We start from the raw sequence: 56,483 nt of genomic DNA on the forward strand, positions 1-56,483 counted from the left end.
TTCTTCGACGTACCGATCGGCATCATCGACCAGAAAACACACAAGCTCCGGCGCTGCGCTAGCGCAGCGCCGGAGCCGACCAAATCATGAACAGTCTCACCCATCCATCCGGTCTGTTCTGTTACCAATCCATCCGCTGGACAGCGAAGCGCCGGATGAGGGGTATGCATCCGCGAGTTCAAGATGTCAGAAATGTGATTGCGGACAGAACCCCTCACCCGTCTCGTCGCTGCGCGGCGAGCCACCCTCTCCCACAAGGGGAGAGGGAAAGTGCTCGCTACAACCCCGCCTTCGCGATGGCATCCGCAAAAGATCGATCGACGATCTCGGCAGCAACGAGCTTCTGCTTGATCAGGCCCCAGCGGAAGTAGAGATCAATCGTGCTCTGCTCGTCCGCGACCACGCCGTCGTCGATCGGCGCGATGCGGATCTTTGCGCGCGAGAGCCAGTTCTGCGGGACCGCGGTCGGGATGTTCATCAGCTTGCCCCAGGTCTCGGCATAACCGTTGGCATTGGTCAGCGACCACGCCCGCGCTACGGTGAGGCGGCGGATGAAGTCGGTCAGCTCTGCGCGCTTGTCGCGGATCGCGTCGGGCCGCGCCACCTGGAAGCTCAGGCCCGGCGTCAGGCCTTCCGCCGTGATGACGCGGCGTGACTTGAACAGCACCTCCTCCTGGCTCACGTAAGGCTCCCAGGTCGACCACGCATCGACGGAGCCTTGCGTGTAGGCGATCTTGGCGTCCGACGGCGCCAGGAACGCGATCTGCACGTCGCTCGCAGCCCAGCCGTTCTTTTCGAGCGCGGCCAAAATCAGCTGATGCCCGATCGAGCCGCGGCCGGTTGCTATCTTCTTGCCGCGGAGATCGGCGAAGCTCTTGATCGGCGAATTTTCGGGCACGAGAATCGCGAGCCCTTCGCGCGTCTGCCGGATCGCGGCGATCGCCTTCACGGGCGCGCCGGAGGCGGCGGCGAACGTGAAGGGAGCATCGCCCACGAGCCCGGTCTCGATCGCACCGGCGCTGAGCGCTTCCAGCAGCGGCGCGGCGGCGGGAAACTCCTTCCACTCGATCTTGTAAGGAACGTCCTTGAGTTGGCCTGCCGCTTCCATCACGGCCTGCGAATTGCCCTTCTGGTCGCCAACGCGCAGCGTGGTCTGCGCAGCTGCGAGATCGGCACCCGCAAATGCGAGCGCTGCAGCAATGATGAACCGGATCATTCCGCCGCGATCCCCCGCTGCTGGTCGCGTTCGGCGATCAGCTTGCGCGTCAGCGGGATCAGCTCGCGGCCATAGTCGATGGCATCGGGAAGCGGATCGAAGCCGCGGATCAGGAAATGGCTGACGCCGAGATCGTAATAGTCGGCGAAGACCTCGGCGACCTGCTCCGGCGTGCCGACCAGCGCGGTGGTATTGCTGTTGGCGCCGGTGAGTTTTGCGATCTCGGTCCACAGCCGCTTGTCGATGCGCGCGCCCTGGTCGGCCGCTGCCAGCAGCCGCTTGGCGCCCTCGGTGGCGTGATTGGGCCGGCGATAGCCGGTCTGGTCCTGCAGCGCGGTGGCGCGCTCCAGAATCGACTCGGCCTTCTGCCAGGCCTTTTCCTCGCTATCGGCGAGGATCGGCCGCACCGAGAGGCTGAAGCGGGGGCTCGGCCGCCCGTGCTTCGCGGCTGCCGCACGCACGCGCGCGGTGACGTCGCGCACCTGCGCATAGGATTCACCCCACAGCGCAAAGGTGTCGGCATGCTTGCCCGAGACCTCGATCGCGGCATCGGAGCCGCCGCCGACGAAGGTGTAGATGCCGCCCTTCTGCAGCGGCTTCACCTGCGAAAAGCCGTTCTCGACGGTGTAGTACTTGCCGCTGTAGTTGAACGGCTTCTCGCTGGTCCATTCCAGCCGCACGACGTCGAGGAATTCGCTGGTGCGGGCATAGCGCTCGTCCTTGTCGTCGAGCGTGTTGCCGTCCTGCCTGAGCTCGATCGCGTTGCCGCCGGTGATGACGTGCAGCGAGACGCGGCCGCCATAGAGCTGATCGAGCGTGGCAAGCTGGCGCGCCAGCAGCGTCGGCGCGGTGAAGCCTGGCCGTTGTGCGATCATCACCTTGAGCTGCTTGGTGATCGTCAGGACATGCTGGGCGATCTGGAGCGCGTCAGGCGTGGTCGAATGAAACGCGAGCAGCGCGCGGTCGAAACCGGCAAGCTCATGCGCCTTCGCCACCGTCTCGATATAATGCGGATCGAGCACCGGCCCCTGGCGCACGATGGTCTCGGAAGCGTTGCTGTTTGCGACAAAGCCGATGAACTCGACCGACATCAGGGAACTCCATATGTTGATTGAACAGGTTGATTGATCAGACGCCGAGCGCGATGCGCCCGGCGGCGATTTTCGTGCTGTCGTCCTGTGGCGTGTGGACGCGGCCGCAGAGCACGTCACGGTAATGCCGCTCCAGCGGATTTTTGCGCGACAGGCCATGATTGCTGGTCAGCGACAAGGCGTCCTCCACTGCGGCCACGGCATTATTGGTCACCGTCAGCTTGATGATGTTGGACTCGACCGCGCTGACCTGCAAGCCGTCGTCGAAATCGGAGGCGAAACTCCCGATCAAACGTGCGTTGACCGCAAGCCGCGCCTCGATGCCGCCGAGGATCTCCTGGGCGCGCGGCAAGGTCGCCAGCGCTGCGCCGAGACTGGCCGGCGCCCGCGTCTTCAGGAAGGTCACCAGCCAGTCGCGCGCCGCACGCGCAATGCCGTCATAGATCGCGGCAACGAAGATGGTGTGGACGGTCGCCTGCGCAACGTCCGGCGCGCGCCAGTCTGCGGGCTTGCGGACATCGACCTCGGCATCGAGCGGGATCACGACGTCGTCGAAGATGACGTCATGGCTGCCGCTGGCGCGCAGCCCATGGTGATCCCAGGTCTCGACGATACGGGTGCCCGGTAGCCCCGCCGGCACCAGGAACTGACCGACACGCGGCTCGGCCTCGTCGGTCCGGGCCCAGACCAGATACCATTTCAGGATCGGCGAGCCGGTCGAATAGATCTTGTGGCCGGTGAGGCGCCAACCGGTCTCGGTGCGCCGCGCGATCGTCGCCGGCAAGCCGCCGCGCGCGGGTGAGCCAAGCTCGGGCTCGACGCGGAGCGCATTGACGAGCGCGATTCCTTCGACGGTTTCCTGTGCGAGCTTGCGCGACAGCCGTATCGGCCAGGACGGGCTTCGCGCCATCACCAGATGATTGATGTAATGCATCGACAGCACCAGCGCCGTCGACGAGCAGGCTTTGCCGACGATGCCGAGCACGCGCGCGGTATATCGCGCGCCCGCGCCGGCACCGCCGAACGCCGCAGGCACGGTCAGCGACAGCAGGCCTGCCTCGGAGAGCTCGCGAAAGTTCTCGAACGGAAAACTGCCGGTGCGGTCATGCTCGGCCGCACGCGCAGCAAAGCCTTCGGCCAGGGCTTCAGCACGCGCGATGTAGTCGGGTTCGCTATGGGCCGTGCGCCCTTTGGCTGCGTACGTCACCATGTGGCATCCAATCCCAGGAGACCGAGAATCTGACGGCGCAGATCGGCCAGATACGGGTCGCCGCGATGACGCGGATAGGGCCGGTCGACGCGGATGTCGGCCTTCACGCGCGCGGGACGCTCGCTGAAGACGATGACGCGGTTGGCGAGCACCAGCGCCTCCTCGGCATCATGCGTGACAAGGAGCGTGGTAAAACCCTTGCGTTGCCACAGCGACACCAGCTCGGCCTGCATGGTGATGCGGGTCAGCGAGTCCAATTTTCCCAGCGGCTCGTCCAGGATCAGGATCTTGGGATCGTTGACCAGCGCACGCGCCAGCGCGACGCGCTGCGCCATGCCGCCGGAGAGCTGATGCGGATAGGCGGTGCGGAAGTCCGATAGCCCGACGAGATCGAGCGCGGCATCGACGCGGTGGCGCTGGCTCTTCAAAATGCCCTGGGCTTCCAGCCCCAGCGCCACATTGTCCCAGACCGTGCGCCAGGGAAACAGCGTCGGGTCCTGGAACACGACGACGCGTGACGGATGCGGACTTCTGATGCGGACCTCGTCCTCGCGCAGCGTTCCCGCTTTGGGTTTGTCCAGGCCGGCGACAAGCCGCAGCAAGGTCGACTTGCCGCAGCCGGACGGCCCGAGCAGCGCGACAAACTCGCCGGGCTCGACGGCGATGCTGACCTCGCTGAGCACGGGGAGCTCGGCGCCGTCGATGTCGAAGGCGTGGCTGACCTGCTCGATGTCGAGGGCGGCGCCTGCGGCCGCATGCGCGATCGCTTCGGCGAAAGCGGCTTCTACCATTTCACGGTCCCCTTCTGCCAGACCAGCATGCGGTCGCGGATCGCAAACAGCAGCGTGATCGCGCCGGAGCAGAGCAGCGACATCACGATCAGCGCCGCATACATGTTGGCGTAGGCCGCCCAGCCCTGCGCCCATTGCAGGTACCAGCCGAGCCCGGCCTTGACGCCGATCATCTCGGCGACGACCAGCACGGCAAAGGACGCGCCGAGCCCCATGAACAGGCCGACGAAGACATGCGGCAGCGCCGCGGGGATCGCGACCTTCAGCACCAGGAAGGACGGTTTTGCGCCGAGCGTGCGCGCGACGTCGTAATAGGCCGTGCTGACGCTCGCGACGCCCGACCAGGTCAGCACCGTGACGGGGAATCCGGTGGCCAGCGCGATCAGGAAGGTCGAAGCACTCCAGCTCGACGGAAAGGTGAAGAACGCAATCGGCAGCCAGGCGGTCGCCGGCAGCGGGCCGATGAAGCGCAGCACCGGATGCACCCAATAGCCGACCGCACGCGACCAGCCGATCGAGACGCCGGTCAAAAAGCCGACCGTGGCGCCGATGAGATAGCCGCCGAGCTGAAGCTTGACCGAGGCGAACACGCTGTCGAGCAGCTTTGGCAGATCATCGGTATAGACCTCGATGATCGATTGCGGCGGCGGAAAGAACGGCAGCGGCAACCAGGCAAATTTGGCGGTCGCGACCTCCCACAGGGTCAGAAAAGCTCCGAGCGCAATGAGCCATGGCGCGCGCTGGCGCAGGGCCCGGCCGGCCGGGCCGAGATAGTCCGCGCCGACGGTCCCGAACAGGGCGATGGCGGCGATGACGAAGGCGGCGATGCCGAGCGAATGCGTACGCGACCAGTCGCCGACGTCCTCCCACCACAGGCAGGAGAGACCGAAGGCGATCCAGGCGGCGCTGGCGGCCACGCCCGCACCGGATTCCTGGACCCAGGTCGCAAGCCACGGCGCGTGCGAGGTGCGCGGCGCGCCGGACGCGAGCCCGTCAGACAGAGAATACGTCGACATAGATGCGCTCCGCAAATTTGGTCGTGTCGGTGCTCTGCTTGAAGACCTGCACGCTCTTGAGATCGTCGGCATAGGCCTTGAGCTCGCGCTTCAGCACCTCCCCCGTGGGGTGATGATGATGCGTGTGGTAGCGCACCATGCCCTCGATATCGGCGAGCGTTGCGGCCTTCGGTGCGTAGGGCTGGAACGACTTGGCCGCCAGCGACGGGTTCTGCGAGGTGAACATCGCGGCGTCGAGCAGCGCCTGGGTGATGGCGCGGGCGACCTGCGGCTCCTCGCGCACCAGGCTGCCGCGCAGGCCCACGATGCAGCAGCTCTTGTCGCGATAGTCGCCGTCGAGATTGGAGGCGACCTCCTTGTACTGGGTGTCCTTCAACCAGAGATAGGCCAGCGGATCGGACGACAGGAAGGCCTGCACCTCGCCCTTCTCGACCGCGACGTTGAGGAGGTTGCCGGGATAGGCACGCCAGTCGACGTCCTTGTTCGGATCGATGCCGAGTTTTGCAAGCTGGATCGAGAAGAAATTCTTGTCGGGCCCGGCGAGATCGCCGACGGCGACGCTTCTGCCCTTGAGATCGGCAAGCTTGGTCACGCCGGAATCGGCGCGGCTCAGCACGCGCATGCAGCCGCCATGGGTGCCGGCGGCGATCTTGACGTCAAAGCCCTGCTCCAGCGGCTTCAGCCAGCGCAGCGCCATGCCGAGACCGGCGTCGCTCTTTCCGGTGGCGATCGCCTCGAGCAGCTGATCGGTCGAGCCGGAATAGTTGACGAGCTCGACGTCGAGATTCTGCTTCTGGAAGAAGCCGTGCTCGATCGCGACCGGCAGCGGCGCGAGGCAGACCGCGCCGGCATTCCACGACAGTTTCAGCTTGCGCGGCGCGCCTGACAGCACCGGGCCATCCGACGCCGTCCGGCACAGCGGGAACTCCGAGAAGTCGACGCCGGATCCGATCGCCTGCGGCGCAAAGGCCTGCGCGCCCAGTGCCCCGAGCGGCGCGGCGAAGGCCGCCGCAAGCCCCGCCTGGAGCAAGTGGCGCCGGTCGAGGCCCGGTCCGCCGCGCTTATTGTCGTTCTTCATCGGCCTCTGGCTCCTGCGCTGGCATGGCTCCGCCGCATGCACAACGGCTCGCGTTGCGCACATTCCCTGCGGAGCTGCGTTGAGAGAAAATCTTTCCGTCGGCGCTTCGCGCGCCGCGTTGATGCGATGCGCAAATCATGCGGCGCGTTCCTCGCACCGTCAATGAAATGGAATTTCGAATGTTGCGCGAAGCGAAGACATTCTCTCCACCGGCGCGCGCGAGAACGATGAAACGATTTTCGCCGAAGCACCGGCCCGCGCTTCGTATCACGACTCCGTCACCCGCATCATTTTCGCGCGATTTCGTGCGCGTGCACGGCGTGTTCTCGAAAGCGGTCATTCGCTGAAACGTCCTTGCCCGGCGCGCGCGCAATACGGTTGGCCATTTCATTGACTGCGCATCGCGCGCTCATAGACTTGATCGTCCAGCTGCATCGTTCGCTCGCGCGTCGTGAGCAGGGCAAAAAAGACAGATCAACAAGACAGGCCACATGAGCATCAATTCCCACGATCGTTCCATCACGCGCCGGTTGGCATTCTCGCTGCTTGCTGCCGCCGTCACCTTGTCGACGGCGGCGGCGTCGTTCGCGGCCGACAGGGCCGTGCTCCGCGTCGGCGACCAGAAGGGCGGCAACCGCTCGCTGCTGGAGATTTCAGGCTTTGCGAAAGACGTGCCCTACAAGATCGAATGGTCGGAATTCCCGGCGGCCGCGCCGATCCTGGAAGCGCTCAACGCCGGCGTGCTCGACGTCGGCTACACCGGCGATCTCTCCTTCCTGACGGTCTATGCCGCCGGTGCGCCGATCAAGGCGATCGGCGGCACCAGGTCGGACGCGAAAACGCAAGCGATCCTGGTGCGCCAGGATTCACCGATCAAATCGGCCGCCGACCTCAAGGGAAAACGCCTCGCCGGCACGCGCGGCGGCTGGGGACAGTTCCTGATCGACGCGACGCTGGAGAAAGCACAGATCAGGATCGAGGATGCGACCTTCGCGCCGCTCGGCCCCGTCGATGCCAAGGTCGCGCTGGTGGCCGGCTCGATCGACGCATGGGCGGTGTGGGAGCCCTATGTCTCGTTCGCAACGCTAAAGGACAAGGCGCGCGTGATAGCCGACGGCGAAGGCCTGACGCCGACCATCACCTTCATCGTCGCCTCCGACAGCGCCATCGCCACCAAGCGCGCGGCGGTGCAGGACCTCGTGCAGCGGCTGAACAAGGCGCGGCTCTGGTCGCTGGATCACCTCGACGAATATGCCAGGAGCACGGCCGAGCTGACCAAGCTGCCCGAGGACGTGCTACTGTCGGCCTACGCTGCACAGCGCACCAGCCCGATTCCGATCGACGAAAACGTCGTGAAGGAGGTGCAGGAAGCATCCGACCGTTCGACGCGCTACGGCATCCTGCCGAAGACGCTCGACGTCAGCAAAGCCGTCGACCGCAGCTTCACCGCCGCGGCCGCAGGATCGAACTAGCGCGGAGGCGGCGAGATGCGCAGGCTTCGCCTCAAGGCCGGCCCGCTGCATCTCGCCGCAATCGTGCTCGCCCATCTCGCGTGCATGAGCTTGATCGTGTGGCTGTCGCTCTAGAGCATGATCCGGAAGAGTGTGAAGCGGTTTTCCGAACGATCATATGCTCAAGCAAAAAGCTCTTACCAGTACCCGCCGTAATACGGGCGCGGCCGGTAGTAGCCGTAATACGAACGGTAGGGGCGATAGTATCGCGGATAGGCCGGCCCGTAGCCGTAACCGTAATAGGCCGGCGCATAGCCGTAGCCCGGTCCCGGATATCCATAGCCATAGTACGGCCCGCCGCCGTAATAGCCGTAGGGACCGCCGCTGGCGATGGCGCCGCCGATGATCGCGCCGGCAGCGAGGCCGCCGAGCCCCCATCCAAAGCCGCGGCCACGCCAGTAGACCGGCGTGACGTCATCGCCGGCCGCGGCCTTCATGGTCGCGACATTGGTCGGCAGCGGGGCCGCTGTCGCCTGCCCCAAATGGCCAGCCACGACCGCAGCCGTGAGTGAACAGGCAATTGCCGTTTTCCAGATCGTCATCGTCTCACCTCCTGACTGACGTTTCGGTTTGGAAAGTGATCCGGGCGCCATGATTCAGGCATCCCAGCGCTAAGTCAAAGCCTCGAGCTTGCGTGCAGCGCACAAGATGCCGCACCTGCCTGAAATGTGATCATCCGCGATGCCGAGATGACACCGGGACGACGGCGCGGGAGCGTTGAGATCGGCGGCAAAGCGTTAAGCTTTCCATGTGTTCGCAACCAACAAGCACCTTCCCGATTTACTATTCGTACCGTTACTATCGGTTCCAATGGTGCGCGGCCGGAAGGCACTTCGCGAGAGCCCGAGCTTGCGCCGGACGAGTGGGAGGATGACATGAGTGCCGCCGGAAATGAGCCGCTTGCCCGCCAGGCTTTGGCGTTTGTCCTGGCCGGTGGTCGCGGCAGCCGGCTGCTGGAATTGACCGACCGGCGCGCCAAGCCCGCGGTCTATTTCGGCGGCAAATCCCGCATCATCGATTTCGCGCTGTCGAACGCGGTCAACTCCGGCATCCGCCGCATCGCGGTCGCCACCCAGTACAAGGCGCACAGCCTGATCCGGCATCTTCAGATGGGCTGGAACTTCTTCCGTCCCGAGCGCAACGAGAGTTTTGACATCCTGCCTGCGAGCCAGCGCGTCTCGGAGAGCATGTGGTATGTCGGCACGGCGGACGCGATCTACCAGAACATCGACATCATCGAGTCGCACAACGCTCGCTTCATCGTGGTGCTCGCCGGCGATCATATCTATAAGATGGATTACGAGGTGATGCTGCGGCAGCATGTCGACAGCGGCGCCGACGTCACGGTCGGCTGCCTCGAAATGCCCCGCGCGGAATCAAGCGGCTTCGGCATCATGCATATCGACGAGAACGGCTGGATCCAGCAGTTCCTCGAGAAGCCCAAGGATCCGCCGCCGATGCCGGGCAAGCCGGATGTCTCGCTCGCCAGCATGGGCATCTACGTGTTCGACTCGAAATTCCTGTTCGACCAGCTCAAGCGCGACGCCGAGGATCCGCACTCCAACCACGATTTCGGCAAGGACATCATCCCCTACATCGTCAAGAACGGCCGCGCCATCGCGCATCAGTTCTCGACCTCCTGCGTGCGCACCGGCACCGAACCGCGCTCCTACTGGCGCGATGTCGGAACGGTTGATGCATACTGGGCCGCCAATATCGACCTCACCGACGTGGTGCCGGAGCTCGATCTGTTCGACCGCGCCTGGCCGATCTGGTCCTATTCGGAGATCACGCCGCCCGCGAAATTCGTCCACGACGAGGAGAGCCGGCGCGGTTTCGCCGTCAGCTCGCTGGTTTCTGGCGGCTGCATCATCTCGGGCGCCTCGCTGCGCCGCTCGCTGCTGTTCACCGGCGTGCGCATCAACTCCTATGCCAATGTCGAGAACGCCGTGATCATGCCTTACGTCCATGTCGGGCGCGGCGCGCGGCTGAAGAACGTCGTGATCGACCGCGGCATCGAGATTCCGGAAGGACTTGTCGTCGGCGAGGATCCCGAGCTCGACGCCAAGCGCTTCCGGACCACCGAGCAGGGCATCACGCTGATCACCCAGCCGATGATCGACAGGCTCAATACATGATGCCTGTTCGCGTCCTCGCGGTCGCTTCTGAAGTCTACCCCATCGTCAAGACCGGCGGCCTCGCGGATGTCGCCGGCGCGCTGCCGATCGCGCTGAAGGCGCACGGCGTCGAGATGCGCACGCTGATGCCGGGCTACCCGGACGTGATGCGGCTGCTCGCGGGCGCGGATGAAATCCGGCGCTGGCCGGATTATTTCGGCGGGCCGGGCCGGTTGCTTGCCGGCTCGCACGAGGGGCTCGACCTGTTCGTGCTCGATGTGCCGCATCTCTACGCGCGGCCGGGCAACCCCTACGTCACCGCCGAAGGCACCGACTGGCCGGACAACGGCATACGCTTCGCCGCGCTGTCGCGCATTGCAGCCGATATCGGCCACGGTCTCGTCGCAAGCTTCGTGCCCGATGTCGTGCATGCCCATGACTGGCAGGCCGGGCTGGCACCGGCCTATCTGCACTACGATGGCGGGGCGCGCCCCGGCACCGTCATGACCATTCACAACATGGCCTATCAAGGCAAGTTCGACCGCACGCTCGCGGGCGCGATCGGCTTGCCCCAGCATGCGTCGTTCGACGTCCACGGCCTCGAATATTTCGGCGGCATCAGCTTTTTGAAAGCCGGCCTGCAGCTGGCCGATCGCATCACCACGGTGTCGCCGACCTACGCGCATGAAATCCAGAGCGACGAAGGCGGCATGGGGCTCGGCGGCTTGCTGCGCGAGCGCGCCGGCGTGCTGAGCGGCATCCTTAACGGCATCGACACCGAAGTGTGGAATCCGCAAACCGATCCGCATATCGCCTATCGGTTCGGCGCCGAGGAGCTGTCGTTTCGTTCGGCCAACAAGGCGGCGCTGCAGCAGCGGCTCGGCCTCGATCCGCGGCCGGATGCGCTGCTGCTCGGCGTCATCAGCCGCCTGTCGTGGCAGAAGGGGCTCGATCTGCTGCTGGAGTCCATGCCCACCATCCTGGGCGATGGGATGCAATTGGCGCTGCTCGGCAGCGGCGATGCTGAACTGCAGGATCGCTACCAGGGAACCGCACGCGGACATCCGGGCCGGATTGCGGCCGTGATCGGCTATGACGAGGCGCTCGCGCATCTGATCCAGGCCGGCTCTGACGCCCTGATTGTGCCGTCGCGGTTCGAGCCGTGCGGGCTAACCCAGCTCTGCGCCCTGCGCTATGGTGCCGTGCCGATCGTGTCGCGTGTGAGCGGCCTCGCGGATACCGTGAACGAGACGACCGGCTTCACATTCGGGCCCGTGACATCGGCAAATCTCTCGGCAGCGCTGGGGCGCGCGAGCTTCACCTTCCATGACAAGTCCGCGTGGCGGCAATTGCAGCTCGCGGGCCTTGCGACCGACGTCTCCTGGCGCAACCGGGCGGGCGAGTACGCGACGCTCTATCGCAACCTGATGGCATCCCGCGGGCGCAATGCGTAGGCCGGATTAGCGAAGCGTAATCCGCCCTGCGAAAATCATCCAAACACATACGACGCCATCGCGACGCTTGCGACCTCGTCGACGAAGACGCGCTTGCCGACGTCGCTGCCGGCGGCGCCTGCCGCGACCATCAGCGGCAGCAGATGGTCCTCGCGCGGGTGGGCGAGACGTGCGCTCGGCGCGTTCTCCCAGTCGACCAGCATCGCGTTGCGGCGGGACGCATCCGGGTTGCTGATCGCCTCGTTCAGATAGGCTTCGAAATCATACGAGACGGGCTTGGACTCCGCGCGGCCAAAACCGCGCATGTTGTGATAGGTGAGCCCGCTGCCGACGATCAGAATGCCCTCGTCGCGGAGCGAGGCGATCGCCTGCCCGACCCTGATGTGCTCGGCCGCGTCGTAGCTCGACTTCAGCGACAGCAGCACGATCGGCATGTCGGCGTTCGGATACATCAGGCCGAGCGGCACGAAAGTGCCGTGGTCAAACCCCTGATTGGGATCTTCCCGGCAATGGAGGCCGGCGTGCTTGAGCAGCGCGCTCACCTCCGCAGCGAGCTCGGGCTGGCCCGGCGCCGGATATGTGATGTGATAGGTATGCTCGGGGAAACCGTAATAGTCGTACACCATCGGCGGATGCGCCGACGTCGACACGGTGAAGGCGTCGGCCTCCCAATGGCCGGTGATGACGAGCACCGCCTTCGGCCGCTCGGGAAGAAGCTGCGGCAAACGGCCGAACTCAGCAGCCGTCTTGGCATATTGCACTCGCCTGTCTTCCATAAACGGCCAAGGGCCGCCGCCGTGCGACAAAAACAAGGTCGGTAATCGCGTCATGGATGTCGGCTCGCCTGTTTCACAACATGCGCGTGCGAACGGCCCGCGCGAACGGCGGCGAGCATAGGCAAACCGGTATGGTTAGCAAGCCGTTAACGATTTACCGCCCACAATCCAACCGTGGCCGAAGGAACGGCCAGAAGACAAGTGAGACGTGAGATGAGGAAGTTTGCGCTGGGGGACGTCGTCAACAGTGACAAGGGACGCCGCGGCATCGTTCGCGCCGCCTACCGGTCCAGGGAAGGCCAGCAGTTCTATGCCGTCGAGAAGGACGGCGCGATGGACTATCTGGAAGAAGACCGGCTGAGCCCGGCGCCGCGCGTCGAGCTCGCGGCCTAAGTCCAACTCATTTTTTGCTTTCGCCTGCGAGCCGGCCCAGACGCTCTCCCCAAGGGTCGTCGCCGCTCGCGGTACGATCATTCGCGATCAGCAACAGATGGTCGCGGTCCGCGGCAGCATCCCAATGCGGCAGCTCTGCGCCGTTGGGGTCGCCGCTCCTGGCGAAGTTGATCCAGTAGGCCCGCATGCGGTTTGCGACCTCGCGGTCGCGTCGCGAGAAGATGCCCGCACCGGGCACGCCCTCCACGCCGAAGATGAACTGCAGCTCGCGCCCATGGCCTTCGTCGGGATTGCCGCGCCGTGCTTCCGGCACATAGGCAAAGCGATAGCGGAAGGTCGGCGCGCCGGTCGCGGCATGAAGCCGGGCGAGCATTCGCACCGGCTCGGAGAAGACCTTGTCGGTGTAGAAGCTCGCCGCAACGTCTGACGGCCTCGCGGCATCGGCATAGAGCTTGCGCAGCTCGTTGATGCTCTCGCCCGACGCGGACAGCATCTCCTTGATCTCGAGCTCGCTGTCGTAACGCGTCTCGTCGTCGTTCGAGCCGATGATCAGGGGAATGCGGCTCTCATGTCCTGCCGCAAATCCCGCGGCAATGTCTTCCGTCACCAGATCTCCATCCATCGCCGGCATAAAGCTGCGCGGCGATTTCTCCAGCAGACGCTTCTCGGCAGCAATCAGACGCGCCGGTTCGGCGGCGCGCAGATCCGCCTGTTGCCCGAGCGCGGCGACAAATTGCCGGCCTGCGGCCTCGGCCTCCTGCGACGACGGCAGGCGCGCGCGGCCAGGCACCGATTGCAGAATGGCTTTCTGGAAGAGGTCGCGGGATTGGGCGCACAGCATCAGCAGCGCGATCGATGTGGCACCGGCACCGTTGCCGAACAGCGTCACGTTGTTCGCATCGCCGCCGAAGGCCGCGATGTTCTCATGCACCCAGCGCAGCGCCGCGATCTGGTCCATCAGGCCGAAATTGCCGGAGCCGCCGTCCGACAGCGCGGGATGCGTCAGCCAGCCGAGCGCACCGAGACGATAATTCACGGTGACCACGATGAGCCCGGCCTGCGCGAGCCTCGCACCATCGAACAGTGGATCATTGGCGGTGCCCTTAACGAAACCACCACCATGGATGAACACCATCACCGGCAGCGGTCCGTCGACGCCGAAGGGACGAAACACGTTGAGCGTGAGGCAATTTTCGCGCGCGGCCGGCAGCGATGGCTGGAGACAGGGCGCGCCATGCTCGTAGGCCATGCTCATCTCCGAACTCTCGGGCAAGGCCTGCGGCGGACGCCAGCGCAGGCTGCCTACCGGCGGCGCTGCATAGGCAAGCCCCTTGAACGATGCCACCTCGCCTTCGACGGCGCCGAGCATCTGGCCTTCGCGCGTCAACGCAAATGGAAATTGCCCAACCGGCTGGGCCACGGCCCTGCCGGTGCAGAGCAATGCAAAGGCTGCAATGAACGCAAGCAGGGACCGCATCTTCAGGGGATCTCGATGCGCGAATTGTTCCCCGGCAGGTTACGTCCGAGCCCCGCAGTGAGGCAAGCGCTGTGGCGGGAGCTAGCCGCCCCTCGCAATAATCTCCGCCAGCGCGCGCCGTGCGATGATGCCGAGCTCGCCGAGCGTGGAGTGGCCGGATCGCGCCGCCTCGATCAGGCGCTCGGCGATGAACCTGCGGCTGTCGTGATCGCCGCCATGCGGCAATTGGCGGCACGTCTCCTCCAGGACGACGTCCATGTTGGCTTTGGTTCGCTCACTCAACTCTGTCATGACGCCCTGGCTTGTAGCCGCAAGCATACACAGACGGATCGTGCATGATTATCCGGGCAATCACGGCCATGGTGCATCGCGATGCGTGCATTGACGCAAGCTTCGCGCCGCCACGATGACGCCCCAAACGGGACTACCGAAGATTGCACCTGCTCTGATGACAAGCCGGGCCTGCGGCGCTAGCCTGCCGGCAAAATAAAATACACGGGAGGAATACCATGCCGGACGCAATGGTCGCCGCACGTGAGTCCAAGGCGGCGAGTGGAACAGCTCAACAGGTCGATGTTGCCGTGGTTGGCGCCGGATTTGCCGGCCTCTATCTACTCCATCGCCTGCGCAAGGCCGGCCTCTCCGCCGCCGGTCTCGACGAAGCCGGCGACGTCGGCGGCACCTGGTACTGGAACCGCTATCCCGGTGCGCGCTGCGATATCCAGACCATCGACTACAGCTACACGTTCGATCCGGAACTCGACAAGGTCTGGACCTGGTCGGAGAAATACGCCACCCAGCCCGAGATCCTGCGCTATCTCGGCTTCGTCGCGGACCGCTACGACCTGCGCCGCGACATCCGCTTCAAGACCAAGGTCACCGAAGCCAAGTGGGACGAGACGGCCGAGCGCTGGCAGCTCACCACCGACAATGGCGCACCGGTCTCCTGCCGCCATTACATCATGGCCACCGGCTGCCTCTCCGCGCCAAAACCGCCGGAGATTGATGGCATCGGGGAATTCAAGGGCGAGGTCTATTTCACCGGACGCTGGCCGCATGACGGCGTCAATCTCGCCGGAAAACGCGTCGCCGTGATCGGCACCGGCTCGTCGGCCATCCAGTCGATTCCGCTGATTGCCGAACAGGCCGCGCATCTGACCGTGTTCCAGCGCACGCCGAATTTCGCACTGCCTGCGCATAACGGCCCCTCGCCGGCCGATCGCAGGGACCTGTTCCAGAGCGACCGCGCGGCCTATCGCGAGCAGGCGCGCCAGTCGATGGCCGGCGTGCCCTACCCGCAGCAGACGGCGGTGAGCTGGCAGCTCAGCGACGCCGAGCGGCGCGAACGCTTCGAGGTGGCGTGGGGCAAGGGTGACCTCGTCTATATCCTCACGCAGCTCTGGGCCGACCAGGGCGTCGATTTCGACGGCAACAAGCTGATCTGCGATCTCATTCGCGAGAAGATCTCGGCGGCCGTGAAGGATCCGGAGACGGCGGCAGCGCTGATGCCGCACGATCATCCCTTCGGCGCCAAACGTCCCTGCCTCGATACCAACTACTACGCGACCTACAACCGGCCGAACGTCACGCTGGTCAATCTGCGCCAGGAGCCGATCAAGGCGATCACCGCAGGTGGCATCACCACCGGCAAGCGCAACGTCGACGTCGACGTCATCGTGTTCGCGACCGGCTTCGACGCCATGACCGGCGCGATCCGCGCCGTGCATCCGATCACTGGTCGCAACGGCAAGTCGCTCAGCGATGTCTGGGCGCAGGGGCCGCAGAGCTATCTCGGTCTCACGGTCGAGGGTTTCCCGAACTTCTTCATGATCACCGGACCCGGCAGCCCGTCGGTGCTGTCGAACATGGCGGTCTCGATCGAGCAGCATGTCGACTGGGTCGTCGACCGCCTCGCCGCATTGCGCGACGCCGGCTTCACCACGATCGAGCCAACCGTGACGGCGCAAGCCGGCTGGGGCCGACACATGGCCGACTGCTCGATGGTGACGCTGCACCGGCTCGCCAACACCTGGTACACGGGCGCCAACGTGCCCGGCAAGGTGCAGGGCCTGATGCCCTACACCGGCGGCGTCGGCCCCTATCGCAGCATCTGCGACGAGGTCGCGAGCCGCGGCATGCTCGGCTTCAGGCTCACCGGCCCCAACGTCGCCGCGCAATGCAATGACGGCGAGGTGGTGCGGCTGCAGCCGGACGTGCGGCTGGTGCTGAACCTGCTGGCGTCGCTGAACCTGCCGCCGATCGAGTCGATGGGCGCGATCGGCGCACGTGCCTTCGTCAACGAGTTCAACAAGGGCCGGCCTGCGGGACGGCTGATCGGCGACATCGTCGACGGCACCCTGCCCGGCGCGGATGGCCCGCTGCCTTATCGCGTCTACAAGCCGGCCACACCGGGCCCGCATCAGATCGTGGTCTATTTCCACGGCGGCGGCTGGGTGCTCGGCGACGAGCAGTCGGACGAGCCGTTCTGTCGTGACATGGTGCGGCGAACCGGCATGAGCTTTGTCAGCGTCGGCTATCGCCACGCGCCGGAGCATCGCTTCCCCACTGCGGCCGAGGACGGCTATGCGGCGACGCGCTGGATCGCCGGGCATCTGGCCGAGCTCGGCGGCAAGCCGGATCCGGTGCTGGTGGCAGGCTGGAGCGCCGGCGGCAACATCGCTGCCGTCACCTGCCAGCTCGCGCGCGACCGCGGCGGGCCCGAGATCGCCGGCCAGCTGCTGGTGTGTCCGGTCACCGACTGCAGCTTCGACCGGCCGTCCTACAACGACAATGCGACCGGCTACTTCCTGACGCGATCACTGATGGACTGGTTCTGGGACCTCTACTGCTCGCCGGCCGACCGCACCGATCCGCGTGTCTCGCCGCTGCGCGGCAAGGTCGCCGGCCTACCGCCGGCCTTCATCGTCACCTGCGAGTTCGATCCATTGCGCGACGAGGGGATCGCCTATGCGGAAGCGATGGCGGCCGCCGGCGTCCCGGTCGAGCAGCTGAAAGCCCGCGGCCATTTCCACTCGTCCTTTCCGATGGTGGACGTGGTGATCACTGGCGTCCAGGGCCGGATGCAGATGGCTCAAGCCTTGCGGCGCTTTGCCGGGCTGCCGCCGGAGGTCAGCCGCGGCGACGAGACCGGCCACAGCCATGAAAGCCCGGGGCACAAAATCGCAGCTGCCGCGAGTTAAGCCGCCATCGGCCGGGAACCTTTTCTCGGCCGCCGCGTTACCGAGGCGTGGCATTGAGATGCAGCGATGGGTATGGGCCCCGGCACGGCAGATTGCGTGCTGGGGCTCTTGTTGCGTGAGGCGGGGACGATGGGTGGCGTATCAGTTGAGTCAAAAATCGATTTCAGCGCGCGCGCCGTGCTGCATAAATGGCCGTCACTCGGAAACCAGCGCCGGCCGGACCGCGCGTCCTATCACGTGAGCGAAGGCACGCTCGACGAGTGCATCTCGGCCTTCATGGAAAAGCCCGCACCGACCCGGCATCTCTACGAGATCCACACCGCGCCGCAGCCGCCGCTGGTCACGGACATCCTCTCGCCCGAGCACATCGCGGAGCTGTCGCGGCTGCGGGAATTTCTCTGATTGCCGGTGGGCGAGCGGCTGCACGCGCACGACGAACGTCTTAGCTGCTTCCGCCGACTTGGGTAGGAACCTTCTTCCGGTTTTTCCAGTTAACAGGATCGGAAGCCAATCCAAAGCCAAGACGTGAGCAACTCACATGCTTGAAGCTGGCGCGCAAGTCCCGGTCGTGCCCTTTGGCGCAGATCAAACGCTGTTCGTGGTGATCGATCGTCTCGACGAAGCGACTGAAATCCGGGTCGAACGAAGCGATCTCGACGCTACGATCAGCGAGCTCGTCGCGGGCTGCTTTAACGACCCCATCAAGGTGATCTCGTTCAACACGCTCGAGCACTGGATGAAGGACATCTCGACCGATGTCGCCGATGAGATCCAGGCACGGTGCGGCGTCGATGGCGTGACGCTGCCCGACTACCTCAGCGATTTCGTCGAGAGCCATAGATGACCTCGATCTCGCGGCGGCGCTCGCCGGCGAAGGTCAGCAGCTTCTCGATCGTCGGCGTATCCGTGATCCGTTTGGCAAGCCGCTCGGCGCGCGCCGCCTGATCTTCGAGATACTGGATCGTGTTCAAGCGCCGTCTCCCCCAAAGCCCCGAATTGCCGGGCACCCATGGTGCGGGAGAGCAGCTAACAGCCCGTTAAACGCGGCACGCCGGCGGCGATCAACAACGCTCTATCGCACGACGTCGAGCCGGACATTGGTGATGCCCTTGTCGACCATGCCGAGCGCCTCGGCCGCGGAGGGCGAAATGTCGACCACGCGGCCGCGAACGAAGGGCCCGCGATCGTTGACCCTGACGGTCACGGCGCGGCCGGAGGAGACGTCGGTGACGCGCAGCCTGGTGCCGAACGGCAGGCTCGGGTGAGCCGCGGTCAATTCGTTCTTGTCGAACTTCTCGCCGCTCGCAGTTTCCGTGTCCGAATAGAAGCTCGCAACGCCACGCGAGGCCGTAGGCCTTGCGTCCGCGGTCTCGCTGGCAGCACGCACCCGGCTGATCGGCCGCGGATGCAGCGCCGCCACGCGGTGCGGCCGCTCGATCGCGACCTGCCGGCCGGTGCTGGCAAGGTCAGCCTTCTGGCGGCCAACCGGTGATTGCGCGCACGCGGCGAGCGAGGCGGCGCCGATAATGGCGAGCAACAACCGGCTCGAGGTTGCCGGCGAAATCCGGGCCGTTTCGGCAGCAGTTTCTGCACTTGCAAAGCGAGACATGATGCGCCCTCCGAACAACCCCAAGTTTCGGTGGGCAATGAGGGCAGAACCTTGGCTGAACAAAAGCGGCCTTGCGACCGCTAGCGTTTCGCGCCGGCTGTGATGAATCCACCACAGTTAGCTGTCCTGAATCGAAACAGGCTCGCGAAAAATCACCCCGATGCGGCGCGCCAGATGATCGGGCGCGTCTCCGGCCGCGTCTCGCCGCTCTCGACGTCGCCCCTGATGAGCCGCATCAACTCGCGCCGATAGAGCAGCCGCCAGCCGGTTTTCAGGCTGGCGAGAAAGTCGAGCTCCCGTTGCGTCAGCATGTACATCATGAACCCGGTCAGCTTGCGAGGGCCGCGCCGAATTCGCGGGGGCCCGCTACCTAGCGTAGTGTTACATATCGTAGCGCTCGCAGCGCTGATGCGCAAGCCGCGCCGCTAGAAATTCGGCCCCAGCGCGATCTTGGTGATCGTTCCGTTCCTGACGCCGATGCGCCACTCCGCCGAGCCGTTGGCGAACTGGGCGACATAGATGTCGCTGTCGAGCGCGGTGACGCCGCGGAACGAGACCGCGCGCAACGCCCCGAGCCGCGCCACGATGGCCTGGTCGAACAGAAGCTGCTGACGCGTGATGTTGGCGACCTCGGTGGTCATATGGTCGTAGTCGGGCTGCCCCTTGCCGATGCCCTCGATATAGTGCCGCAGCATCGCCTCGCCATTGGCGATCGGGACGGCGCGACGCGACGCACGCCCCGGCCTGGCACTGACGTTCGAGGCCTCGACATTATGGAAGCGCGTCTGCCGGCCAGGCGCCAGGATCTCCATGCACTTCCCTGACTTGTCGGCAATGACCCATGGGCTGTTCACGGTGGTCAGCGCGGCCCAGGTCATGTCCGACCTGACGACGCTCTGCGCCTTGCGCTCGCCGTCAGCGCCGAGATTGAAGACCTTAATATCGTCGTCCGTCTCGTTGTAGAGCATGATCCTGATCGGCGAGGTGCCGGCGCGGCCGCGCACATTCGCCTCCTCCGAGCAGGAGACGATGCCGCCAAGCTCGTCGTTGCCGTCGGGCCGGAAGATCACGTCGCCGGCCTTGCCGTCCGGCTCGAGCAGCACGCGGAATTCCGCCGTGCCGTTCTCGAATTTGGCGCCATAGATGTCGTAGCCGCCCGGCCCGACGCCGCGGAAGAAGATCGTCTCGACCGCACCGAGCGCCACGAAGGTCGCGCGCAATTCGTCGAGCCGACGATGGATGCTGGCGGCGAGCGGCGCGCTCATGCGATCGTAGTTCGGCGTGCCGCGGCGCAAATCCTCGATACCAGTGAGGATCACCTCCTTGCTGCGCGCGGCCGGGACCTGCTCCCTGAATCTGTCAGGGACTTCCGCCAGGCGGCGCGCGAAGTCGGCCTCGATCGCCTGAGCCTGCGCTGCATCGATCCGCTGCGCGAGGCGGGCGCCGGAGGTGGCGTTGTGGACCAGCACGCGCGAGATGCCGGCCGTTTCATCGCGCAGGAAGATCAGGAGATGATCGCCGTGGACGGAGAACGCGTCAGTGCCCTCGGCAAGAACCGGCGCTCGGCCCTGCCCGGTCTCTTGCACGTGCAGACGATCGCCATCGCGCCGCACGGTGAGCACGCGGCCCGGCGCGATCCTGTACCAGCCGACATATCGATCGAGCGACACCGGATCAGCTGTTGGCGCCGGCATCTCGGCAACGCGAACGGCGCGCACGTCGCGGCCATTCATATGCAGCGTCAATTCGGACGAGCGACGCTCCGCATCAACAGGGAATGTGATCTCGCCGGACGACGCCGCATAGGACGCCGTGCCGTCGCTGGCGACGGTCAGGCGCAGCCTGCGTTGTCCGGTGAGCTGCCCGTAGATTTCGTCGCCCTCGCGGAAGATGGCGAACACCGAGGCCGGGCCCATGACGTTGAAATTGACGGCGTAGAAATTGACGAACGGATGGTAATGCTCGGCCGGCACCTGGCCGAGATCTGCGCCGGCGGGCACCGGATCCGGCGTGCGATAGGCGATCATGCCGGCGGACACGATCACGACAGGCACGATCGCGGCCGCGATCCACAGCCGCTTGCGCCAACCGACCGCTGCGGGCATGGCGGCGGCTGCGATGATTCGTTCGACCCGCGCGCGCACGGTCGAAGCCCGCGCCATCGCAAGCTCCATCGGCCGCGGCTTCACGGAGGTCGCGACGTCGAGCAGGATTTCGGCGTAGGACAGCCGGTCGTCGATCATCTCGATCGCGCGGGCATCGCTGATGATCTCGGCAAGCTCGGCAAGCCGCGCCAGCTGCCACCAGGAGAACGGGCTGAACCAGAACACCGCGCGGTTGAGCGAGGCGAGCAAGAGGACGTAGAAATCGCCATTGGCGACATGCGCGCCCTCATGGGCGAGCACGGCGAGGCGCTTCTTCGCGTCCCAGCCGAAAAACTGCGGCGGCACCAGGATGGTCGAGCCGAAGGTGACGGGCCCGCCGACGTCGCGGCTGACGCGTACATCGGCATCGATCATCTCACGGCTTTTCACCGGCTTCGCCGCGCGCGCCAGACGCCAGGTCAGGCAGAGGCCGATGGCCAGCCGCAGCAGCATCAGGCCGGCGAGGCAGGCATAGACGGTGGTGGCGACCATCCACCAGTCGATCGAGAGACCTCGCTTCACCATCGGCGCGATGGCCGCAGCGGGCGCGATCGGCAGGGACGGCTGCGGTCGCTCCAGCATCGAGAAGTCGGCCGGCCACGCTTCATCCGGCATGGGCACGGACAAAGGCATCCGGTCGATGGTGAGCGTCGGCCAATGCATCACGAACGGCATCGCCAGCGATGCCAGCAGCACGACCATCCACGCCGTCATGTGGACGTGCGGATTGCGCACACGAAACAGGATGAGACCGATCCAGACGACGCCTCCCAGCGCGAAGGAGCGTAACGCCGCCTCAGCCAGAGCCGCGATCATTCTTTTTTCACTCCCCTCGCCTTCTTCGCCTTGGCCACCTGGTCGGCCAGCGCACGCAATTGCTGCTGGTCGAGCATCGCATTGTCCACCATGCCGACGAGGACCTCCTCCATCGAGCCGTTGCAGAACCAGTCGACGATGCGCTGCACCGCCTTGGCCGCAACCCGCGCCCGCTCTTCGGCGGCGTGATAGACGTAGGTGCGTCCGTCCACGGTGTGGCGAGCATAGCCCTTTTCTTCCAGCCTGCGCAGCACCGTCCGCACCGTCGATTCCTTCAGGCGTCGCGATAGCCGCTCGCGCACGATTTCGGCCGTGACCGGCCCATGGGCCCATACCAATTGCATGACCTCGTGCTCGAGATCGCCCAGGTCGGGCAAACGATCGTCCATGTGGCTTACCTAACAGCTTGAGATTCTTGTAACGCTACGCAGCGTCGCACATAAGGCACGGGCAGACAACGGCGATTCCGGCTGAGCCGGGGTCGGCGTGCCGGGCTGTCGCATATGCGAAAGGGCAGGCGGCTTGCCTGCGGCCATCCTTCGAGACGCCCGCCTGCGGCGGGCCCTCAGGATGAGGACGCGTCTGCTGCGAGATACCAGACCCTCATGGTGAGGAGCCCGCCAAAGCGGGCGTCTCGAACCATGCAGGCCGAGCTCTCCCGGCAGTATTCAACCGTCATAAGCGACAGGCTTGGACTAGTTCAATACTTCGGCTCGTACATCTGCGACTGGACCAGGGCCTTGACATCGTTGGGCGCGGGTCCGTCGGCGAGCCCGCGCTGATAGGCGACGTCCGCGACCGCAACGGCAATGCGGGCCGAGACCTCGCGGATGCGGGGCAGTGCGGGATAGAGACTGCCCTGATCCAGGTCCTCCTTGCCGACGCAATTGGCGAGCGTGTGGGCCGCCGCCATGAACATCTCGTCGGTCACGAGCCGTGAGCGGCTGGCGATGACGCCGAGGCCGACGCCGGGGAAGATGTAGGAGTTGTTGCCCTGGCGCGGCACGAAGGTGCGGCCATTGAGCGTGACCGGATCATAGGGGCTGCCGCAGGCGAACAGCGCGCGGCCCTCGGTGTAGCGATAGGCATCCTCCGCCGAGCATTCCGCCTTCGAGGTCGGGTTGGACAGCGCGAACACGATCGGCTGCGCGTTGAACCCGGCCATCGCCTTGAGCACATCGGGCGTGAAGGCGCCACCGACTGCGGCGACTCCGATGATCGCCGTCGGCTTCAGCGTCTTGATCGCGGTGAGGAAGTCGGCGATCGGCGCCTGATCCTTGTGCGCATAACGGAGCTTGTGGCCGGAGAGGCCTTCGCGACCGCCGACGACGAGGCCGCGGGAATCCACCAGCCAGTTGCGCCGGAGCGCCTCGGCTTCCGTTGCGCCCTCCGCGATCATGGCGGAGACGACGAGATCGGCGATGCCGGTCGCAGCCTCGCCTGCACCGAGGAACAGGATGCGCTGATCCGTCAGCTTGCCGCCATTGACGCGCAGCGCCGAGAACAGGCCGGCGAGCGCAACCGCTGCGGTGCCCTGGATGTCGTCGTTGAAGACGCAGGCTTCGTCGCGATATTTGTGCAGCAGCTTGAACGCGGAATGGTTGGCGAAGTCCTCGAACTGGATCAGCACATCGGGAAACGTCTTGCGCGCTGCGACCATGAATTCGTCGACGAAGCTGTCGTAAGCGTCTCCGGTGAGCCGCCGCTCGCGCAGGCCGAGATAGTAGGGATCGCTGAGGAGCTCCTCGTTGTTGGTGCCGACGTCGAGCACGATCGGCAGGCACTGCTCGGGATGCACGCCGGCGCAGGCCGAATAGAGCGAGAGTTTTCCAACGGGAATGCCCATGCCGTTGGCGCCGAGGTCGCCAAGCCCCAAAATGCGCTCGCCGTCAGTGACGACGATGAGTTTTGCGGCATTGGGCCAGTTCTTCAGGATCTCCGCGATCTGGCCGCGATCGCGCGAGGAGATGAACATGCCGCGCGGTCGCTGGTAGATCAGGCCATATTTCTGGCAAGCGAGCCCGACCGTCGGCGTGTAGATGATCGGCTGGATCTCGTCGATATTGTCGACCACGACGCGAAAGAACAGCGCCTCATTGCGGTCATGCAGCGCGTTTAGCGCGACGAATTTTTCCAGGTCGGTCGGCAGCGTGCGCAGATTGGTCAGCACGCGCTCGACCTGCGTCTCCATCGTCAGCACGCAAGGCGGCAGCAGGCCACGCAGGCCGAGCGCTGTGCGCTCCGCTTCCGTGAAGGCCGTGCCCCTGTTGAGCAAGGGATCGCGCAGCAAGGCCATGCCGTGCGCGGAATCGGATGATGTCGAATGGGTGTCGACCCGAGCAGGTCTATTCACGAATTCCCCCAGGGAGTTTCTTATTGAAGGGCAAGCATTGTCGGCCAGTGTTCCATCGAGATCAAGGACGTTGCTCCCCGGGCCACGATTGTGATCTCGCACCGCAGCGAGACTTCGCGAGAGAGCGCAGTGCGCGCGACGCAAAAGTTAACGGCGCGGGGCGACTCGCGCTCCTCATGGTGAGGAGCGCGTCTTCGCGCGTCTCGAACCATGAAGGCCCCTATCTCGCCCGCGTCCATCCTTCGAGACGCCCGCTGCGCGGCCTCCTCAGGATAAGGAAAGCCCCTATTCCGCCTTGATATCCGCGGCCTTCACGACCGGCCACCATTTCTCGGTCTCGGCCTTCTGGAAGGTGCCGAGGGCTGCGGGCGATTGCTGGTCCACTGGCGGAATCTCCTGGCCCAGTTCGGCAAAGCGTTGCTTGACGGAAGCGTCGGCAAGTGCTGCGACGATGGCCGTGTTGAGCTTTGTGACGATCTCCTTCGGCGTGTTCTTCGGTGCCCAGATGCCGTGCCAATAGGAGATGTACAGGCCAGGCAGGCCCGCCTCGTCGACGGTCGGAATGTCGGGCGCGGACGCGAGCCGGGTCGCCGCCGTCACCGCGAACGCCTTGATCGCACCGTTTCTGTATTGCGGCAGCGAGTTCGAGGCCTGGTCGAACATGATGTCGATCTGTCCGGCGACGAGATCGATCATGGCGGGCCCGGCACCGCGGTAAGGCACGAACTGGAAGTCGGTGCCGGTCTTCTCCTTGAAGAAGACGCCGGCGACATGCGCGCCGGTGCCGGCGCCGGCCGTCCCCGCGGTGGCCTTGCCGGGATTGGCCTTGAGCCACGCGATCATCTCTTTCAGATTGTTGGCCTCGAGCGACTTTCGGCCGACGATCAGCTGCGTACCCATCGCGACCAGCGCGACCGGCTCGAAATCGGCGACCACGTCATAAGGCAGCTTGAAGATCCCGCCGTTGAGCACATGCGTGCCCCAATGGCCGATGGTGATGGTGGTGCCATCTGGCGTGGCGCGTGCAACGCGCGCGCCCGCGATGCTGCCGGAGGCGCCGGCGACGTTCTCGACCACGATGGTCGCATGCAGTTCGGTGGCAATCCGCTCGGACAGGATCCGCGCCAGCGTATCGGTGGGCCCGCCGGCCGCGAACGGGACCACCAGCGTGATCGGACGGGACGGAAACGGTTGGGCGTCGACGGGCGCGCTCCACGCCACGGATTCGATCAACGCGCAAATGACGATTATATGACCGCGCAATGCAGCCCACAGCCCCCGCATCGTTCTCTCCCACCCTTTTGCCGCCCGCATGTCGTCAGCGGGCTGAAGCCGGAGTGAACGCTGCCGGACGGGCAGAGGCAAGCTGGAATTGATGCCGGGCCGCTTAGGGCATGGACTCATAAACTCGAGCTGCACTTCGTGTGAGTCCGAGTTGGGCCACAAGGCGACATCGCGCGCCAGAACTGCTACGACAGCGGCCACCCAATGATGAAGCTCTATAATCGGTGATTGGTGCGCTGCCATGCGTTACGACCTCGATCTTGTTAACCAGCTATGCCGAGAAGTCGGGCTGGTAGTGCGACTAGATAACGATTATCGTATAGAGGTCGATCTTGGCCGTGACGCAATTCTGTGCGTTGAGAACGCCGAACGCGAGGAAGACTGCCTGATCGGTTTTCTTGGCATGCCCTGGCATGCGCACGATAATCTTATGTTCGCCGATGCTCGCGGTAACTACATCGAACTCGACTACCTCGATCTGCTCACTGGCTTGAAGGAGGGGCGCGTCCTCGTTTGCGAGCGGGAGGTGAACGGGCGAACGGTAGACATCTGGCTGGTCCACAGCGAGTACAACGACGAGCTCAAGTATCTTGAAGAAGGCGAGCGGATCATCGTGCGTCGCGCAACGGTCCAACTCGCATAATTGGACGGAGCCGACTCTTTGTGTCGGCTCTGGGTCACGAGCTGCGGTCAGCACGAGCGCGAGTCTGGTCCGGTCTACCCTCGACAGCCGACGTGTTTGCAGGCCACGCATAGTTCGGTTTAGGGCCAAAAGCTGACGATAGTGCGGACGTCAATGTTAGCTACAAGTGCCAAATTGCGCGATCGCAACAATTGATGCCGTGCGTCGTGCCGCACCCCATTAGCGTTGCCGACACGATGTCTTCGTCGCGATTAGCTTTGTGCTCTTGTGCTGCGGCGCCGCGTGCCAACGATCGCCGGCGGAACGTCACCCGGTCGGGCCAAAGTAGATACAGTCCGGATCGTCCTTCGGACAGTTGCAACGGCCCATTCGATCCGACAGTTCGGCCAATTGGGGTTTGCTGTCGACGAACTGCTTGATGCTCTTCAGGCCGGTTCGCCGCACTCTAACGAATGTCCCGGCTTTGCCCACGTGCTTATTGAACTCTTCAGTCAAGCCTGCCGTCTTCACTGCATTCAGAATGTGAGCCAAACCATGGGCTCCGAATTCAACGTGCGAAGCGTCGCCCGGCCTCGGTTTCTTCTTCCGATCTGCCTTTGCTTTCGTCGCAGTCTTTCGCACGACCTTCTTTGCCATGAGTATTCTCCCTACTGAGCAACAACGATCGTTGGCTTGAAGATCTTAAGGGCAAGGAACTGCTCAACAGCGGCCGCAGCTCCCCGCTCCGCAGGTCCGCCAGAGTAAGTGATGAATTGGCCGGGATGTGGAACACCAACGGCCGCAGCCCGTGTTACTGGCAGCCTGTGGGGCAGATAGGGCTCCGCGTCCAACTTTTGGGCCGCCGCTTGATCCAGGTAGATGCCCACTGTGAGTAGATGGGTGTCCGTTCGCGAAGCGGTGACGCCGAAGCTCGCATCAGCCACCTGGAAGGCGCGGCCGGCAGGCGCGAACACGATCTTGGGCGTAGCTGTGCCACCGATCTTTGTCACGAACTGTAGTTGATCGACCATGGTTGGCGGCCCTTTAACATTGACCGTACCCTTGGGCTTGTCGTTCTCTGCGACCAGATTCCCAAAAATCGTAAGGTTGAGAAAATCGTCGACTACCTTGTCGATGCCCACCCTTCCAGCAATCGGATAAATGTAATTCTCGTCGACCGGGCGCGTGCAAGTCGGGTGTTTGGTGTTCGCGATCAATTCGCCAAGAGTATCGGTGATCGTGAAAATGCGCTCGTTCTGTCGCGACCGATCAAAGCTCCCGCTCACGCCCATCGACACGACGGAACCTATCGGCAGGGGACGAATGAAGTTTATCTGAGGGTCGAAGTTATTCATCTCCAACCCGGTCAGATCAAAATTGTACGCAATACCCGTGCTGTAGAGGATATCAACGATATGTCTGGCTCTCCCCTTCAATTGTCTGGGATCAAATTTGGCAACGGCTTCCGGGTCGTTCTTAGCTCTCTGGAGGAGATCTGTCCCTATCGTATGCGAAGTCAAATCGACTTGACCGTTGCGAAAATTGTCGTCGTCGGCCAAATAGTTCAACAGTGCTTGCACGCCGGCAGCGCGGGCCTCACAACGAATCTGCTTTACAATTACGCTCGTTCCAACGCCAGCCAGATCGCCGGGTAGCGGATGGATGGCACATCCACTTGAAGCGAGTCCGATAAGAGCAAAGAACAGAAGTTGTCGTCCGCCGGAAATGCCTCGCGCTCTCATAACAACCCCCAATAACCCCGCGTAGCCTATGCGCGAAATAATTGCATGGAAATGCGCTAGTTGCGAGTTATGCACAATGCCGAAGCCTTGGGGGCGCTAAAGACCAAGAAGCTAGGCTCCTAACGGATCGAGCACGCGAGACGCGATTTCTGGTTCGGGTCACAAGCCGCCGATCACACGCAAGGTGGGAGATTTCCGGTTTGGATTGGTAAGATGACGTTTATGGGTACACGCTCTAGCCGGCCGCCCGTCGCGACGCCAGATTGGCGGCGACGTCGACCGGCGGCGCGATCTGCATCAGGATGGTCTGGGTCGCGGACGCCACCTCGATGCCGTTCTGCTGGAAGCGCTGTTTCATGCGGCGGTTGAACTCGCGCTGGACCGGCCAGCGGCCCGCCTCGGTGCAGCGGATCTGACCGACGATCGACACCATCGCGCCGTCGACCTTGTCGATGCCCCAGAGCTCGAGATCGCCGCGGATCAACGGGCGGAATTCCGTCTCGCGGCGCATCTCCTCGACGATGTCCTTGAGAATCTGGCCGGCGCGATCGGTGTCTTCCTTGTAGGCTACATTGACGCTGACGGAGGCATTGCCGGCGCCACGGCTGGCATTGGTGATAGTCGTCACCGCGCTGAACGGGACGATGTGCACGGCGCCGTCGCCGGCGCGCAAGCGGATGGTGCGGATCGAGACGTTCTCGACCACGCCTGTGAGGCCCGACACGCTGACGGTATCGCCGACCTGAACCGTGTTCTCCAGCAGCAGGAACAGGCCGGTGATGAGATCCTGCACCAGCTTTTGCGAACCGAAGCCGATGGCAATGCCGACGATGCCGGCACCCGCGAGCAGCGGCGCGACATTGACGCCGATTTCGCTCAGCGCCGTGAGGCCGACGACCGTGGCGATCACGCACAAAAGCGCCGTGCGCAGCATCGGCTGGAAGGTGCGCAGCCGCGCCGCGCGGGCATAGTGTCCGTCGCGCGACAGCGTATTGATCTGCCGGTCCAGCAGCGCATTGCTGGCTTCCCAGATCGCCGCGGCGATGACGGCAGCGACGCCGATCGTCGCCACCGCCGAGAGCAGCCGGCTGCCGATCTGGCCGCCATAGAACCAGACGATGGCATCGACGCCCCAGACCTCGAGCACGGCGACGAAGCCGATGAAGGCGATCACGCCGGAGACGATCTTGCGCAGCAGCGGCAGATAGCGGTTGGCGCGGATCTCCAGCCCCGGAAAGCGCTGCAGGATTTCCGGCTGGATGCGGAAGCCGCGGTCGATCAGGCTCAGCGTCACCATGATGGCGACCCGCGTGATCAGCACCACCGCGACGGTGCCGACGAAATATTGCAGCAGCAGCGAATAGCCGTTGCGGATGTTCAGCGCCCAGACCGCCCACAGCGCCAGATCGAGCGCGATGGCCAGATAATGCCAGCCGCCGGCGATGCGGTTGCGCAGGCGCGCGGCGATCCCCTGCCGGTCCGCGGGTGCGCGGATGGCGTCGGCGACCTGGCGCCGGCATTGCAGGATGATGACGACGACGAAGAGATGCACGACCAGCATCACCATGCGAATGAGCGCGGCATAGCCGGCGCGATGCAGGCCGAGCAGCAGCGCCACGTTGGCGAAGGCAATGCCGGTTACGGCGACGCCGACGATGCGACGCGCCCAGATCTCGATATAGGCTGCCGTCTCTGCGCGCACCGGAAACAGGCCGAACGGCCCGGCCAGCGCGCGGACGACGCAAATGAGCCCGCGCGAGAACGCATAGGCGTTGACGACGGCAAGGATCACGAGGCGGACGGTCGCGGGCTCGCCGATCTCTGTTCCGAGCAGTGCGGTCGCGATGCCAACGAAAACGACCACCGGCAGCAGTTCGAGCAACAGCCGCCCCAGCACGAAGGGCAGCCGCAGCAACAGCTGCCAGACCCGCGCGAGGCTGTGCCTGCGCTTGTGCAATTCCGGCTCGGGAGTGACGTCTGCGACCGACGACGGTGGACCGGCAATGAGCAGCGCCTGAGCTGGCAAGTGCGCTGTCTGCGGCACCCGCCCTTCGAGGAAGGCTACGGGGCGCCGCATCAGGCGGACAATCACCCATTCGGCTGCAAGCGCGCAGCCGAACACCAGCGCCAGCTTCCAGGCGATCTCGATCAGGAGATTATAGGCGTCGGGATCATTCGCGGTGCGCACGATCCAGTAATAGAACGCCGAGAAATGCGTGAGCGTCCGCGCCATGTCGGCGACATCGCGCGAGACGTCGCCGATCTGCTCTGACACGGTGAGCAGAAGCTGCGCGCCGAGGCCGTCAGCCGATAGCGGGATCGGTGACTTCTGCTCGGGCGCCGGCTGCTGCGGACCGGACGCATTCGCGATCGCGCGCAGCGTATCGATCATTTGCGCACGCTTCTTGTCGTCCTGAAGCGTCTCCAGCGCCCGCCTGGCCTCGTCAGGCGCCAGTGCGGCCGTGCTATTGGCGGCCGGCGCAGGCGGCGCTGCGTGGGCTGGGGAGACGGACGAAAGGACGAGAAAGAAGACAGCGACAAGCGCCGAAGCAAGCTTATGCGACACGCGGATTCCTCAAAATAAATGAAATGCGCCGGCGGAATCGGGACCGCACGAAGCACTGCGTCATGCCGGATGGAGGCTATTCGCCCCCAACCTGTGTCGGAAGTTTGCCGGTGAGGCGACCATCTCTTGGCATTTCCTTTTGCATTTCCGCAACGCAGATGTGATGGAACCGCTTCGTGGTCAATGTCGCAAAAGCATGCGAGATTGCCGGTGGGAATTGGGGGCATCACATGACAGATTCCGATCGGCGCCGGCTCGTGCTTGCGGGAGCCGCGGTCGTGCTCGGCCTGCCATCGGCGGTCGCGCAGAATGGACCGACTTTCACCTATCGCGGCATCACGGTCGACGCCAGCGCCGCGCAGGGCCCGCCTGATATCATGGAGGTCGTCGCGTCGCTGAAGCATCAGATCGACATCGTCGTGGAATGCGGCGCGAAGCCCGAGATCATGACCTTCTTCAGGAGCCAGCCGGTCTCGGTCAAGCCCGGACAGGGCGACGGCGGCGGGCACTTCACGTCCAAGGTCAAGGGCGTCACGGTTGACGCGGCCGTCGTTGCGCCGGAGAAGCCGGTGCTGCTGCACGAACTGCTCCACGCCTATCATTTTCGCGTCCTGCCGGGCGCCCTGGAGAATCCGGACCTCGTCCGTTTCTACGGCATCGCCAGGCAGGACGAGCTCTATCCGCTGGACGCCTACGTGCTGAAGAACGTGCAGGAGTTCTTCGCGGTGACCGGAAGCCTCTATCTCTGGGGCAATGTCGACCGTCCCCCCAACAATCGCGCCACGCTGCATGACAAGCAGCCGGTGTATTATCAATGGCTCGGTGATCTCTTCGGCGTGCAGAAGAAGGCGTAGCCGATGCGCGAGGGTGCAAAACGCACAGCGCCGGGCAGGTAGGGGCCATGCCTTACTGACTGCAGCCCACTAAACCTTTACCCGGCGTGCCGTTCGCGGTTTTCGCCGCTATGCGATAGTCCGAACGAGCTCCATCGCACTTAACGCGGCTGGATTTGCGGAGGTGGAGTCATAGACCTCCCCTTGCTCATGAGGTGGACGTTACGCGTCGCTTGTTTGCGACCATCGGCATGCTCCTCCTGTGACATAAAACTGTCAAGCGGGATCAAATGGCCTGAGCATCACATTTGCAGAGCGGTTCCGCGACGACCGACCACATCAGAGCCGCACCGGCGCAATGGTGACATCATGCCCCTGTTTTGCCCGACGGGTCAAACGAAATTCTTTGAATCCGAATATCATTTGCGCTGTCATTCAAGTCATTGATTTCACGATCATCGGCTACTGTGCATGGGGTTGTTTTCGAGATCGGGCGTACTGACAGGCGGCTTGCACAGAAATTGTAGGGTGGGCAAAGGCGCCCTTGCGCCGTGCCCACCATCTCCCATCTCCGAACGAAGATTGTGGGCACGCTTCGCTTTGCCCACCCTACGAGAGCGGAGTTCGATCCGAGATCGCGTCTTACCGCTTCCCCTTCCCCTCCTTCTCCAGCGCCTTGCGCACATTCTCGAACTCCGCCAGCGAAGCCTTGTCGGCGCGGGGAAAGCGCAGGTCCAGTTTTTCGAGCTCCGCGACGATGACGGAGCCGATCACCACGCGGGCAAACCATTTGTGGTCGGCGGGCACGACATACCACGGCGCATGCCGCGTGGCGGTGTGGCGCACGATGTCCTGATAGACCGCCTGGTAGCGCGGCCACAAAGCGCGCTCCTCGATGTCGCCCATCGAGAACTTCCACTGCTTGGCCGGCTCCTCCAGCCGGTCGAGAAAACGCGCGCGCTGCTCTTCCTTGGAGACGTTGAGAAAGAACTTCAGCACCAGGGTGCCGTTGCGGGAGAGATAACGTTCGTAGGCGGAGATGTCCTCGAACCGCTCCTTCCAGATATTTTTCGTCACGAGCTTTTGCGGCAGCTTCTCCCTGGCGAGGATCTCCGGGTGCACGCGCGTCACCAGGCATTCCTCGTAATGGGAGCGGTTGAAGATGCCGATATGGCCGCGCTCCGGCAGCGCGAGGACGTGGCGCCAGAGGAAATCGTGGTCGAGCTCCTTGCTGCTCGGTGCCTTGAAGGAAGTCACCTCGCAACCCTGCGGGTTGATGCCCTCGAAGATCGCCTTGATCGCGCTGTCCTTGCCACCGGCGTCCATGGCCTGGAACACGATCAGCACCGACCAGCGGTCCTGGGCGTAGAGCTTCTCCTGGAACGCGACCAGCCGCTTCTTGTTGGCGTCGAGAATCTCCTGCGCCGTCTCCTTGTCCAGATCGCCCTTCTCGTTGGTCTTGTAGCCTTTCAGCTGAAACTTGCCGGACCCGTCATGCCGGAATGGCGTGATGTAGCGGTCAAGTTCCTGGGCGAGCGATCTGGACGGCTTTTTGCTCATGAGGGCGGGGCACCTTGCGTTGCGACTTCAATCGGTCGAGCAGGCTACCAAGGATGCCCTTCGGAAGGAATATGATGAAAAGCACCAGCAGCACGCCGTAGACGAGGTTGTCCCAGCCGACCGCCCTGGTGCCGAAGCCGATGCGCAGGGTTTCCGCGAGCAGGATGGTGATGACGGCGCCGACGGTCGGACCGAGCGAGACGAACAGTCCGCCGACGATGGCCGCGAACACCATCTGGAGCGACACCGCGATGCCGGAGACGGTGTCGGGCGTGATGAACATCTGGTACTGGCAATAGATCGCGCCCGCCAGTGCCGTCATCACGGCGCTGATCAAGGTGATCTTCAGTTTCTCCGCGGTGACGTCGACGCCGGCGGCGGCAGCCGCATCCTCGTCCTCCGAGATCGCCTCGAGCGCGTAGCGGCTCATGCTGCGATCGATCAGGTGCCAGACGACGATGCCGCCGAGCCATACCGCAAGCGCGATCAGATACCAGGTCGTCTTGTCGTCGAATTGCAGCGCCAGCAGCTTGTTGCCCGAGGTGCGGTTCGGGGTGTAGCCGAGCGAGCCGCCGGTATAGTCGCGCGTGGCCGTGATGATCTGGAGCACGATGCCGGAGAGCGCGAGCGTCACCAGCACGAAGTAATGCCCGGTGATGCGGAAGCGGAAGCAGGGATAGCCAACGATCAGCGCCAGCGCGCCGGCCGCGACCATGCCGACGGGAATCCCGATCCATGGCGACAGGCCGAGATGGTTCCACAGCAGCGCGGTGACATAGGCGCCGATCCCCATGAAGCCGCCATGCCCGAGCGAGACCAGGCCGAACCGCCCCATCATCGACCACGACGTGTAGGCGAACGACCAGATCAGGATCAGCACCAGAATGTGCAGGTGATAGGGATCGCGATACACGAACGGCAGCGCGACCAGCGCGGTCAGTCCTAATCCCCATGCGACAAGCCGGCCCTGCCCCATCATCGGCGCCTCGCGAGCAGGCCCGCGGGCCGGATGAACATCATGACGATGAAGAAGGCGAAGGCGAGCACGTAGCCCCATTCGAGATCGGAGAACAAGCCGCCGAGCGAGATGATCTCGGCAAACACGAAGGCCGCAATGAAGCCGCCGATGAAATTGCCGAGGCCGCCGAGCACGCAGATCAGGAAGGTGATCGGCCCGAACGAGAGGCCGACGAAGGGATGCACATCGTATTGCAACACCAAGAGGCAGGCGGCGAGCCCGGCCAGCCCGCCGCCGATCGCGGACGTGATGAGATAGATCCGTTTGGTGTCGACGCCCATCAGCGCCATGATCTGGCGGTCCTGCGAGATGGCGCGGATCGCGGTGCCGGTGAAGGTGCGGGTCATGAACAGATAGACCGCGACCATGCCGACCAGCGCCGCCAGGAACGACAGAAGTCGCGCGTAGCTGAAATTCATGTCGCCGAAGGCGAGCACCGGCAGGCGGATGCCGAGGTTGCGGAAGTCGATGCCGAAGGCGACGGTGGCAAAGCTCTGCAGCACGAACAGCACACCGCCGGTTGCGAGCAGCTGGTTGATCGGCGGCGCCGTCAGCAGCGGCGCGATCACGAGAAAATGCAGCAAGGCGCCGAGCATCGCGACCAGCAGAATGGTCAGTGGCGCTGCGATGAAATAGCTGATGCCGTAATACTGGACCAGGAAGTACATCGCGTACATGCCGATCATCACGAGCTCGGCGTAGCAGATCCAGGTCACGTCGATGACGCCGAAGATCAAATTGAGCCCGAGCGCGAGCAGCGCCAGCACGCCGCCGAGCAGGATGCCGTTGATCACGGCCTCCAGCAGATAGATGTCGAAAATGTCCAGGAACGCCTGCATGCCCTCGCCCGCCCTTTCACACCCCGAGATAAGCTTCCTTGACCGTGTCGCTCGCCAGCATCTCGGCCGAGGTGCCTGAGGCGCGGATCGTCCCGGCTTCGATCAGATAGGCCCGGTCGACCACGCGCAGCACCTGCTGCACGTTCTGCTCGACGATCAGCACCGTCAGTCCGCGCGCGCGAATCCGCTTCATGAGCTCAAACACCTGCTGCACCACCACCGGCGCCAGCCCGGCGGACGGCTCGTCGAGCAGGAGGAGCTTTGGATTGGACATCAGCGCGCGGCCGATCGCGCACATCTGCTGCTCGCCGCCGGACATGGTGCCGGCCATCTGATGGCGGCGCTCCTTCAGCCGCGGAAACAGGTCGAACACGACCTCCTGCCGCTCGGCATAATGGCCGCGCGCCTCCTTCATGAAGGCGCCCATCTTGAGATTGTCGTCGACCGTGAGCTGCGGAAACAGCCGCCGGTTCTCGGGCACATGCGCGATGCCGAGGCTGACGATCTTGTGCGCTGGCGTCGCGACGACGTCGGCGCCCTCCATGGCAATCGATCCGCGCGAGGGACGGATCAGGCCTGAGATGACACGCATCAGCGTGGTCTTGCCGGCGCCGTTCGGGCCGATAACGCCCACGGCCTCACCGGCCTTCACGTCGAGATTGAGGTCGAACAGCGCCTGGAACGTGCCGTAGCCGGCATTGACGCCGCGAAGCTCCAGCATCATTGGCCTCCCGCGCGGCGGCGCGCTTCGGCGGCCGCAGCCTGCGTAGTCTCGGCATCGGTGCCGAGATAGACCTCGATGACGCGCGGATCGCCCGCAACCGCGCTCGGCAGGCCTTCCGAGATTTTTTCGCCGTGGTCGAGCACCATGACGCGGTCGACGACGCGCATCAGGACGCCCATGATATGCTCAACCCAGATGATAGTGATGCCGAGCTCGTCGCGGATGTTGCGCAGCATGTCGGCAGCCTGGTCCATCTCGGCATCGTCGAGACCGCCGAGGCTCTCGTCGGCAAGCAGAAGCTTTGGCGCGGTGGCGAGCGCCTTGGCGAGCTCGAGCTTCTTCAGCCCGGCCGCGCCGAGGCCGTCAACGCTGGCGTGGCGATCGGTCGGCAGGCCCACCATCGCGAGTGACCGCTCCGCCGCCTCCTCGGCCTTGACGCGGCTATGGCGGCCCTGGCCATAGAAGCCGGCGAGCACGACGTTCTCGAAAATCGTCAGCCGCCGGAACGGCCGCGGAATCTGGAAGGTGCGGCCGATGCCCCGGTTGATGATCCGGTGCGGCACCAGCCCCGCGATCTCCGAGCCATCGAACAGGATCGATCCGGAGCTTGGCGCCAGCGTGCCGGAAAGCATGTTGAAGATCGTGCTCTTGCCCGAGCCATTGGGACCGATCAGACCGAGAATCTCGCCCTGCTCGACTCTAAACGACACGTTGTTGACAGCGGTGAAGCCGCCAAACCGCTTCACCAGCCTGCTGACCTCCAGCACCGCCCCGCTCCGCCGCTACTGGTTGCTGTAGGAGGCGCATCTAAACCTCCCTGGACGATTGTGCATTGCAGTTTTTTTGTTTTGCTTTTGCGCCCATCACATGGGCTGGGGCGCGCGATGTCAAGCCTCGCGCGTCAGCGCGAGGCGAACTGCTGCGCGATGAAGGCCGTGACAAATCGCGGCATGGTCGGCGTGAGATCATCCATCCCGCGCACGAGATGGATGGCCGAAAGCTCCGGTTCGTCCTGGCGAGCCAGATTGGCTTCGATCCGCGCGCGAGCAGCTTCACCCGGCATATCCAGGTTGAGGATCTGTATCATTGCAAGTGCGCTGCCGGTGACGACACAATGCCAGTCCGCCTCTGCCGAATAATCGGCGGGAAGCAGGCCGGTCTCCTCCTCGAGCTCGCGGACGACGCTGCCGGGAATGTCAAGCGTGCCGTCCCTGACATCATCGAGATCGGGTGTGCCTGACGCGAAATAGATGCGTCCCGCATTGGCGGTGTGATGTGCCATCTCGCCCATCACGAAGGCGCCGTCGGAGGTGCGTAGCGCGGCCATGCCGAACCCATTGAACACGGCCGGATCAGGAAAGCCCCAGTCGCGCCAAGCCAGGAAGCTGGCGAAATCCGTCTCGAAATAGGTCGCGGCGAGATGACCGCCGGTGAAGACGGCATCGCGCCCGAGCAGCACTCGGCCGTTCCAGATTTTCGGCCGCGCACGTTGCTGCTCGGCGAAATGCGCCTCGATCTCGGCGCGCCGGTCCCCGGCGAACGGCCAGACGACGGGGCGCACGGCAAGTTCAAGCGTCGAGACGCGATGAATGGTGAGTGACGTCATGACGCCTGATTACCAAGCCTTCGCGTCAGTTATTTGGCGCTCCCCGTGGTCTTCTTAGCCTGGTCGACGAACTTGTTGGTAAAAGTCTTGCTGACGTCGATTTTGGCGTTGGCCACCTCGGGCGAACCGACGCTGAACACCGCCAGCACGGCGTCGGCGCCCTTGGGATCCATCTTGCCGGTCTCGGAGAACATCGGGATCGTGTTCTTCAGCGCGGCGAGATAAAGGTCCTTGTTCTTGCCGACCATCTCGTCCGGCATCTTGGCCATGATCTCTTCGGGCGAATGCGAATGGATCCAGGCGATCGTGGCCAGCATTGCGTTGGTCAGCGCCTGCGTCTCCTTCTCATGTCCATTGATCCAGGCCAGTGTCGAGTACAGCGCGCCGCCCGGATATTCCCCGCCGAACGTCTCTAGCGTGTCCTTTTGCGTGCGGGTGTCGCTGAGAATGCGCAAATCCTTGTGGGTGCCCTGGAGCACGGTGACGGAGGGATCTAGCATCACCGCGGCATCGATCTGACCCTGCTCCATCGCAGCGACGGCCGTGGCGCCGAGGCCGACGCCGATCACGGCGGTGCCGGCCGGATCGAGCCCATTCTTCTTCAGAAGATATTTCAGGAAGAAGTCGGTGGAGGAGCCGGGCGCGCTGACACCGACCCTCTTGCCGGCCAGATCCTTGACCGATTTGATGTCCCCGCTATGCGACGGTGCGACGACCAGCACAAGCCCGGGATAGCGGTCATAGACCACGAAAGCCTGCAGCTCCTGCTTCTTGGCCGCCAGGTTGACGCAATGGTCGAAATAACCGGAAACCACGTCGGCACTGCCGCCGAGCACGGCCTTGAGCGCGTCCGAGCCCCCCTTGAGATCGACCAGCTCGACATTAAGGCCGGCCTTCTCGTACTCGCCGAGCTGCTTGGCCAGCACCGTCGGCAAATAGCACAGGCAGGCGCCGCCACCTATCGCGATGGTCACCTTGCTTTGCGCTGCGGCAAGACCGGTGGTGAGCGTCAGCGCGAGCAGCGCGCCAGCGAGCCTGGCAATCGTGTTCTTCATTGGTTTCCTCCGTTCGGCTAGCGGCACCATAGAGCAGCGCAACTGGCTTGAGAAGCACCGCTTAAGTGGCACTGGCCATTGGCCTTTCGGCGCAATAGCATGCGCCCACAACAATAATCTCTGAGGGGAGGATCATCCATGAATCGCCTTGCTGCCGGGCTGTCGATCACCGCTGCCTTTGTCGCCGGATGCGGCGCGACCTACTTGCTCGGGCCGGCGCTCGCCGCCGAAAACATCACCGCGCAGATCATCCATACCGGCGACATGGAAGGCGACGCACTCGGCGCCGCCAACCAAGTCGGATACCGTTCGAAGACGTTCATGACCGCTGATGGCTCGACCGTGTCGATCCAGGTCGGCAATGTGCCGAAACACCTGCATCCCAACACCAACGAGATTCGGTACATCCTGGACGGCACCGGGACGATCTGGCTCGGCGACAAGGAAGTGACGGTGAAGCCGGGCGATCTCGTCATCATCCCGAAGGGCACGCCGCATGGCGGCACCAAGCCGATCAGCGGCCAGGTCAAGGCGATCGCGATCAAGACGCCGCCGCAGGCGCCCGACGACGTCAAGCTGCTGGATTGAGCATTTGCTATCGGGGTTCGCGCAGATGCGCGGGCCCTTTTGCCGCTAGCCGCGGCCGTCCACGGTCGGCCGCCAGACCAATAGCCGCCGCTCGACCAGCGTGACACCAAAATCGATCAGGATGACGAAGGCCGACAGCACAAACATGCCGGCGAACACGCCGGCGACGTCGAACACGCCTTCGGCCTGCTGGATCAGATAGCCGAGGCCTGCCGCCGATCCCAGATATTCGCCGACGACGGCGCCGACCACGGCGAAGCCGACCGAGGTGTGCAGCGAGGAGAACATCCACGACAGCGCCGACGGCCAATAGACGTGCCGCATTAGCTGCCCCTCGCTCATGCCGAGCATGCGGCCGTTGTCGAGCACGGTGCGGCTGACTTCCTTGACGCCCTGGTAGACGTTGAAGAACACGATGAAGAACACCAGCGTCACGCCGAGCGCGACCTTGGACCAGATGCCAAGCCCCAGCCACAGCGCGAAGATCGGCGCCAGCACCACACGCGGCAACGCATTGACCATCTTCACATAGGGGTCGAACACCGCGGCCACCAGCGGCTGGCGCGCGAACCAGAAGCCGATGAGGACGCCGCCGAGCGATCCGATCACGAAGGCGAGGATCGATTCCACCAGCGTGATCCAGAGATGCTTCCAGATCACGCCGGAGACGAACCATTTGACGATCTGCTCGAACACGTCGATCGGGTTGGAGAAGAAGAACGGCGGCAGCAGGATCTTGCCGAACACCGGCACGGTCGACAGCAACTGCCACAGCACGATGCAGACGATCGCGACCAGGACTTGCAAGGCAAGCAGCGTGACGCGCGACATCAGACGGCCTCCGCCGCGTGGGTGGATTGCGCGTAGCCTTTCATCACCTCGTCCTTGAGCACGCTCCAGATCTCTCGATGCAGCGCGTGGAAGTCCTTGTCCATCCGCACCTCGAAGATGTCACGCGGGCGGGCGAGCTGCACGCGCCAGTCGCCGATGATGCGCGAGGACGGTCCCGCCGACATGATCACGACGCGGTCAGCGAGTGCGATCGCCTCCTCGAGATCGTGGGTGACGAACAGCACGGCCTTGCGGTCGGCGTTCCAGAGATCGAGCAGCAAATTGCCCATCACCTGGCGCGTCTGCGCATCGAGCGGCCCGAACGGCTCGTCCATCAGCAGGATCTTCGGGTCGCGGATCAGGACCTGCGCCAACGCCACACGCTTGCGCTGGCCGCCGGAGAGCATGTGCGGATAGCGGTTGGCAAACGCGCCGAGACCTACGGAGGTGAGCCATTTTTGCGCCTGCGGCAGCGCCTCGCTGCGTGGCGTGCCCTTGATCTCGAGCCCGATCGCGACATTGTCGAGCGCCGTCTTCCAGGGGAACAGCGCATCGGCCTGGAAAAGATAACCGGCATCCCGGTTCAGCCCGGCGAGCGGCCGATCAAAAATCTTGACGCTGCCGGCGGCCGGCTTGAGCAGCCCGGCGGCGACATTGAGCAGCGTGGATTTTCCGCAGCCGGTCGGGCCGACAATGGCGACGAACTCGCCCTGCGCGACCGCGAGATGGGCCTTCTCCACCGCCGTATAGACCCGCCCGTCCCCCAGCCGGAACGCGACCTTGGCATCTTCCAGCGCCACTGCCGTGGGCGTAGTCATGTGTTTCCTCCGAACTTGGCTTGATGCCTTAGCCGCTCGCGCGATCAAGTTCAATCAAGGCGCCAAGCGTGCTACGCATGGGCCTCGTCATCCCCTCCCTCCACGGGCGGGTCAGCGAAGTGAGCCCCCGCCCGATGCCGTCCAGACCGATGATTGGCTATTCCCGCGTCACCAAGAGCTTCGGCCCCCTCAGGGCCGTCGACGACGTGTCGCTCGACATCGCCGAGGGTGAATTTCTGGCCATCGTCGGCGGCTCGGGCTCGGGCAAGACGACGCTGGTGCGGCTTGCCAACCGGCTGATCGAGGCCGATGACGGCATCATCACGGTCGAGGGCGAGGACGTCCAAAACATCGATCCGGTCGCGCTGCGGCGCCGGATCGGCTACGTCTTCCAGAGCGGCGGGCTGTTTCCGCATCTAAATGTCGCTGACAATATCGGGATCACGCCAAAGCTGCTGGGCGAGCCGGCAGCGGCGATCGCGACGCGCGTCGACGAGTTGCTGGAGCTCGTCCAGCTCGACCGTGCCACCCATCGTGACAGGCTGCCGGAGGCACTCTCGGGCGGGCAGCGCCAGCGCGTCGGCGTGGCACGGGCGCTGGCAGCAAAGCCTCGCATCTTGCTGATGGACGAGCCATTCGGCGCGCTCGATCCCCTAACCCGTGATGCGCTCGGCGAGGATTTTCGCGAGCTGCACCGCAAGCTCGGCCTGACAACCGTGATGATTACGCACGACATGACGGAGGCGATTTTGCTTGCCGACCGCATCGCGGTCATGCGCGGCGGCAAGCTGCTCGCGCAGGGCACGCCGTCTGAGCTCTCGACGAGCAGCGATGCCTATGTGCTGGAGCTGCTAAGCACGCCGCGGCGCCAGGTCGACCGGCTGAACGCGCTCTTGCCACAGGGCGGTGCGGCATGAGCTTCTTCAATGATCCGCGCTGGGGCGAGGCGCTGTCGCATTTGCCCGATTATCTCGGCAATCATGTGCGGGTGAGCCTCGCCGCGCTCGCGCTCGGCCTGATCGTCAGCCTGCCGCTCGCAATCCTCACACGCAACCGCCCGGCGCCGCGCGCCATCCTGCTCGCGCTCGCCAGCATCGTGCAGACCGTGCCGGGGCTGGCGCTGCTCGCGCTGTTCTACCCGCTGCTGCTGCTCGCGGCGTCCGTGACGCTGAAATGGTTCGGCGTCTCCTTCTCCGCATTCGGATTCCTGCCGGCGATGCTGGCGCTGGCGCTCTATTCGATGCTGCCGGTGCTGCGCAACGGCATCACCGGGCTCAACGGCATCGACCCCGCTCTGATCGAAGCCGCCAAGGGCGTCGGCATGACGGCGCGGCAGTCGCTCGTCATGGTCGAGCTGCCGCTGGCACTGCCAGTGATGATGGCCGGCATCCGCACCGCCGCCGTGTGGGTGATCGGCACCGCGACGCTGTCGACGCCGATCGGTCAAACCAGCCTCGGCAATTACATTTTCGCGGGGTTGCAGACCCAGAACTGGGTATTCGTGCTGTTCGGCTGCTTGGCCTCGGCCCTGCTCGCGCTCGCCGTCGATCAGCTGCTTGGCCTCGTCGAGAGCGGCCTGCGCAATCGCAGCCGCCTGGGTGCCGGGCTCGGTGCGATCGGGATCGCGGCGCTGGTTGCGGCGACGCTGGTGCCGACGATGGGACGTTCGTCGTCCGGCTATGTGGTCGGTGCAAAGACCTTCGCCGAGCAATATGTGCTCTCGGCTCTGCTGAGGGACCGCCTCCAGGCAGCCGGTTTCTCCGCAGCGGCACGGTCCGGTCTCGGCTCGAGCGTGATCTTCGGGGCGCTGAAGGCCGGCGATATCGATCTCTATGTCGACTATTCCGGCACGCTCTGGGCCAACCAGCTGCACCGCACCGACATCAAGCCGCGCGCGGAGCTGGTGACAGATTTGAAGACGGCGCTAGCAAAGGACAACATCACGCTGCTCGGCGAGCTCGGTTTCGAGAATGCTTATGCGCTGGTGATGCCGAAGACGCGCGCCGACGCGCTCGGCATCCACACCATCGCCGATCTCGCCGCGCACGCTTCAACGATGTCGATTGCCGGCGATTACGAATTCTTCTCGCGGCCGGAATGGGCGGCGCTGCGACAGGCCTATGGCCTTCAGTTCAGCGCGCAGCGCCAGATGCAGCCGGACTTCATGTATGCGGCGGTCGCGAGCGGCGAGGTCGACGTGATCGCCGGCTACACCAGCGACGGGCTGATCGCGAAATACGATCTGGTGACGCTCGACGATCCCAAGCACGCGATCCCGCCTTACGATGCCATCCTGCTGCTTGCGCCGAAGCGCGCCGGCGACGAGCGGCTCAAAGCGGCGCTGAGCCCGCTGCTCGGCAAGATCGACATCGCCACCATGCGCGAAGCAAACCTGCGCGCCAGCGGCAATGACGCGAATTCATCGCCGGATGTGGTGGCGAGGTGGCTGTGGGAGAAGGTCGGCAGGCAGTAGGCCTGTGCCGCGCACGCTCGTACCCAAGCCGTCATCCTGAGAGCTTGTGAAGCTTTCAGGGTGACGGGGAAAGAGCAGCGCTCGGACGGGCAAACAGCCTTAAAGCCCGTGTATCATCCCCGCATTGATCAGCAGCCGGTTGAGCCGCCGCGCCTCGGCGCCGTCCTTGCAGCCGTAGAAGATGCCGTTGCAGCGGAGCATGATTTCCTTCTGCTCGGCGAAGGACGGATCGAGCGGAATGCCGGCCGCCTCCTGGATCACCAGCGGCAGATAGGGACCGTCGACCGTGTCCATCACCGTATCGCTCTTCACCGGCTCGAAATTGACGGCGTCGATCGCGTAATAGGTCGCATAGAGGCGCGGATCATAAGCGTCGAGCTTCTTGCCGATCGCGCCTTCGTCGAGCCCTGGCTCGAGCAGATTGGGCGCGAACTCGGGCTGGTGATCGCCGTAGCGCACGATCAGGAAAGGCTCGCCCGGAAAATTCTTCTTCAAGCCCGCAATGAAGGACTTGTATTGCTCGGCGCTCATCGCCTGCCGACGCAGATATTCGTCGATCGACGGCGCGTTGCCCGGCGGGCGCCAGTTCGGCATCAGATCGGGGCGGAAGCGCGTCTCCCAGGGGAAATGATTGGCGCCGAGATAGATGAAGCTGAACAGCGGCTTGTTCGGCGTCCGCTCGCCCATCAGCCGCAACGCCTTGTCGTAGAAGAAGCTGTCGGGTTCGACGTCCTTCGCGCCGAGATCCCTGGAGTCGAGGAAGCGCTCGACGCCGGTCGTCACCTGGAAGCTGCGCGCACCCATGAAGCCGCCATAGGCGGGATAGAGCGACATGGTGTCGTAGCCGCACCGGCGCAGCGCCAGCGGCAGGCCGCGCTCGACGCGGCCCGACGCAATACGCGTCACGAAATAGGCGAAGCGGCCGAACGAGCGCGAGGAGAGACCCGCAAGCACATTGTATTCGGTGAACCAGCTAGGCCCGCCATTGCTCTCGGCCAGAAATGTGCGCTCCTTGCCGTCCCAGGACTTGAAGTGACTGCCGTAACCCGGCGGCACCTTGATGCCCTGTGCGGCGCGGATGTCAAAACTCGATTCATCATGGATCATGATGATGTTCGGCCGGCGGCCGGCTGGATGGCAGGCGTCGACCAGCGGCATGTTGAGCCGCTCATTGGTCGAGGCGTCCGACTCCATGAAGCCGTACTGCACGAAATCGGAGACGGCGGTGACGCCGGAGCGGAAGAACTTTGAGAGATAGCCGTCGTCGTAATAGCCGCGCCAAGCTTCATCGGGATGATAGACGGAATATCCGACCACCCCCGCGAGACAGGCGAGCATCGCGGCGAGCGCCGGCAGGCGGCGGATGCGGAACGGATCGAGCCACCACAGCGCATACATCAGCGGCAGCGTGACGAAGCCGGCGCCGATCACCGACCAGCGCAAGTTCGGGAAGATCGTGAACAGGAACGCGACCGTGTCGCGGTCGATCATCATCAGGTCGATGAAGTTGACCGTCATCTGCACGACATCGTGCTTGAGCCGCGACAGCAGCACCAGCACCACGACCATGGTCAGCGACAATGCGCCCGACAGCGCCGGCCGGCGCAACAACGTGATCCAGAAGAAGTTGAGGATGCCCCAGGCGAGCAAGAAGGACACGCGCGAGCCGAAATCGGTCTCGGTCTCGTACATGAGAGCGAGGGCGGCAAGATGCGGTGCGGCAACCGCGAGCAGCCGCCAGATGCCGCGCGCGGCGACGCTCGCCAGAACGGCGGTGGTGGCGGAAGGACCTGAATTGGGCGCGGACGCCATCAACAACACGCAACTTCTGGTCCGGCGGGTGATGCCAGGCCGTCTGGCGGGCCTGCGGCGTTCGGCGCAGCCGGAAGCCTGCACCGTGTCATAAAACTGTAATTGAACGGTCACGGACAAGCAACGCGAGCAGCGAACCGACCTTCGCTTAATGTTAGCGGGTGGCGAAAGGCGGCACGCCGGCACGCTAGGGCTTGGCGATCCCCACGATGAACAGATCGATCACTGCCTCCGCCATCCGCTCGATCTCGTCCTCCGCCACGCCCCAGCGCGGAAAATGGCCGTCGAGGTTCATCCGGGCAAAACCGTAAATCAGGGCGCGGCCGGCGATCAGGACGCGTTTGAGATCCGCCGATTGCAGCAGGCCCTGCTCGGCCGCGTCAGCCAGCATCTGCTCGGTCAGCGCGACCAGCTCGGCATTGTCGCGCGTCAGCTCGGCCGAGCTGCCATGGGCGAAATAGCGGCCGGTGGAGATGATCTCGAAATGCGCGGGGTTACGTATCGCCCAGCGTACATAAGCGATGCCGAAAGCGCGGAAGCGGGCCAGCGGGTCGGCCGATGGCACTTCCCTCAGCGCGGCCTCGATCTCGACGCGGAAGCGCCGCTGCGCCTCCCCGGCCACCGCCGCCATCAGCGCATCGCGGTTGGGGAAGTGCCGGAACGGTGCCGCCGGCGACACCGCAGCCCGGCGCGCAGCCTCGCGCACGGACACCTCGGCGCCCTCGGCCGCCAGTTGCAGCGCAGCGTCGATCAGCACGCGGCGGAGGTCGCCGTGATGATAGGGCCGGGCTTCCGATGTCTGGCGAAGGGTGCGGGACTTGGATGTCTGACGCTTGGAGGTCTGACGGGCGGGCATGGCGTCTTCTAGCATCACCCGAACGTGAATGTAAGCAGAGATTACATTATTGACGATCACGCCGCCCGAAATGTAATCGATGATTACATGATAGAGGAGACCACCATGTCGCAACGGCAAAGCTGGTTCGAAGGCTGGCGGCTGCTCGCCGTCCTCACGCTGAGCCTGATTGCCTTAAGCCTCTGGATCGCCTCGATGCGGCAGTTCGAGGTCGAGGGCATGCGCATGGTCATCCGCTTCACGGCGCGCAGCTCGCTGCTGCTGTTCTGCCTGGCCTTCGGTGCCGCGGCGCTGGCGCGGCTGTGGCCGAACGCCTGGACGCGCTGGCAGCGTCGCAACCGCCGCTATCTGGGCTTAAGCTTTGCGGCCTCCCACGCCATCCATGCGCTCGCGATCGTCGTGTTCGCGAAGATGGACCCGGCCGGCTTTGCGGAGGCGACCTCGCCCGCCTCCTACATCTTCGGCGGCATCGGCTACGCGGTCATCATCGCCATGAGCGCGACCTCATTCGACCGCACGGCCGCACTGATCGGACCGCGCGCCTGGCGCGCGCTGCACCTCGTAGGCGGCTATTATCTCTGGTTCCAGTTCATGGTGTCGTTCGGCAAGCGCGTGCCGGCGATGCCGCTCTATGCTGCGTTCCTCATTCCGCTGCTGGCCATGATGGCGTTGCGGCTGATCGCGATGGCCGCCCATTCACGCGGACGGACGGCCGTGGCAGGTTGAGCGGCCGCTTCAGCCTTGCGGCAGCAGCCCGAGCCGCTTGGCGATGATGCGGTCGACCGTGCGCTTGGGCAGTGCGGCCGTCATGAAGTGCCGCATCCGGTCGGGCGTGATCTGGTAGCGAACCTTGGGCCTCGCAGCCGTGAGGGCCTCGAAGACGACCTCGGCGATACGTTCGGCCGGCAGCCCGGTCTCGCCGAGCTTCATCATGAACGCCATGACCTTGTTGAGCGCCGGGAGATAGGGCGAGTTCTGGTAGACCGACATATCGAACTGCTCGGCCTTGCTCCAGATTGGCGTCTTCACTGCGCCTGGCGCGACGATGATGACGTCGATGCCGAACAGCATCAGCTCGCGGCGCAGGCTCTCCGACAGGCCCTCGATGGCGTGCTTGGAGGTGCAGTAGGGCGCCGACAGCGGATTGCCATTCTTGCCTGCGACCGAGCTGATCATGACGATCCGCCCTTTCGGCCCGTTCAGCGACGGATCTGCGCCGAGCAACGGCCCGAACGCCTGCGTCGCGATCACAGGGCCGATGACGTTGACGTCCATCTGGCGACGGAAATCATCCGCCGACAATTCGAGCACGGGACCGGCGACGGCAACGCCGGCATTGTTGACGAGGCCCGCCAGCGTCTCGCCACCCAGCACCTCGCGCACCTGGCGCGCGGCCGCCAGCACGGCGGCCTCGTCGGTGACGTCGAACAGCAGCGGCGTGAAGTTTTGGCCGAACTCACCCGTGAGCCGGTCGGCGTCGGCCTGCTTGCGGACGCTGCCGAAAACGCGATAGCCGCGCGCAATCATATATTGCGCGATGGCCCAGCCGATGCCGGTGGACGCGCCGGTGACGACGACAGATCGCATGGTCTTCCCCCCAATAGTTCCCATGGTCATGTAGGAGGAAGGCGTCGGTGCGCAATGCCGTCCACCTCCAAGCAGGTGCGGCGGATGTCGGTACTTAAGGTGGAGCGGCGCGAGAACATCGCGACACATGATCGATTGCATCCTGACAATACGGATGAAGTGCCGAATCCTTGACTCTGAAGACGCAGCACTTTTGGCGATTGAAGGTTTCTGAAAAAGCTCTGAAAAAGACGCGAGACCAAGAATGTGCTTTAAGCGTCAGTTCTTGGTCTTGCGCCGAGGCTTCAAGCATCGAAGAGTTTGAATGAAGCTACAAAGCTTGAGAGGGAATGCATGTGTCGGGGCATCCATCTCATCTCGGTTCGAATATACCGGATAAGCACTTAATTTTTGGTTTGCCTCCGCTAATGGACAGCACCCTGGCCGGCCCGCTCGCGGAGCCGATAGAACTGGAGCGCAGCCTTCGCGGTATTCGGCTTCAACCGGAAGAAGCTCGCAAAGCACTGCTCCAATCGTGCTTTCGCCTCGGGGGCCGAGCCGCGCTGAAACGTCAAGATCGCCTTCGTCGTGTCCCAGGATAGTCCGATGGCCTTCGCGAGAATGAGAATTTGCTCGGGCTCGGAGCGGACCAGCGCACGCTCGATCGCTCCGATCGGCAGATCGCTCATGAGCGACAGGGCAATTGCGGTCTTGTCGAAGTTTCGCTCGCCGATGAAGCCGAGCACCCTGGCCTCGTCGAGTATTCCCCCAGAGTGCAGGGACCTCACCTCGGCCATCGCCCGGGCATGCTCGCTCGAGCCCACCCGTGCCGTCATCTGAAGCTCGTCGGAGGCCTCCGCGACGGCGCTGCGGATCAGGACTGCCCGGCGGGGATCGGCAGCTTCCAGCTTGCACCGCACCATCTCGGATGCATGGACGAACAATTTCAGCAGGGTCTCGCGCGGAATATCCGGGCGAGACCAGATGCACATGGCGAGCGCGCCATTGTCCCGCGCCCGCTTGACGAGCATGGACATCCCCTGGGGCGAGAATCTGGCTCCGCCGTTGCCGGCAGTCCGTACGGCAACATCATTGTTGCCGCGTTGGACGAGGACATCGGTGACGGGTTCCGTCAACTGGCTGCGCCCGGCGATGGCCAGCAGGTGATCCTGGCTCCTGGTCCGCGCGTTCTCCGCCAACGTCACCTCGTCGAGCCGTGGCGAATGCTCGAGCACCGGCGCGGCCACCTCGGGCGCATCGTCAAACGCCAGCAAGCGGATCGTCCGGGGCGGAGCGTCAGGCAATCTGGAAAGCCGGCTCCCGAAGGTCGCCCGGGCGGCGCATTCGATATTCTGGAGCAGCGTGCTCATCACCTCGTCGAACAGATCAATCTGTCCCTCGGTGAACTTGCCCGAGCCGAACACGAAGAGGTCTGCGACTTGTCGCAGGAGCTCGGCGCGCTTCGACAGCTCCGGGCTCGCCAGCGCCGTCTCGAGTTGATCGATCACGCCGTTCGCCAAATTCATCTCTCGTGTCCCGGAGATCGAGTTGCCCGTGTTCCGACGAAGATCATGACATCACGCGACGTTTTGCGCCGGCAACGGCGAATCGAAACTGACTTCCGAGTTCGGCACGGGTCGCCCGAACAGATATCCCTGGACGAGGTCCACTCCCGCCGCCTGCAGGGCCTCGAACTGCGCACGACTCTCGACCCCTTTGGCCACCGTGGCGACATCGAGACCGCGCGCCAATGCGACGGCAGAGGCGACGACCGCCGCGCAGTCCCGTCGCGTTGCGCAGCCCTGCACGATCGCCCGGTCGATCTTGAACTTGTCGAATGGGAAGCTCTGGAGGTAGCTCCCGGCGGAATAGCCCACACCGCAATTGTCGAGGACGACGCCGACGCCCAGGTTCTTTAGTTGCCGGACCGTGAGCAGATGAGCCGCAAGATTCCCGTCCAGCAGCGCAGCGTCGGGAATTTCGAGCTCGAGGCGCTCCGGCGACAATCCCGACTCGACCAGCGCGCACAGGACGACGTCCAGTAGGTTACCTTTGTGGAACTGGGCAGCGCTCATGTTGACGGCGACCCGGATATGGGCCGGCCAGGCGGCCGCATCCAGGCAGGCCTGTCGCAGAATCCATTCACCGAGCGGCAGCATCAGTCCGGCCTGCTCGGCGACATCGAGGAACTGCGAAGGCGCCAGCACGCCCTTCGACGGGTGATGCCAGCGCACAAAACATTCCAGGCCGGTCATCGCGCACGTTCCGGCATCAATGATCGGCTGGTAGTGCAGCTCCAACTCGTTGCGAGCCATCGCCTCGCGCAGTTCGCCTTCGATCGACTTCTGTGTGTCGGCAGCTTCCGTCATCTCGGGTTGGAAGATGCGGAAATCATTCCGCCCTGCGGATTTCGTCGCATAAAGCGCCAAGTCCGCCCTCTGTAGCAAGCTCTCGGCATCGGCGCCGTGCTCCGGCGCGAAGGCGATACCGATACTGGTGCCGACGCTGACGCGATGACCGTCCAGATCGAAGGGTTGCTCGATTAGACCGATGATCCTCAGAGCCAATGCGATCGCGCCTTCGCTTTGAACTTTTTCGTTCTCCTGGATGATCGCGAATTCGTCGCCGCCGAGGCGCGCCAGGACGTCGGTATCCCGCAGCGATGAACTCAGCCGCCGCGCCACCTCAATCAGCAACTGGTCGCCCGCAGCGTGACCGAGCGTATCGTTGACCGCCTTGAATCTGTCCAGATCCAGCATCAGCACGGTGAACTTTGCGCCATGACGCTGCGACCGCTTTGCAGCATCGTCGAGTTTTTCGGAGAACACGGCGCGGTTCGCAAGACCCGTGAGCAGATCGTGCTGCGCCAGATATGCGATGCGCTTCTCGTCTCTCGCTCGCTCGGTGATATCCTCGTGGGTCGTGAGCCAGCCACCGTCCGCCATCATGTGACGCGCAATCGCGACCACCCTGCCGTCGGCGAGTTCCCGGATCTCGCTGAGCTGCTTCACGTTCTGATTGAGATAGACGTCCGGCGCGACGTCGACGAAATGCGTGCCTTGCTCGCGACGATACTCGAGAATTTGCGCCAGCATGGTTCCTGGTTTTATCCGATCACCGTCAATGTGGTAGATTTCGCTATAGCGTGCGTTCGACACCACGATCCTCTGGTCCGCATCGAACATGCAAAGCCCTTGGGACATGTTGTTGAGGGCGGCGTCGAAGCGCATGTTGATCGCTTCGAGCTCCGCGGCCTTCTGGGCCAGCATTTGCTCGCCGCGCCTTTGCTCGGTGACGTCTTCGTGCGTCGCGACCCAGCCGCCATCCGGCAGCGGCTTGCGCTGGATCAGAACCTGGCGCTGGTCTTTCAGTTCATAGGCCTGCTGCCGCAGGGTCGGCATCTTCTGAAGATGTTGATTGACTGTCAGGTCGCCGGCGGATTCGCCGCGATCCGCGTAGTGCTGCAATATCCGTTCCAGCGGCGTGCCGGGCATGACGAGTTCGTCTGGCAGATCGTACATCTGCTGATAGCGGCTGTTCGATATCACGAGATTCTTGTCTGCATCAAACAGGCAGAGCCCCTGGGACATGTTGCTGATAGCGACATCGAACCGCGTGTTGATGAGCTTCAGCTCGGCGGCATTTTCCGCTAGCAGCATCTCGTCGCGCCGCTTCTCGGTGATGTCCTCATGGGTGGCGACCCAGCCGCCATCGGCCATGGGGGTACGCAGGATCGAGATGATGCGGCCGTCGGCGAGCGTGACAATCCGCGGGGTCCGGCGCCTTGCGCCATCGAGGAACTCGTCAATGTCGAGATCGCCTCCCGCCGTCTTGTAGACGCCGACGATGCTGCCCAGCGGCGTACCGCGCCTGACCTGCGCCTCGGTGAGGTCGTAGATATCACGATAACGGCTGTTGGCGATCAGCAGCTTCGCGTCGGCATCAAACATGCTGAGCCCATGCGGCATGTTGCTCAACGCAGCGTCGAACCGAGCACTCGCGGCCGCAAGTGCATTCGTTTGCCGCCGCAGCAGAAATGTACCGATCAGAATAATGGTGACGATCGCGGCAGCCAGCGGACCGAAGGTGTAGAGATGCCGGTACAGCGGCTGCAACACGTAACTGCGCGAGTAAGTCACCACCAGAACCAGCGGCAGGCCGGAAACGGCCTTGTACGCTGCAATGCGCGCGACGCCATCGATGGGGCTCGTGAGCTCGTATGAGCCTACCTCGGAGACCGGCAGATATTGGGTAAACAGCGGGCCGCCGGCGACCGACTTGCCGAGGACATCTTTCTGTTCCGGTACGCGCGCGAGGACGCGTCCGTTACGGTGGAGCAGCACCACCGAGCCATTCGGGCCGAGATCGATCTTCCGGTAGATCTTCAGGAGAAAAGATTGATCCAGCGGCGCAGTGACGATGCCCGCAAAGCTTCCATCCGGGTTGTTCAATCGGCGTGACGCCGCACTGAACCATTTGTCGCCGCCTGCCGAGCGATAGGGTGGTGCAACGAACAATCCGGTGCCAGCGCCATCGCGTTGCGCGATGAAGTGCGCCATGTCCGAGATGTTGTTGCGCGGCAGCGTGTGGTCGTAGGAATGCGCAACGACCGCGCCGGACGCATCGGTCCAGCCGACCGCGACGAGAATCGACGAGCTCTTGACCAGTTGACGCAGCGCGACATTGGCCGCTTCGCCATCGGCGTATTTTCCGGACAAAGCGTCCCTGCGGATTGCCCGCGCCTCAAGCAGCACACGATCGATGTCTTCGAACGTCACCGCGGCATGCTCGGCCAGAATAGCCGAGAGATTGAGGGCGTCGGTTTTCGCAGATGCGACTGCTTCTCGGTAGCGGATGCCCAGATCAACGAGAAAAAGGGCGACGACAACGAGCGAAAACAGCAAGCCCAGGATCGTGACGGACGATCCCGGCGATCCGGTCGGCCTTCGCCAAGGGTTCGGCATTGTCCATCTGCGGTACGAGCAAAAGTTCACCCTCGCTCAGTCGCACTAAGATTTGGTTGATCTACCTATCGCAATTGGACTCCGTAGTCGCACGGAGATCACGTCAGTAACGGTGTCCCAATACTCGGGAGCTCGCTGGAAAACATCCATTCTGCTGCAAAACCGAAGCCGGTTTCGGCAGGAGCTTCGCGCAGCGCGGGGCAGCGGCGCGCACGACAACGAGATCACACTGGCGCGAGGCGGACGTCGCCTCGCCGCGTCACTTCCGGGGTGGCGTCCATGCAAACCCCGGAGGCTAGTGAACATCGATCGAGGTCCGGGGGGCGCGACTTCGTCACGTCCCCCGAATGACGGCGTTGCCGTCAGTTCTTGCTCTTGTCGACCAGCGCGCCCTTCTTGATCCAGGGCATCATGTCGCGCAGCTTGGCGCCGACTTCCTCGATCGGGTGCTGGGCGAGCTTGGCGCGGGTCGCCTTGAACGAGGTCTGGTTGACCTTGTTCTCGAGCATCCAGTCGCGGGCGAACTTGCCGCCCTGGATGTCGGCGAGAACGCGCTTCATCTCGGCCTTGGTCTCGGCGGTGACGATACGCGGACCGGTGACATACTCGCCGTACTCCGCGGTGTTGGAGATCGAGTAGTTCATGTTGGCGATGCCGCCTTCATAGATCAGGTCGACGATCAGCTTCACTTCGTGCAGGCACTCGAAATAGGCCATCTCGGGGGCGTAGCCGGCTTCGACCAGGGTCTCGTAGCCGCCCTTGATCAGCTCGACCAGGCCGCCGCAGAGCACGACCTGCTCGCCGAACAGATCGGTCTCGCACTCTTCCTTGAAGGTGGTCTCGATGATGCCCGCGCGGCCGCCGCCGACAGCGGAGGCGTAGGACAGGCCGAGGTCATGGGCGTTGCCCGAGACATCCTTGGCGATCGCGATCAGGCAGGGCACGCCGCCGCCACGCTGATACTCCGAGCGCACGGTGTGGCCGGGGCCCTTCGGCGCAATCATCAGCACGTCGAGGTCGGCGCGCGGATCGAGCAGGTTGAAGTGGACGTTGAGGCCGTGCGCGAACACGAGCGCTGCGCCCTTCTTCATGTTGTCGTGCAGGTGTTCGCGATAGATGTCGCCCTGGAGCTCGTCCGGGGTCAGCATCATGACGAGGTCGGCCCATTTGGCGGCATCGGCGACTTCCATCACCTTGAAGCCGGCGGCTTCAGCCTTCTTGACCGAGCCCGAGTCCTTGCGCAGCGCGATCGCGACGTCCTTGACGCCGGAGTCCTTGAGGTTGAGCGCATGGGCGTGGCCCTGGCTGCCATAGCCGACGATGGCGACCTTCTTGCCCTTGATCAGGTTCAGGTCGGCGTCGCGATCGTAATAAACACGCATAGTCGTTTCCTCGTTCAGGGCCAGAATCGGCCGATAGTCAGTGTCCGAATGGTGAAATTTGCGGATTTCGGGGGCTGTCTAGAGCATTTTCAGCCCCTAGGGAAACCCGTTTCTGCATGGAAATCCGCGACATCATGCATCCATGAAAACGGGGTAGAGGGAGGCGAGCAGCAGGATCGCCATCAGGATATTGAAGGCGCGGACCAGCCGCTCCGAAGTCAGCACCGGCCGTAGTGCAGTGCCGAAGAAGGCCCAGACCACGGTCGAGACCGTGCCCACGAGCAGGCTGATCAAGGTCTGGATTGCGATGTTGATGGGAAACTGGGCTATCGCCGCATAGGCGGTGATGGTCCCGATCACGATGACCCAGCCCTTGGCATTAATCCATTGGAACATGGCCGCGCCCCAGAAGGTCATCGGGCCGCGACCATCCCCCTCGCCCGGCTTCGCCGGACCGGAGAAGGCGATCACGGCGGCGAGGTAAATCAAATAGGCCGCGCCGGCATATTTCAAAATGGTCTGGAGGATCGGATAAGCCAGGAACACCGTGCCGAGCCCGAGGCCGACGGCGCCGACCATGAAGGCGAAGCCGATGACGATGCCGGCGATGTGGGGGATGGTACGCCGGAAGCCGTACGTCAAGCCCGAGGCCAGCAGCATGATGTTGTTTGGCCCCGGGGTGAAGTACATCACCACCATGAAGGCGAGGAAGGCGTAGAACAGCGAATTGGCCATGTTCACCTCACGCGATCTTCGCAAGCGGCCGAGGCCGCTTGACCAGCACCATCACCGCAATGCCGCCGATCACGGTCAGCATGCCGGCGAGGCGTAGCGGCCCGAACCGCTCGCCGAACACGATGCTGGATGCAGCCGAACCGACGAACGGCACCAGCAGCGCGAACGGCACCACTTGCGCAGCCGGATAGTCACGCAGCAGCCGGCCCCACAGCCAATAGGCGATGCTGGTGGAGATCGCGCCGATCACCAGCAGGCAGATGAGGCCGGTCAGCGACATATGGACCAGCGACTGGAAGGTCGGCACCGGTCCGTTCACGACGAGCGCGAGTGCGAACAGCGGCACCGCGGCGGTGAGGCACAGCCATGCGAACAGATCGAACATCGGCGCACCGCGAGCACCGCGCAGCAGGAGATTGCCGACAGCAAAGCAGATCGGGGCGATCATCAGCACCGCGAAGGCGCCGACGCTGAAATCATAACCGACGGTGCCGCAGATCATCAGCAGCCCGATGGCCGCAATGACAATTCCGAGCGTTTGCGCCGGCGTCGGGCGCTCGCCGAAGACCAACGCCGCGAAACCGATCGTGAACAGCGCCTGGCTCTGCACCACGACGCTGGTCAGCCCCACCGGCACCCCGTGGGCGATGCCGTAGGCCTGGCTCAGGAACTGCCCGAGAAACAGCGTAAGACTGATCGCGATCAGAAGCGACCAGGCGACCTTCGGCCTGGGAATAAACAGGCACGGCACCGCGGCAATGGAAAAGCGCATCGCCGTCATCAGCTCCGGCGAAAACTCGTCGAGCGCGATCCGGCTCGCCACAAAGGCAAGCCCCCAGATGATCGCCACCATGAGGGCGATGAGGATGTCGGCCGGCTTCATTGTTGTTTCCGGTTCTGCCCTGTCGTGCAGCCCTGCTTGTTGTTTCTAGCCTTGCTCGCCGGCTTTCGGTTTGCGTAGGAGATAAGTGCCGTGCATCGGGGCGTGGTAGTCGGCCGAGACCAGCGTGAAGCCGACATCGGTCAGCATCCGCTCCATCACCCAGCCGAAGGTGGAATATTCGTCGCGCATATGCGTCACCACGCTCTCACACGAGAAATCGTGGTTCTTGATATGGAAGTCGGCCCATTGCTCGACGTCGCGCTCGACGGCGTCAGGCATTGACGCGTAAACGATGTCGCGTAGGTAAAAGGTCGCGCCGGGCTTGAGCGCACGAAAGATCCGCGACATCGCCACCGCTTTCCAGAAATCCGGCAGGTGATGCAGCGTGAATTCGCTGACGATCAAATCATAAGAGTCCGGCCGGTAGGCGAAGGAAAGCAGGCCGGCCGACTGGGTGCGCACGGGCGCCTTGCGATCACGCGCGTAGATCTCGGCGAGCGCCAGCATCGCCGGCGAGATGTCGATGGCGTCGACCTCGGCCCCCATCAGCGCGGCTTCGGTCGCCAACACGCCGTTGCCGCAACCGATGTCGGCGATGCGCCAGCCGCGCTGGACCCCGAGCATCTTCAGCGCAGCGCGCGCCCGGATATCGGCGTCATCGTGACTGTCATAGATCGAGGCGACCGCGGGCCCGATGCCCATCCGGTTGCGTTCGTTGTAGTACCAGTCGCGCGCCAGCATGGGTCACATCCCCTCAGGCCCGCGGCCGATCGCGGCAACGCCGGTGCGCGACACCTCGACAAGGCCGAGCGGGCGCATCAGGTCGATGAACTGGTTGATTTTGTCCGTATTGCCTGTGATCTCGAACACGAAGCTCTCGGTGGTGGCGTCGATCACGCGGGCGCGGAACGCATCCGCCAGCCGCAGCGCCTCGACGCGATGTTCGCCCTGCCCGCGCACTTTCACCATCGCAAGCTCACGTTCGATCGAGCGCTTGGTCTGGGTCATGTCGACGACCTGGTAGACCGGAATCATGCGGTCGAGCTGGTGCTTGATCTGCTGGATCACCATCGGCGTGCCCGTGGTGACGATGGTGATGCGCGAGAGGTGCGTCTGGCTCTCGGTCTCCGAGACCGTGAGGCTCTCGATGTTGTAGCCGCGCCCCGAGAACAGGCCGATCACACGGGCGAGCACGCCGGGCTCGTTCTGCACGAGCACCGCAAGCGTGTGCGTCTCGTTGGGATCGTGGCGCTCCTCGATGAAGTAGGCGGATGCGGGCTGGTTCATTGTCGTCCCTTTCAAAACTTCTTCGTCATGCCCGCGAAGGCGGGCATCCAGTAATCACCGGCGCCTGAGATTCCCACGACTGCCGCGGCGTACTGGATCGTCCGGTCAAGCCGGACGATGACAGCGGAATTTTTCGCAGTTGCTCGGGTCATCGTGCGACTCCCCGCAAGCGGCGAGAGGCGAAGAA

Annotated in this window: 54 protein-coding genes; 13 read left to right on the forward strand and 41 right to left on the reverse strand. The window is 64.0% G+C overall.

Annotated features, from left to right (window positions below):
* Positions 1-277: 277 nt before the first annotated feature.
* The 7 genes from ABID58_RS20005 to ABID58_RS20035 are packed head-to-tail and all read right to left on the reverse strand — an operon-like array spanning position 278 to position 6,742.
* On the reverse strand, positions 278-1,216 hold the full coding sequence (locus ABID58_RS20005; protein WP_354034099.1) for an ABC transporter substrate-binding protein: 939 nt from the start codon (positions 1,214-1,216) through the stop codon (positions 278-280).
* Complete coding sequence (locus tag ABID58_RS20010) at positions 1,213-2,307, reverse strand: LLM class flavin-dependent oxidoreductase (RefSeq protein ID WP_354034101.1); 1,095 nt, start codon at positions 2,305-2,307, stop codon at positions 1,213-1,215. The genes ABID58_RS20005 and ABID58_RS20010 overlap by 4 nt, the downstream gene beginning before the upstream one ends.
* 37 nt (positions 2,308-2,344) lie before the next feature.
* The gene (locus ABID58_RS20015) at positions 2,345-3,517 is read right to left on the reverse strand and encodes an acyl-CoA dehydrogenase family protein (protein ID WP_354034103.1); all 1,173 of its coding nucleotides are present in this window, start codon (positions 3,515-3,517) and stop codon (positions 2,345-2,347) included.
* Complete coding sequence (locus ABID58_RS20020) at positions 3,511-4,308, reverse strand: ABC transporter ATP-binding protein (protein WP_354034104.1); 798 nt, start codon at positions 4,306-4,308, stop codon at positions 3,511-3,513. Before ABID58_RS20020 ends, ABID58_RS20015 begins: the two co-directional genes overlap by 7 nt.
* Positions 4,302-5,324, reverse strand: coding sequence for an ABC transporter permease (locus ABID58_RS20025; RefSeq protein ID WP_354034106.1), 1,023 nt, complete (start codon positions 5,322-5,324; stop codon positions 4,302-4,304). The genes ABID58_RS20020 and ABID58_RS20025 overlap by 7 nt, the downstream gene beginning before the upstream one ends.
* Positions 5,302-6,402, reverse strand: a complete 1,101-nt coding sequence (locus tag ABID58_RS20030) for an ABC transporter substrate-binding protein (protein ID WP_354034107.1) — start codon at positions 6,400-6,402, stop codon at positions 5,302-5,304. Before ABID58_RS20030 ends, ABID58_RS20025 begins: the two co-directional genes overlap by 23 nt.
* Positions 6,386-6,742, reverse strand: coding sequence for a hypothetical protein (locus ABID58_RS20035; RefSeq protein ID WP_354034109.1), 357 nt, complete (start codon positions 6,740-6,742; stop codon positions 6,386-6,388). The genes ABID58_RS20030 and ABID58_RS20035 overlap by 17 nt, the downstream gene beginning before the upstream one ends.
* A 151-nt stretch (positions 6,743-6,893) precedes the next feature.
* Between ABID58_RS20035 and ABID58_RS20040 the strand changes: the two genes are divergently transcribed.
* Positions 6,894-7,874 (forward strand): ABC transporter substrate-binding protein, encoded by a 981-nt coding sequence (locus tag ABID58_RS20040; protein WP_354034111.1) that lies wholly within the window; start codon positions 6,894-6,896, stop codon positions 7,872-7,874.
* Between the two features lie 176 nt (positions 7,875-8,050).
* Here ABID58_RS20040 and ABID58_RS20045 read toward each other — a convergent pair whose 3' ends face one another.
* Positions 8,051-8,455, reverse strand: a complete 405-nt coding sequence (locus ABID58_RS20045; protein WP_354034112.1) for a hypothetical protein — start codon at positions 8,453-8,455, stop codon at positions 8,051-8,053.
* A gap of 333 nt (positions 8,456-8,788) precedes the next feature.
* Between ABID58_RS20045 and glgC the strand changes: the two genes are divergently transcribed.
* Positions 8,789-10,051 (forward strand): glucose-1-phosphate adenylyltransferase, encoded by a 1,263-nt coding sequence (glgC, locus tag ABID58_RS20050; protein ID WP_354034113.1) that lies wholly within the window; start codon positions 8,789-8,791, stop codon positions 10,049-10,051.
* Positions 10,048-11,484 carry a glycogen synthase GlgA gene (glgA, locus tag ABID58_RS20055; RefSeq protein WP_354034115.1) on the forward strand — a complete coding sequence of 479 codons (1,437 nt, stop codon included), beginning with the start codon at positions 10,048-10,050 and terminating at the stop codon, positions 11,482-11,484. The genes glgC and glgA overlap by 4 nt, the downstream gene beginning before the upstream one ends.
* Before the next feature lie 35 nt (positions 11,485-11,519).
* Here glgA and ABID58_RS20060 read toward each other — a convergent pair whose 3' ends face one another.
* Entirely contained in the window at positions 11,520-12,314 is a 795-nt protein-coding gene (locus tag ABID58_RS20060) for a DODA-type extradiol aromatic ring-opening family dioxygenase (RefSeq protein ID WP_148753089.1), read from the reverse strand.
* 159 nt (positions 12,315-12,473) lie between these two features.
* On the opposite strand from ABID58_RS20060, the gene ABID58_RS20065 reads away from it, so the two are divergent.
* On the forward strand, positions 12,474-12,653 hold the full coding sequence (locus tag ABID58_RS20065) for a hypothetical protein (protein WP_354034117.1): 180 nt from the start codon (positions 12,474-12,476) through the stop codon (positions 12,651-12,653).
* A 7-nt stretch (positions 12,654-12,660) separates the two neighbouring features.
* On the opposite strand, the gene ABID58_RS20070 is transcribed toward ABID58_RS20065, so the two are convergent.
* A complete protein-coding gene (locus tag ABID58_RS20070; protein ID WP_354034118.1) occupies positions 12,661-14,130 on the reverse strand; it encodes a carboxylesterase/lipase family protein in 1,470 nt (489 codons plus the stop codon).
* Positions 14,131-14,211: 81 nt separating this feature from the next.
* Positions 14,212-14,448, reverse strand: coding sequence for a hypothetical protein (locus tag ABID58_RS20075; protein WP_354034120.1), 237 nt, complete (start codon positions 14,446-14,448; stop codon positions 14,212-14,214).
* 191 nt (positions 14,449-14,639) lie between these two features.
* Between ABID58_RS20075 and ABID58_RS20080 the strand changes: the two genes are divergently transcribed.
* From ABID58_RS20080 to ABID58_RS20090, 3 genes are all read left to right on the forward strand, one after another.
* The gene (locus ABID58_RS20080) at positions 14,640-17,330 is read left to right on the forward strand and encodes a flavin-containing monooxygenase (protein WP_354034122.1); all 2,691 of its coding nucleotides are present in this window, start codon (positions 14,640-14,642) and stop codon (positions 17,328-17,330) included.
* A 129-nt stretch (positions 17,331-17,459) separates the two neighbouring features.
* Positions 17,460-17,732 (forward strand): hypothetical protein, encoded by a 273-nt coding sequence (locus ABID58_RS20085; protein WP_148753100.1) that lies wholly within the window; start codon positions 17,460-17,462, stop codon positions 17,730-17,732.
* Positions 17,733-17,868: 136 nt separating this feature from the next.
* Positions 17,869-18,174, forward strand: coding sequence for a hypothetical protein (locus ABID58_RS20090; RefSeq protein WP_354034124.1), 306 nt, complete (start codon positions 17,869-17,871; stop codon positions 18,172-18,174).
* Here the strand turns inward: ABID58_RS20090 and ABID58_RS20095 are convergent.
* The 7 genes from ABID58_RS20095 to ABID58_RS20125 form a co-directional block, all read right to left on the reverse strand.
* Positions 18,146-18,301, reverse strand: coding sequence for a hypothetical protein (locus tag ABID58_RS20095; RefSeq protein WP_354034126.1), 156 nt, complete (start codon positions 18,299-18,301; stop codon positions 18,146-18,148). The two genes, ABID58_RS20090 and ABID58_RS20095, sit on opposite strands and share 29 nt — an antisense overlap.
* A 101-nt stretch (positions 18,302-18,402) precedes the next feature.
* On the reverse strand, positions 18,403-18,939 hold the full coding sequence (locus ABID58_RS20100) for a septal ring lytic transglycosylase RlpA family protein (protein WP_354034128.1): 537 nt from the start codon (positions 18,937-18,939) through the stop codon (positions 18,403-18,405).
* A 152-nt stretch (positions 18,940-19,091) separates the two neighbouring features.
* On the reverse strand, positions 19,092-19,259 hold the full coding sequence (locus tag ABID58_RS20105) for a hypothetical protein (RefSeq protein ID WP_354034130.1): 168 nt from the start codon (positions 19,257-19,259) through the stop codon (positions 19,092-19,094).
* Between the two features lie 105 nt (positions 19,260-19,364).
* The gene (locus ABID58_RS20110; RefSeq protein WP_354034132.1) at positions 19,365-21,899 is read right to left on the reverse strand and encodes a M56 family metallopeptidase; all 2,535 of its coding nucleotides are present in this window, start codon (positions 21,897-21,899) and stop codon (positions 19,365-19,367) included.
* A complete protein-coding gene (locus ABID58_RS20115) occupies positions 21,896-22,288 on the reverse strand; it encodes a BlaI/MecI/CopY family transcriptional regulator (RefSeq protein ID WP_148753097.1) in 393 nt (130 codons plus the stop codon). The genes ABID58_RS20110 and ABID58_RS20115 overlap by 4 nt, the downstream gene beginning before the upstream one ends.
* A gap of 311 nt (positions 22,289-22,599) precedes the next feature.
* Positions 22,600-24,252, reverse strand: a complete 1,653-nt coding sequence (locus ABID58_RS20120) for an NAD-dependent malic enzyme (RefSeq protein WP_354034134.1) — start codon at positions 24,250-24,252, stop codon at positions 22,600-22,602.
* Between the two features lie 285 nt (positions 24,253-24,537).
* Complete coding sequence (locus ABID58_RS20125) at positions 24,538-25,536, reverse strand: tripartite tricarboxylate transporter substrate-binding protein (protein ID WP_354034135.1); 999 nt, start codon at positions 25,534-25,536, stop codon at positions 24,538-24,540.
* A 241-nt stretch (positions 25,537-25,777) separates the two neighbouring features.
* Here ABID58_RS20125 and ABID58_RS20130 point away from each other — a divergent pair, with 241 nt between their 5' ends.
* A complete protein-coding gene (locus tag ABID58_RS20130) occupies positions 25,778-26,179 on the forward strand; it encodes a hypothetical protein (protein WP_354034136.1) in 402 nt (133 codons plus the stop codon).
* Positions 26,180-26,485: 306 nt separating this feature from the next.
* Here ABID58_RS20130 and ABID58_RS20135 read toward each other — a convergent pair whose 3' ends face one another.
* The 3 genes from ABID58_RS20135 to ABID58_RS20145 form a co-directional block, all read right to left on the reverse strand.
* Positions 26,486-26,815 carry a hypothetical protein gene (locus ABID58_RS20135; protein WP_354034137.1) on the reverse strand — a complete coding sequence of 110 codons (330 nt, stop codon included), beginning with the start codon at positions 26,813-26,815 and terminating at the stop codon, positions 26,486-26,488.
* Between the two features lie 11 nt (positions 26,816-26,826).
* Positions 26,827-27,900, reverse strand: a complete 1,074-nt coding sequence (locus tag ABID58_RS20140; protein ID WP_354034138.1) for a Y4kA family protein — start codon at positions 27,898-27,900, stop codon at positions 26,827-26,829.
* A 235-nt stretch (positions 27,901-28,135) separates the two neighbouring features.
* On the reverse strand, positions 28,136-30,466 hold the full coding sequence (locus ABID58_RS20145) for a mechanosensitive ion channel domain-containing protein (RefSeq protein WP_354034139.1): 2,331 nt from the start codon (positions 30,464-30,466) through the stop codon (positions 28,136-28,138).
* Positions 30,467-30,696: 230 nt separating this feature from the next.
* Between ABID58_RS20145 and ABID58_RS20150 the strand changes: the two genes are divergently transcribed.
* Complete coding sequence (locus ABID58_RS20150; protein WP_354034140.1) at positions 30,697-31,320, forward strand: hypothetical protein; 624 nt, start codon at positions 30,697-30,699, stop codon at positions 31,318-31,320.
* Positions 31,321-31,941: 621 nt separating this feature from the next.
* Here ABID58_RS20150 and ABID58_RS20155 read toward each other — a convergent pair.
* From ABID58_RS20155 to ABID58_RS20185, 7 genes are all read right to left on the reverse strand, one after another.
* On the reverse strand, positions 31,942-32,859 hold the full coding sequence (locus tag ABID58_RS20155) for a polyphosphate kinase 2 family protein (RefSeq protein ID WP_354034141.1): 918 nt from the start codon (positions 32,857-32,859) through the stop codon (positions 31,942-31,944).
* Positions 32,819-33,838 (reverse strand): branched-chain amino acid ABC transporter permease, encoded by a 1,020-nt coding sequence (locus tag ABID58_RS20160; RefSeq protein ID WP_354034142.1) that lies wholly within the window; start codon positions 33,836-33,838, stop codon positions 32,819-32,821. The genes ABID58_RS20155 and ABID58_RS20160 overlap by 41 nt, the downstream gene beginning before the upstream one ends.
* A complete protein-coding gene (locus ABID58_RS20165) occupies positions 33,835-34,716 on the reverse strand; it encodes a branched-chain amino acid ABC transporter permease (protein ID WP_354034144.1) in 882 nt (293 codons plus the stop codon). Before ABID58_RS20165 ends, ABID58_RS20160 begins: the two co-directional genes overlap by 4 nt.
* A 16-nt stretch (positions 34,717-34,732) precedes the next feature.
* Entirely contained in the window at positions 34,733-35,437 is a 705-nt protein-coding gene (locus tag ABID58_RS20170; protein ID WP_148754209.1) for an ABC transporter ATP-binding protein, read from the reverse strand.
* Positions 35,437-36,207, reverse strand: a complete 771-nt coding sequence (locus ABID58_RS20175) for an ABC transporter ATP-binding protein (protein WP_354034146.1) — start codon at positions 36,205-36,207, stop codon at positions 35,437-35,439. The genes ABID58_RS20170 and ABID58_RS20175 overlap by 1 nt, the downstream gene beginning before the upstream one ends.
* A gap of 134 nt (positions 36,208-36,341) precedes the next feature.
* Positions 36,342-37,046 carry an NUDIX hydrolase gene (locus ABID58_RS20180; RefSeq protein WP_354034148.1) on the reverse strand — a complete coding sequence of 235 codons (705 nt, stop codon included), beginning with the start codon at positions 37,044-37,046 and terminating at the stop codon, positions 36,342-36,344.
* 29 nt (positions 37,047-37,075) lie between these two features.
* Positions 37,076-38,101: an ABC transporter substrate-binding protein gene (locus ABID58_RS20185; protein ID WP_187435195.1), complete on the reverse strand. Its 1,026-nt coding sequence runs from the start codon at positions 38,099-38,101 to the stop codon at positions 37,076-37,078.
* 138 nt (positions 38,102-38,239) lie between these two features.
* On the opposite strand from ABID58_RS20185, the gene ABID58_RS20190 reads away from it, so the two are divergent.
* Positions 38,240-38,689, forward strand: a complete 450-nt coding sequence (locus ABID58_RS20190; protein ID WP_354034150.1) for a cupin domain-containing protein — start codon at positions 38,240-38,242, stop codon at positions 38,687-38,689.
* 45 nt (positions 38,690-38,734) lie between these two features.
* On the opposite strand, the gene ABID58_RS20195 is transcribed toward ABID58_RS20190, so the two are convergent.
* Together ABID58_RS20195 and ABID58_RS20200 are read right to left on the reverse strand one after the other, a co-directional pair.
* The gene (locus tag ABID58_RS20195; protein ID WP_354034151.1) at positions 38,735-39,520 is read right to left on the reverse strand and encodes an ABC transporter permease; all 786 of its coding nucleotides are present in this window, start codon (positions 39,518-39,520) and stop codon (positions 38,735-38,737) included.
* The gene (locus tag ABID58_RS20200; RefSeq protein ID WP_354034153.1) at positions 39,520-40,338 is read right to left on the reverse strand and encodes an ABC transporter ATP-binding protein; all 819 of its coding nucleotides are present in this window, start codon (positions 40,336-40,338) and stop codon (positions 39,520-39,522) included. Before ABID58_RS20200 ends, ABID58_RS20195 begins: the two co-directional genes overlap by 1 nt.
* 134 nt (positions 40,339-40,472) lie before the next feature.
* Between ABID58_RS20200 and ABID58_RS20205 the strand changes: the two genes are divergently transcribed.
* Positions 40,473-41,255 carry an ATP-binding cassette domain-containing protein gene (locus ABID58_RS20205; RefSeq protein WP_187435194.1) on the forward strand — a complete coding sequence of 261 codons (783 nt, stop codon included), beginning with the start codon at positions 40,473-40,475 and terminating at the stop codon, positions 41,253-41,255.
* Entirely contained in the window at positions 41,252-42,811 is a 1,560-nt protein-coding gene (locus tag ABID58_RS20210) for a glycine betaine ABC transporter substrate-binding protein (RefSeq protein ID WP_148754190.1), read from the forward strand. Before ABID58_RS20205 ends, ABID58_RS20210 begins: the two co-directional genes overlap by 4 nt.
* Positions 42,812-42,910: 99 nt before the next feature.
* On the opposite strand, the gene ABID58_RS20215 is transcribed toward ABID58_RS20210, so the two are convergent.
* The gene (locus ABID58_RS20215) at positions 42,911-44,623 is read right to left on the reverse strand and encodes a sulfatase-like hydrolase/transferase (protein ID WP_354034155.1); all 1,713 of its coding nucleotides are present in this window, start codon (positions 44,621-44,623) and stop codon (positions 42,911-42,913) included.
* A 187-nt stretch (positions 44,624-44,810) separates the two neighbouring features.
* Positions 44,811-45,479 carry a TetR/AcrR family transcriptional regulator gene (locus ABID58_RS20220; protein ID WP_354034157.1) on the reverse strand — a complete coding sequence of 223 codons (669 nt, stop codon included), beginning with the start codon at positions 45,477-45,479 and terminating at the stop codon, positions 44,811-44,813.
* Positions 45,480-45,584: 105 nt separating this feature from the next.
* On the opposite strand from ABID58_RS20220, the gene ABID58_RS20225 reads away from it, so the two are divergent.
* Positions 45,585-46,205 (forward strand): hypothetical protein, encoded by a 621-nt coding sequence (locus ABID58_RS20225; RefSeq protein ID WP_354034158.1) that lies wholly within the window; start codon positions 45,585-45,587, stop codon positions 46,203-46,205.
* A 9-nt stretch (positions 46,206-46,214) separates the two neighbouring features.
* Here the strand turns inward: ABID58_RS20225 and ABID58_RS20230 are convergent, their stop codons facing one another.
* From ABID58_RS20230 to ABID58_RS20270, 9 genes are all read right to left on the reverse strand, one after another.
* The gene (locus tag ABID58_RS20230) at positions 46,215-47,066 is read right to left on the reverse strand and encodes an SDR family oxidoreductase (protein WP_354034160.1); all 852 of its coding nucleotides are present in this window, start codon (positions 47,064-47,066) and stop codon (positions 46,215-46,217) included.
* Positions 47,067-47,470: 404 nt separating this feature from the next.
* Positions 47,471-48,571, reverse strand: a complete 1,101-nt coding sequence (locus ABID58_RS20235) for a DUF2336 domain-containing protein (protein WP_354034161.1) — start codon at positions 48,569-48,571, stop codon at positions 47,471-47,473.
* A gap of 51 nt (positions 48,572-48,622) precedes the next feature.
* Positions 48,623-52,009 carry a bifunctional diguanylate cyclase/phosphodiesterase gene (locus ABID58_RS20240; RefSeq protein WP_354034163.1) on the reverse strand — a complete coding sequence of 1,129 codons (3,387 nt, stop codon included), beginning with the start codon at positions 52,007-52,009 and terminating at the stop codon, positions 48,623-48,625.
* A gap of 362 nt (positions 52,010-52,371) precedes the next feature.
* Complete coding sequence (ilvC, locus tag ABID58_RS20245; protein WP_008131520.1) at positions 52,372-53,391, reverse strand: ketol-acid reductoisomerase; 1,020 nt, start codon at positions 53,389-53,391, stop codon at positions 52,372-52,374.
* 132 nt (positions 53,392-53,523) lie between these two features.
* Entirely contained in the window at positions 53,524-54,126 is a 603-nt protein-coding gene (locus ABID58_RS20250) for a LysE family translocator (protein WP_354034165.1), read from the reverse strand.
* A gap of 7 nt (positions 54,127-54,133) precedes the next feature.
* Positions 54,134-55,009, reverse strand: a complete 876-nt coding sequence (locus ABID58_RS20255; protein WP_354034166.1) for an EamA family transporter — start codon at positions 55,007-55,009, stop codon at positions 54,134-54,136.
* A 45-nt stretch (positions 55,010-55,054) separates the two neighbouring features.
* The gene (locus ABID58_RS20260; protein ID WP_354034167.1) at positions 55,055-55,750 is read right to left on the reverse strand and encodes a class I SAM-dependent methyltransferase; all 696 of its coding nucleotides are present in this window, start codon (positions 55,748-55,750) and stop codon (positions 55,055-55,057) included.
* 3 nt (positions 55,751-55,753) lie between these two features.
* Positions 55,754-56,296 carry an acetolactate synthase small subunit gene (gene ilvN, locus ABID58_RS20265; protein ID WP_148754180.1) on the reverse strand — a complete coding sequence of 181 codons (543 nt, stop codon included), beginning with the start codon at positions 56,294-56,296 and terminating at the stop codon, positions 55,754-55,756.
* 11 nt (positions 56,297-56,307) lie between these two features.
* Positions 56,308-56,448 carry a hypothetical protein gene (locus ABID58_RS20270; protein ID WP_187435191.1) on the reverse strand — a complete coding sequence of 47 codons (141 nt, stop codon included), beginning with the start codon at positions 56,446-56,448 and terminating at the stop codon, positions 56,308-56,310.
* Positions 56,449-56,483 lie beyond the last annotated feature (35 nt).

Origin of the sequence: Bradyrhizobium sp. S3.2.6 (assembly GCF_040546885.1) — a bacterium.
Classification (GTDB): domain Bacteria; phylum Pseudomonadota; class Alphaproteobacteria; order Rhizobiales; family Xanthobacteraceae; genus Bradyrhizobium; species Bradyrhizobium cytisi.

Bases quoted from the DNA above. Each gene is read 5' to 3' on its own strand.
- ABID58_RS20005 (WP_354034099.1), bottom strand. From the start codon at position 1,216: ATGATCCGGTTCATCATTGCTGCAGCGCTCGCATTTGCGGGTGCCGAT.
- ABID58_RS20010 (WP_354034101.1), bottom strand. From the start codon at position 2,307: ATGTCGGTCGAGTTCATCGGCTTTGTCGCAAACAGCAACGCTTCCGAG.
- ABID58_RS20015 (WP_354034103.1), bottom strand. From the start codon at position 3,517: ATGGTGACGTACGCAGCCAAAGGGCGCACGGCCCATAGCGAACCCGAC.
- ABID58_RS20020 (WP_354034104.1), bottom strand. From the start codon at position 4,308: ATGGTAGAAGCCGCTTTCGCCGAAGCGATCGCGCATGCGGCCGCAGGC.
- ABID58_RS20025 (WP_354034106.1), bottom strand. From the start codon at position 5,324: ATGTCGACGTATTCTCTGTCTGACGGGCTCGCGTCCGGCGCGCCGCGC.
- ABID58_RS20030 (WP_354034107.1), bottom strand. From the start codon at position 6,402: ATGAAGAACGACAATAAGCGCGGCGGACCGGGCCTCGACCGGCGCCAC.
- ABID58_RS20035 (WP_354034109.1), bottom strand. From the start codon at position 6,742: ATGACCGCTTTCGAGAACACGCCGTGCACGCGCACGAAATCGCGCGAA.
- ABID58_RS20040 (WP_354034111.1), top strand. From the start codon at position 6,894: ATGAGCATCAATTCCCACGATCGTTCCATCACGCGCCGGTTGGCATTC.
- ABID58_RS20045 (WP_354034112.1), bottom strand. From the start codon at position 8,455: ATGACGATCTGGAAAACGGCAATTGCCTGTTCACTCACGGCTGCGGTC.
- glgC (WP_354034113.1), top strand. From the start codon at position 8,789: ATGAGTGCCGCCGGAAATGAGCCGCTTGCCCGCCAGGCTTTGGCGTTT.
- glgA (WP_354034115.1), top strand. From the start codon at position 10,048: ATGATGCCTGTTCGCGTCCTCGCGGTCGCTTCTGAAGTCTACCCCATC.
- ABID58_RS20060 (WP_148753089.1), bottom strand. From the start codon at position 12,314: ATGACGCGATTACCGACCTTGTTTTTGTCGCACGGCGGCGGCCCTTGG.
- ABID58_RS20065 (WP_354034117.1), top strand. From the start codon at position 12,474: ATGAGGAAGTTTGCGCTGGGGGACGTCGTCAACAGTGACAAGGGACGC.
- ABID58_RS20070 (WP_354034118.1), bottom strand. From the start codon at position 14,130: ATGCGGTCCCTGCTTGCGTTCATTGCAGCCTTTGCATTGCTCTGCACC.
- ABID58_RS20075 (WP_354034120.1), bottom strand. From the start codon at position 14,448: ATGCTTGCGGCTACAAGCCAGGGCGTCATGACAGAGTTGAGTGAGCGA.
- ABID58_RS20080 (WP_354034122.1), top strand. From the start codon at position 14,640: ATGCCGGACGCAATGGTCGCCGCACGTGAGTCCAAGGCGGCGAGTGGA.
- ABID58_RS20085 (WP_148753100.1), top strand. From the start codon at position 17,460: ATGGGTGGCGTATCAGTTGAGTCAAAAATCGATTTCAGCGCGCGCGCC.
- ABID58_RS20090 (WP_354034124.1), top strand. From the start codon at position 17,869: ATGCTTGAAGCTGGCGCGCAAGTCCCGGTCGTGCCCTTTGGCGCAGAT.
- ABID58_RS20100 (WP_354034128.1), bottom strand. From the start codon at position 18,939: ATGTCTCGCTTTGCAAGTGCAGAAACTGCTGCCGAAACGGCCCGGATT.
- ABID58_RS20105 (WP_354034130.1), bottom strand. From the start codon at position 19,259: ATGATGTACATGCTGACGCAACGGGAGCTCGACTTTCTCGCCAGCCTG.
- ABID58_RS20110 (WP_354034132.1), bottom strand. From the start codon at position 21,899: ATGATCGCGGCTCTGGCTGAGGCGGCGTTACGCTCCTTCGCGCTGGGA.
- ABID58_RS20115 (WP_148753097.1), bottom strand. From the start codon at position 22,288: ATGGACGATCGTTTGCCCGACCTGGGCGATCTCGAGCACGAGGTCATG.
- ABID58_RS20125 (WP_354034135.1), bottom strand. From the start codon at position 25,536: ATGCGGGGGCTGTGGGCTGCATTGCGCGGTCATATAATCGTCATTTGC.
- ABID58_RS20130 (WP_354034136.1), top strand. From the start codon at position 25,778: ATGCGTTACGACCTCGATCTTGTTAACCAGCTATGCCGAGAAGTCGGG.
- ABID58_RS20135 (WP_354034137.1), bottom strand. From the start codon at position 26,815: ATGGCAAAGAAGGTCGTGCGAAAGACTGCGACGAAAGCAAAGGCAGAT.
- ABID58_RS20140 (WP_354034138.1), bottom strand. From the start codon at position 27,900: ATGAGAGCGCGAGGCATTTCCGGCGGACGACAACTTCTGTTCTTTGCT.
- ABID58_RS20150 (WP_354034140.1), top strand. From the start codon at position 30,697: ATGACAGATTCCGATCGGCGCCGGCTCGTGCTTGCGGGAGCCGCGGTC.
- ABID58_RS20155 (WP_354034141.1), bottom strand. From the start codon at position 32,859: ATGAGCAAAAAGCCGTCCAGATCGCTCGCCCAGGAACTTGACCGCTAC.
- ABID58_RS20160 (WP_354034142.1), bottom strand. From the start codon at position 33,838: ATGATGGGGCAGGGCCGGCTTGTCGCATGGGGATTAGGACTGACCGCG.
- ABID58_RS20165 (WP_354034144.1), bottom strand. From the start codon at position 34,716: ATGCAGGCGTTCCTGGACATTTTCGACATCTATCTGCTGGAGGCCGTG.
- ABID58_RS20170 (WP_148754209.1), bottom strand. From the start codon at position 35,437: ATGCTGGAGCTTCGCGGCGTCAATGCCGGCTACGGCACGTTCCAGGCG.
- ABID58_RS20180 (WP_354034148.1), bottom strand. From the start codon at position 37,046: ATGACGTCACTCACCATTCATCGCGTCTCGACGCTTGAACTTGCCGTG.
- ABID58_RS20185 (WP_187435195.1), bottom strand. From the start codon at position 38,101: ATGAAGAACACGATTGCCAGGCTCGCTGGCGCGCTGCTCGCGCTGACG.
- ABID58_RS20190 (WP_354034150.1), top strand. From the start codon at position 38,240: ATGAATCGCCTTGCTGCCGGGCTGTCGATCACCGCTGCCTTTGTCGCC.
- ABID58_RS20195 (WP_354034151.1), bottom strand. From the start codon at position 39,520: ATGTCGCGCGTCACGCTGCTTGCCTTGCAAGTCCTGGTCGCGATCGTC.
- ABID58_RS20200 (WP_354034153.1), bottom strand. From the start codon at position 40,338: ATGACTACGCCCACGGCAGTGGCGCTGGAAGATGCCAAGGTCGCGTTC.
- ABID58_RS20205 (WP_187435194.1), top strand. From the start codon at position 40,473: ATGCCGTCCAGACCGATGATTGGCTATTCCCGCGTCACCAAGAGCTTC.
- ABID58_RS20210 (WP_148754190.1), top strand. From the start codon at position 41,252: ATGAGCTTCTTCAATGATCCGCGCTGGGGCGAGGCGCTGTCGCATTTG.
- ABID58_RS20215 (WP_354034155.1), bottom strand. From the start codon at position 44,623: ATGGCGTCCGCGCCCAATTCAGGTCCTTCCGCCACCACCGCCGTTCTG.
- ABID58_RS20220 (WP_354034157.1), bottom strand. From the start codon at position 45,479: ATGCCCGCCCGTCAGACCTCCAAGCGTCAGACATCCAAGTCCCGCACC.
- ABID58_RS20225 (WP_354034158.1), top strand. From the start codon at position 45,585: ATGTCGCAACGGCAAAGCTGGTTCGAAGGCTGGCGGCTGCTCGCCGTC.
- ABID58_RS20230 (WP_354034160.1), bottom strand. From the start codon at position 47,066: ATGCGATCTGTCGTCGTCACCGGCGCGTCCACCGGCATCGGCTGGGCC.
- ABID58_RS20235 (WP_354034161.1), bottom strand. From the start codon at position 48,571: ATGAATTTGGCGAACGGCGTGATCGATCAACTCGAGACGGCGCTGGCG.
- ABID58_RS20240 (WP_354034163.1), bottom strand. From the start codon at position 52,009: ATGCCGAACCCTTGGCGAAGGCCGACCGGATCGCCGGGATCGTCCGTC.
- ilvC (WP_008131520.1), bottom strand. From the start codon at position 53,391: ATGCGTGTTTATTACGATCGCGACGCCGACCTGAACCTGATCAAGGGC.
- ABID58_RS20250 (WP_354034165.1), bottom strand. From the start codon at position 54,126: ATGGCCAATTCGCTGTTCTACGCCTTCCTCGCCTTCATGGTGGTGATG.
- ABID58_RS20255 (WP_354034166.1), bottom strand. From the start codon at position 55,009: ATGAAGCCGGCCGACATCCTCATCGCCCTCATGGTGGCGATCATCTGG.
- ABID58_RS20260 (WP_354034167.1), bottom strand. From the start codon at position 55,750: ATGCTGGCGCGCGACTGGTACTACAACGAACGCAACCGGATGGGCATC.
- ilvN (WP_148754180.1), bottom strand. From the start codon at position 56,296: ATGAACCAGCCCGCATCCGCCTACTTCATCGAGGAGCGCCACGATCCC.
- ABID58_RS20270 (WP_187435191.1), bottom strand. From the start codon at position 56,448: ATGACCCGAGCAACTGCGAAAAATTCCGCTGTCATCGTCCGGCTTGAC.